Origin of the sequence: Pseudomonas sp. VE 267-6A (assembly GCF_024126555.1) — a bacterium.
Lineage (GTDB): Bacteria > Pseudomonadota > Gammaproteobacteria > Pseudomonadales > Pseudomonadaceae > Aquipseudomonas > Aquipseudomonas palmensis.
Window position 1 is genome coordinate 114997 of the sequence record NZ_JAMYBY010000012.1, and the last position, 56865, is coordinate 171861.

The following is a 56865-nucleotide window of genomic DNA, read 5'->3' on the forward strand; positions in this document are numbered from 1 at the left end:
GCTGCCAGCGGCAGGCCGCGCCGGCCATCACGCCCAGCAGGGTCACCAGGCCGAACAGCCCCGGGTACTCGGCGCGCATCAGGCGCCAGGGCTCGCCAGCGGCATAACCGCTGTGCACCGAAAAACGATAGCGCTGCGAGGCCTGCTGCGTCGGCGCCACGGCAAACACCGGGGGCGGGCCCTGGTGCACCACGCCGTCTTCGCCCATCCAGTTGGGGCCTACCTGCAGCACCAGGGTGGTGCCCTGGTCGAGCAGCTCCAGGGCGCTGCTCAGGTGGTCGCCATCGACGGTGGTGATGGCGCCGTCGTTGCCCTTGCTGAGCCGGTAGGCCAGCAGTGCATGGCCGGGCGTCACCGAGTTGCCGTTCATCAGCCACAGGCTGCCATCGACATAGTCCTTGGCATCCACCGGCTCGCTGAAGTTGCCAAACAGCGAACTGCAGTACAGGTCATTGTCACGAAACAGGTTGCTGGAGCGCACGAACGAGCCGCGTGTCACCTGTTCGCGCAGGGCCAGTGTGGCCTCTGCGCAGGGTTGGCGGGTCAGGGGCAACAGGGCCTGGGCGGCGCCGGCGATGTTGTCGAGGATGCGTTCGAAGTGCCCGGTGACCAGGGCGGCCGTGTTCACGGCCCTGGCCTCGAGCTCGCGCTGTGCCTGCCAGTGCATGATCAGCACGCCGGACACCACCGGTATCGCCCCCACCAGCCATGGCAGCAGGGCTCGCAGGGTCCAGCGACCGGGGCGTTTTTTCGTGAGGGGCATGGTGGCTACCTGTGCGGGATGAGCGCGGATGATTTCAAGGGCAGGGTTTCCCTGGTACCCCTGAGCGCACAGCATAGCCGTTCATCGGCCCGTATACAGCTGAGGCGTCAGCCTGATGTACTGCAGGGGAGGCTGCCGCTGTCGGCAGGCCCGGGCACTAAAGTACTTACAATTTTTCTTACGCCCTGTAGAATCGCGTTACGCATACAATAATAAGGTCCTTCGCCACTGGAGGATCAGACGGCCGAGAATAGGTCCCATATGAAGTGTCATGGGTTCAAACTGATTTATGGTGACTACCTCGCCCGCAGTGTGAGGGGCATCTCCTGCGCGCCGCCACGTTCGCTCCACATCGACAGCAAGCTACCCCTGTGATTTGAACGCTTTGATGATGAGGAAACGAACATGGCAGATATCTTCGAAAACCCGATGGGCCTGATGGGCTTCGAGTTCATTGAACTGGCCGCACCTGTCCCGGGTACCCTGGAGCCGATCTTCCAGATCATGGGCTTCACCAAGGTCGCCAGCCACCGCTCCAAGGACGTGCACCTGTACCGTCAGGGCGGCATCAACCTGATCCTGAACAACGAACCCAAGAGCGTGGCGTCCTACTTTGCCGCCGAGCATGGTCCGTCGGTGTGCGGCATGGCCTTCCGTGTGCGCAATGCCCATGAAGCCTATGCCCGTGCCCTGGAGCTGGGTGCCCAGCCGGTCGAGATCGAGACCGGGCCGATGGAACTGCGCCTGCCGGCGATCAAGGGTATCGGCGGCGCGCCGCTGTACCTGATCGACCGTTTCGAGGAAGGCAGCTCGATCTACGACATCGACTTCAAATGGATCGAAGGCGTGGACCGCAACCCGGTCGGCGCCGGCCTCAAGATCATCGACCACCTGACCCACAACGTGTATCGCGGGCGCATGGCCTACTGGGCCGGCTTCTACGAGAAGCTGTTCAACTTCCGCGAGATCCGCTACTTCGACATCAAGGGTGAGTACACCGGCCTGACCTCCAAGGCCATGACCGCCCCCGACGCGATGATCCGTATCCCGCTGAACGAGGAGTCCTCCAAGGGCGCCGGCCAGATCGAAGAGTTCCTGATGCAGTTCAACGGCGAGGGCATCCAGCACGTCGCCTTCCTCACCGACGACCTGATCAAGAGCTGGGACGCGCTGAAAAAGCTCGGCATGCGTTTCATGACCGCGCCGCCGGATACCTACTACGAAATGCTCGAAGGCCGTCTGCCGAACCACGGCGAGCCGGTGGGCGAGCTGCAGTCGCGGGGCATTCTGCTGGACGGCTCGTCCGAGGCGGGCGACAAGCGCCTGCTGCTGCAGATCTTCTCCGAAACCCTGATGGGCCCGGTGTTCTTCGAGTTCATCCAGCGCAAGGGTGACGACGGCTTCGGCGAGGGTAACTTCAAGGCCCTGTTCGAATCCATCGAGCGCGACCAGGTTCGCCGCGGTGTACTGACCGCCGAGTAAACGCGGCGCGTATGCAAAAAGGCCATCGAGCATGCCTCGATGGCCTTTTTTTGTGCCTGCGCCGGCCTCAACCGTAACGACGCACCGATGGCGCGCGGCGGTTGCGAAACAGCGTCCAGTACACCGCTGCCGAGGTCATGACGCCCACCAGCAGCAACGACGGGATGATGGCCTGGGCGTTGGACAGCATCGCCTGCCAGATATGGCCGTCCGGGTAGCCGCCATGGATGGTGTACCCGTAACTGGCGGACAGCACGCGGACATGCTGTTCGGAGTGATCGGGCAGCACGTCGTCGAAGGTGCTGCCCTCGCTCCACAGGTAATCGTCACCGAACTGCAGCACCAGATTGGCGCTGGCCTTTACCCGCTGCATCGTGGCTTGCAGGGTCTTGGCGTCGACCAGGGCCAGCACGCCGAGCGGGTACTCCTGCAGGCGGTAATACAGGATGGCCGAGTCCGGGGTCACATCGTTGCCCGGCTCCAGGCGCAGGCGCTGGTTGAAGAAGCTGCCCGGGTCGACCAGCAGCTGGTATTCGCCGTGCACCGTGCTGCAGTAGGCCCGGTTCTCGCGCACCAGCACCAGCGAGCGCAGCTCGGGGCGCATCACCACTTCGGTACGCAGGCTGGGCAGGGCCCGCGGGCAGGGGAAGTCCGCCAGGTTGAGCACCTTGTTGCTGGCATTGTGCAGCGAGTCGAGGATGCGATCGATGTCCTGCTGGGTGTGCTGGATCGAGACCAGGGTCGACTCGGCCAGCATCTTTTCCACCTGCCAGCTCATGATCAACAGGCCGCACCCCACAGGGGTCAGGCCGATCAACAGGATGACCAGCAGTTCCAGCAGCACACGGCCAGCGCGAAATTTGTGACGGGGCATGATTCACCTATGTTGACAGAGCGGGCCGCAGGGGCGCGCGGGCATCTTGAGCGGATGCCGTTCAGCATAAGTGAGGGGCGTAGTTTGCCCTTGTAAGACGCGACGACATTGGCCGTGCTATTCGTCGACGCTCCGGGGGGCTAGCCTGCCTTCGATGCGGCCAGTACTGCCAGCACCTGGCGTGCGACAGCGGCCGAGGAGGCGGGGTTCTGCCCGGTGATCAGGCGCCCCTCGCGCTGGTCGCGCACCACGTATTCCTGCCAGGGGTCCTCGGCCTTGCTGTACAGGCCACCGCGCGCGGCCAGTTCGTTCTCGGTCAGAAACGGCACCACCTTGTCCAGTTCGGCCAGTTGTTCCTCGACGTTGGAGAACCCGGTAACCTCGCGGTCCTTGAGCAGCAGGGTGTTGTCACTGAGCTTGATGTTGAGCAGGCCGACCGCGCCATGGCACACCGAGGCCACCACGCCGCCGGCCTCGAAGATCTGGCGCGCCAGGCCCTGCAATGCCGTGTTGTCGGGGAAGTCCCAGATCACCCCGTGGCCGCCGGTGAAATAGATCGCGTGGTAGTCCTGCGCCTTGACCTGGTCAGGGGCCAGGGTGGCGCCCAGGCGGTTCATGAACGCCTTGTCGTCGTACCACTGCCAATCCAGGTCCGGGGCCATGCTCAGGCTGTGCGGGTCGATCGGCACGTAGCCGCCGGCGGGGCTCACATAGTCCACCTTGTAGCCGGCCTTCTCGATCACCGCAACGAAGTGCACGGCTTCGCCCAGCCACAGCCCGGTGGCGCGCTTGAGGCTCGGATACCTGGCGGTATTGGTCAGCACTACCAGTACTTTCTTGCTCATTGCAGCGTTCCTCTGGTGATCGGGCGCGGGGAGGGGTGGGGCGAAGCAAACCTATAGAGCATAGTCGCGGCCGCAAAACCCGCCATCGCCCAGGGCGTTGTGCTAGTTTCCACCCATACAGCCGCTGTCACAGGAGTCACCGTCATCATGTCCACACACACCGATCCGTTCATGCAGGCCGCCATCGACGAAGCGCAGAAGAGCCTGGCAGAAGGTGGCATTCCCATCGGCTCGGTGATCGTGCACCAGGGCAGGATCATCGGACGCGGCCACAACCGCCGGGTGCAACAGGGCAGCGCGATACTGCACGGTGAAATGAGCGCGCTCGAAGATGCCGGGCGCCAGCCGGCCAGCGTGTACGCCGACGCCACCCTCTATACCACCCTGTCACCCTGCGCCATGTGCAGCGGCGCCATCCTGCTGTACGGCATCAAGCAGGTGGTGATCGGCGAGCACCACACCTTCCTGGGCGAGGAGGCCCTGCTGCAGAGCCGTGGCGTGAACCTGCAGGTGCTGCATGACGCCACCTGCACCGGCCTGATGCGAAGATTCATCGAGGACCACCCCCAGCTCTGGAACGAAGATATCGGCGAGCAGTCCGAGCCTTGAGCCCCAAGGAAGCGCACCCGATCATGCACACCCCCCACTCTGAAGCGGCCCCGAACCTGTCGGGCGGCATGAGCGATGCGGTACGCCAGTTCGACTGGAGCCGCACCGCCCTGGGGCCGGCGCCGCAATGGCAGGCTTCGCTGCGCATCGCCGTGGACATGCTGCTGGCTTCCAAGTTTCCGGGTTGCCTGGTGTGGGGCCCCGAGCTGATCAGCATCCACAACGACGCGTTCGTGCCCTTGCTCGGCGCCAAGCCGGCGCCGCTGGGCAAGCCGCTGAGCGTGATCTGGAGCGACGTGTGGGACGATATCAGCGCCCTGGCGCAGCGGGCCTACGCCGGCGAAGCGGTGTTCATGGAAAACTTCGCGCTCGATACCGACCGCAACGGGGACGTGGAGCGGGCGTACTTCACCTTCTGCTACAGCCCGGTGCGCGACGAGTCCGGCCAGGTGGCGGGCTTTCTGAACACCGTGTTCGAAACCACCGAGACGGTCAGAAACGAGCAGGTGTGGCGCGAACGCGCCGATGCCTTCGAACAGAAGATCATGGAGCAGACCGCAGACCACGAGCGCATCTGGGAGCTGTCCAGCGACATCATGATGCTGGTGCGCGAAGACCTGCAGATCTACGCCATCAATGCCTGCGGTCGCGAGCTGCTGGGCTGGGACGATTCGTTCATCGGCAGGCCGGTGCTGGAGCTGTGCCATGTCGACGACCGGCCGGGCATCGAAGCGGTGCACCAGCAACTGCGGGCCGGGCAGACCGTGCAGGGCTTCAAGTGCCGCTACCGTCACCGTGACGGCCATTACCGCTGGTTCAACTGGTCGATCGTGCCCAGCACCGGCATCTATACCGCCATCGGCCACGACATCACCCTGGACCAGGAGCGCGCCGCGGCCCTGGTGCAAGCCGAGGAACTGCTGCGCCAGAGCCAGAAGATGGATGCCGTGGGCCAGTTGACCGCCGGCATGGCACACGACTTCAACAACCTGCTGACCGGCATCAGCGGCAGCCTGGAAATGATCGAGCGGCGTATCGGCAGTGGCCAGCTGGACGGCCTGGATCGCTACATCGCCGCCGCCAAGGAGGCGTCCCAGCGCGCGGCGGTGCTCACCCACCGCCTGCTGGCATTCGCCCGGCGCCAGCCCCTCGACCCTCGCCCGGCAGACCTCAATGCCCTGGTGCACGGCATGGACGCCCTGATCCGCCAGACCCTGGGCCCGGACATCGCCCTGCAGCTGAAGGTCGAGCCGCAGCTGTGGCGCACCCTGGTGGACGCCAACCAGCTGGAAAACGCCTTGCTCAACCTGTGCATCAACGCACGCGATGCGATGCGCGCCGGCGGGCGCCTGACCATCAGTACCGGCAACGAACGCTACGATGCCCGGGTCGCAGGCAGGGACGGCCTGCCCCCTGGCGACTACTGCTCGCTGACGGTAGAGGACGACGGCCAGGGCATGAGCCCCCAGGTGATGGAGCGCGCCTTCGAACCCTTCTTCACCACCAAGCCCGTGGGCCAGGGCACCGGCCTGGGCCTGTCGATGGTGTACGGTTTCGTGCGTCAGTCGGGCGGGCGGGTGTGGATCGAGGCGTCCGATACCGGCGGCACCCGCATCAGGCTGGTGCTGCCACGCTACTGTGGCGCCGACAGCCAGTCTGCGGCCAGCGTACCGGTGCCGGCCAAGGCCAGCGTGCCGGGCAAGGGGCGGATCCTGCTGATCGATGACGAACCGACCCTGCGCATGCTGATCAAGGAGGTGCTGCAACAGGAAGGCTACGACGTGATCGAGGCCGTGGATGGCCGTTCAGGCCTGGCGGCGTGCCTGGCCGGCCCGCCGGTCGACCTGCTGATCACCGACATCGGCCTGCCCGGCGGTTTCAGTGGGCGCCAGGTGGCCAGCGAGGTGCGCCGGCACAACCCGCAGCAGAACATACTGTTCATCACCGGCTACACCGACGAAGCCATCGCCCAGCGCGACACCCTCGAGGCGGGGGTGGAACTGCTGACCAAGCCGTTCCCGCTGGACCGCCTGCAGCGCAAGGTCAAGGCCATGCTTCAGCGCGCCGAGTCGCGCGGGCCGGGGGCCGGCACGCCGGCGCCCTGACTGGCCACGCGCTCCAGCAGCAGGTAGACGACGCAGGCCACCAGCAGCGGCAGCAGAAAGTACAGTACGCGGTAGGCAATCAGCGCCGCCAGCAGGGTGCCCTTGGCGTACTGGCCCTGCAGCAGGGTGATGAACACCGTCTCCAGCACCCCCAGGCCTGCCGGAATATGCGTGATCACCCCGGCAATGCTGCTGATCATCAGCACCCCCACGATGCTCGGGTAGCCCACCTTGTCCGGCAGCAGGGTGTAGATCACCAGCCCCATCAGCAGCCAGTTGCATGCCCCCATGACGGCCTGCAGCAGTGCCAGGCGGATGCTCGGCAACGTGAGCATCTGCCCGCGCACCTGCCAGCTGCGGCGCCTGGCGAACGCGCAGGCGCCCAGGTAGGCCGCAGCGGCCAGCAGCATCAGCACACCGATCACGCGCAGCCCGCCGGTGCCGATCTCCATTCCCGCCGGCAGGCGCGGCAGGCCACAGGCGAACAGGCTGCCGGCCAGCAGCAGGTAGCCCAGCCAGTTGGTCACCAGGCCCAGCCCGAGCAGGCGGCTGATGGTCGGTACATCCAGGCCCAGGCGCGAATACAGGCGATAGCGCAGGGCAACCCCGCCCACCCAGGCACTCAGGTTCAGGTTGAACGCGTAGCACACGAAGGCCAGCGGCACGACCTGGCGCGCCGGCAGCTGGTGGCCGGTGTAGCGCCGCCCCAGCAGGTCATAGCAGCTGAACAGCACGAAGCTGCACGCCGCAATCGCCCCGCCCAGCAGCAACACCCCGGGCGGGTAGGACACCAGGGCGTGACGCACCTCGCCCCAGTCCTGGTTGCGCAGCAACATGAACAGCAATGTCGGTATCAGGATGAAGAACGCCAGGGTCAGGGCCCGGCGCGCCCATTGCCAGTGTGTGCCGGAAAGCTTCATGACAGCGGCTCCTGGAGCGCCGCTGGCGGCTGCAGCGGCTTGAGCCGGGGCTGGTGCGCAGGCAGCCAGCCGACGATGGCCGGGAACAGGCGGGTGAAGTGGAACGCCATGAAGATCAGCGGCGCGCGCCACCAGTAGCCGCGCAGCACCCGTTGCAGGGTCACCGGCTTGCATTGGCTGTGGGCCAGCGCCTGCAGGTGCTCGCCCAGCAGCTGGTTGAAGGCCTGGTCGCGGATCACCAGGTTGGCCTCGAGGTTCAGCGACAGGCTCAGCGGGTCGAGGTTGCTCGACCCAACCGTGGACCACTCGCGGTCCACCACCGCGACCTTGCCGTGCAGCGGGCGCTCGCAGTACTCGTGAATGCGCACGCCGTCGCGCAGCAGGTAGTTGTAGAGCATGCGCGAGCACAGCCGCACCAGCGGCATGTCGGGCATGCCCTGCAGGATCAGGGTGACGTCCACGCCACGCCGGGCCGCATTGCGCAGGGCCCGCAGCATCCGGTAGCCGGGGAAGAAATAGGCGTTGGCGATGATGATCCGTTCGCGCGCGGTGACGATGGCGCGCATGTAGTGCTGCTCGATGTCGGTGGGGTGCTCGGCGTTGTCGCGGATGCACAGGCACATGCGCGCCTGCACGCTGTCGGCACTGATCGGCGGCGCCCGGCGCCACCAGCCCCGGGGCCGCACAGGGCGGGCGCGCTGGGCGTCGAGCAGGGTCAGGGTGGCCTGCTGCAGGTCGGCCACGATCGGCCCCCGTACCCGCACGGCGTAGTCCTGCTTGGCCATCGGCCCGAAGTCGGCCAGGTGGTCGGCGCTGTAGTTGATTCCGCCGACAAAGGCAGTGTGCCCGTCGATCACCAGGATCTTGCGGTGCAGGCGGCGGAACAGGTTGGTGCGCAGCCCCAGCCGCCGCGGGCTCGGGTCGAACGCCTGCAGGTGCACACCGGCCTGGCTCAGCGCCAGCAGAAAGGCGTTGCTCAGGTCGGCGGTGCCATAACCGTCCACCAGCACCTCCACCTGCACGCCGCGTTGCGCTGCCTCGATCAATACCTGTTGCAGCTGCTTGCCGACCTTGTCTTCGAAAATGATGAAGGTCTCCAGCAGCACCTGCTCCCTGGCATTGGCAATCGCCTCGAAGGCGGCCGGGAAGTACGCCTCGCCATTGATCAGCAATTGCACCTCGTTATCCTCGCGCCAGTCGGCCTTCATAGCAGTACCTCCACGAACAGCGGCAAGTGGTCTGACAGGTGCGACCAGGGTTTGCGCCCCATCACCCGGGGTTGCCGGGCCTGGGCGTTGCGCACATAGATACGGTCCAGGCACAGCAGCGGCCAGCGCGCCGGAAAGCTGCGTGCGGGGCGCCCGTGGGCCTGGGTGAACACCTCCACCAGGCCGCAGCCGGCCAGGTGCTGGTCGGCGCGCTGGCGCCAGTCATTGAAGTCGCCCGCCACGATCACCGGCGCCTCGGCGGGCAGGCTGTCCAGCAGCCGGCACAGCAGGCGCAACTGCTTGACGCGCTGGCGCTCATCCAGCCCCAGGTGCGCACACACGGTGTGCAGCGGACGCTGGCCGGGAACATCGAGCACGGCGTGGAGCAGGCCGCGGCGCTCGCTGCCGGTCACGCTCACATCGAGGTTTTCGTAATGCCGGATGGCGAACTTGGACAGCAGCGCATTGCCGTGCTCGCCGTCCGGGTACACCGCATTGCGCCCGTAGGCGTACTGCGGCCACAGGCTGTCGGCCAGGAACTCGTACTGCGGCACGTGGGACCAGTCCGGGTGGCGGCTGGCATGGCCACGGTGGCTGCCCAGCACCTCCTGCAGAAACACCAGGTCGGCGTCCTGGCTGCGCACGGCCTCGCGCAGCTCGGGCAGCACATAACGCCGGTTGAACGCGCTGAAGCCCTTGTGCACATTCACCGTAAGCACCCGCACGGCGTGCTCGGTGACCTGCCGGCCGGCCACCGGCGGGGGCTGGGGCAGGCTCATGGGGCGTTGCCCGGGCCGAGCATCTGCGCCACCTTGCGCGTCAGCTGGGTGAACTTGAATGGCTTGTTGATCATCTGCATGCCCGGGTCGAGAAAGCCCCGGCACGAGGTGGCGTTTTCGGCGTAGCCGGTGATGAACAGCACCTTCAGCCCCGGGCGCAGCTTGCGCGCGATCTCCGCCAGCTGGCGCCCGTTCATCCCCGGCAGCCCCACATCGCTGATCAGCAGGTCGATCGGGCGGTCGGAGCGCAGAACCGACAGTGCCAGGCTGGCGTCGGCCACCTCGCAGCACTGGTAGCCCTGCTCGGCGAGGGTCTCGTGGACCAGCTGGCGCACCGTGTGGTCGTCCTCCACGATCAGCACGCGGTTGCTGCCATTGGCCTCCGGCGGCGGGCCGGGGGCGGGCGCTGGCGCGCCCTGTACATCCCCCACATGACGCGGCAGGTAGAGCTCGACCTGGGTGCCATGGCCGATGCTGCTGTACAGCGCCACGTGCCCCTGTGACTGGCGACTGAAGCCATACACCATCGACAGGCCCAGCCCGGTGCCCTGGCCGATGGGCTTGGTGGTGAAGAAGGGGTCGAAGGCGCGGTCCACGCTGCTTTGCGGCATGCCGCAGCCGTTGTCGTGCACGCTCAGCAGCACATAGTCGCCGCTGGCCAGCGGATGCCCGCCAGGCAACGGCTTGCCCTGGCGGCGGTTGCCGGCGTGGATGCGCAGCTCACCGCCGTTGGGCATGGCATCACGGGCGTTGCTCAGCAGGTTGTCGATGGCTTCGCGCAACTGCTGCGCGTCCACCTCGATGTGCCACAGGTCGGCGTCGAGGCTGACCTGCAGGTCGATCTGCGGGGTCAGCAGGGCGCGCAGCTGGTCGCCGTCCAGCAGGCTGGCCAGGCTGACCGGGCCCGCATCCAGCGGCTGACGGCTGGAGAATGCCAGCAGCCGATGGGTCATGCTGGCGGCGCGCTGCACCGCCCCCAGGCTCATGTCGATAAGCTTGGGCAGGTCTTCCTGGCGGCCCTGGGCAAGGCGCCGGCGGATCAGCTCCACGCTGCCGCCGATGCCGGTAAGCAGGTTGTTGAAGTCGTGGGCCACACCGCCGGCCAACTGGCCGATGGCTTCCATCTTCTGCGTGTGGCGCAGCTGTTGTTCGTCTTCGCGCAGGTGGCGCAGTTGCTCTTCCACCCGTTGCTCCAGGTCCTGCAGGCGGGCCGCGCTGTACTGGGCCTGGTACTGGCGACGGCGGGCGCGCAGCGAAGCGTGGGTCAGGGCCAGCAGGCCGCTGGGCTGGAACGGGCATGCCAGCAGGAACAGGTTGCCCAGCGCCGTGTGCAGGTCGGCGTCCGGCGCCCGGGCCGGGCTGGTCAGCAGCACCACCGGCAGGTCCGACCAGGCGGGCTGGGTACGCAGGTAGTTGTGCACGGGCGACTGCACGAAGCCGCCCAGGGACTCGTCGGCGATGATGGCCAGCCCCGCGCCCTGGCCCAGGGCATCGGCCATCTCGTCCAGGTCGCGGGTGGCCAGCGCGTGTATGCCGGCTTCGTCGAACAGGTTCAGCGCCAGGCGGCTGAGGGTGGGCGGGGCAAGTATCAGTGCGCGTTCGCCGTTTGGCACCGAATTGTTCACGGGCGATCTCCTTTGATAACGCACAGCCAGGCGATTGCCTTTTTATCCATGCACTATCACTGGACACGCCACTTTCGGCGGGGTTCAAAACGCTTGCGGGAGCCCGGACGAGGGGCCTCAGAGGCCTTGCTGCACCAGCGGATCGTCCGGGTTCTGCTGCTCCAGCTGGGCCAGCAGCACCTGCACGTTCTGCAGCTGGCCGGTCTCTTTCCAGTAGCCGATCAGCAGCACCCGCGCCTTGCGGTTGGCCGGCTGGCGGGCGAGCAGGGTTTCGAGCTGCTTCTGCGCCACCTCGACCTGCTCCAGGCTGTGCAGGGTCAACGCCAGGGTAAAGCGATACTCGGCGTTGTCCGGGTCCAGCGCCAGGGCCCGGTCGAACGCCAGCAGCGCGTATTCGTGCTGGTCGTGGCGCATCAGCCACAGGCCCAGCTCGTGTTGCAGAAAGGCCGAGTCGGGGTGGCGCTTGAGCGCCTGGGCCAGCAGCTCGCGGGAGGCATCGGCGTGGCCCTGGCTGTCTAGCAGGCGCACCTTGGCCGCCAGTGCCTCGAGGTCGTCGGGGGCCAGCGCCAGCGCTCGCTCCAGTGCCTGCGCCGCCTCGTCGTCATGGCCCTCGTGCACGTACAGCCGGGCCAGGTGCACCTGGGCGGCGGCATCGTCGAGCTGCTTGAGCAAGGCCTGCTGGTACTGCTCCAGTGCCTGCTGCAGCGGGCCGTAGTACAGGCCGACATCGTCCGGGCCCAGCCCCAGCAGCGCATCGACCGCGGCAAAGCGCACGCTCTGCTCGGGGTCTTCGAGCATCGGCCCCAGCAGCACGCTGCGCTGCGGCGCCGGCACCAGCGCGCTGATGCTGGCGATCGCCGCGCGGCGCACCAGCGGGTCGTCGTGGCTCAGGTCCTGGTCGGCCAGCTTCAGCGCCAGCGGCGAAGGGTAGTTGGGCAGCTCGGCATGCAGGCTGGCGCGGCGAATGCCCGACAGGTCGGCGCGCGCCAGTTGCTGGTACAGCACCCGCGCCGCCCCCGGCTGCCCTTCATGGGCCATGGTCAGCGCCTTGGTGTAGCCATGGCTGGGGGCCGGCGCGGGGGCCGGGGCGTCACCCAGCCAGCCGTAGCCCAGCCCGATGACGAGCAGCACGAGCAGGCTGAGCAGGGTATAGAGGCGCGGTTTTGACATGCGGCATCCGGGCAGGCGGGGTGGGGCAAGCTTGGGTCAGCCAGGAAACGGAGTCAATCCGTTTTCCCCCTTCACCTGCCCGCACCCTGCGCCGCAGCCCGTGCCGCGAGCCGTCAGGTGCGAAAATGCACCACCAGGCTCTGCAGGTCGCTGCCCAGGCGCGCCAGTTCGACGCTGGAGCTGGCGATCTCGCTGCTGGCCAGTGCCGACTGGTCGGCGGTTTCGCGCACATGCAGCACGTTGCGGGTGATTTCCTCGACCACCGTGGTCTGTTCTTCGGCGGCGCTGGCGATGCGCAGGCTCATCTGCTGGATGTCCGAGACCTGCCGGGTGATCGCCGCCAGCGCATCGCCGGTGTTGCGCACCCCGGTCACGGTCGACTGGGTCTGCTCCACGCTGGACTGCATGATCTGCGTACTCTCGTTGGCAATGCGCTGCAACTCGCCGATCAGGTGCTCGATCTCCTCGGAAGACTGCTGGGTACGCTGGGCCAGGCTGCGCACCTCGTCGGCCACCACTGCGAAGCCGCGCCCGGCCTCGCCGGCACGTGCCGCCTCGATGGCGGCATTGAGCGCCAGCAGGTTGGTCTGCCCGGCCACGGCCTTGATCACCCCGAGCACGCTGGCGATACGGTCGATTTCCTGGTGCAGGCGGCTCATCGACTCGGCCGACACCCCGACCTCGCCGGCCAGCGCCTCGATCTGCACGATGGCATTGCGCGAGATGCCCGAGGCGCCGCTGGCTTCCTCGTCGGCCTGGCGGGCCGCCTGGGCCGCGTCTTCGGAGTTGCGCGCCACGGCCTGCACCATCGAGGTCATCTGGTTCATGGCGGTGGCGACCCGGTCGGTGTCGCTGCGCTGGCTGTCGGTGCCGGCCTGGGTCTGGGTGGTGATGGTGGCCAGCTGGCTGGCCGATACCGCCAGTTGCGAGGAGCCGTGACCAATGCGCGTGATCACCTCGCGCAGACGCTGGCTCATGTCGCCGATGGCGCGCAGCAGCTGGCCCAGTTCGTCTCGCCGATGGCTGTCCAGCTGCACGGTGAGGTCGCCGTGGGCGATGCGCTCGGCCGCCTCCAGGCTCTGGCGCAGCGGGCGCACGATCTGCCGGCCGATCAGCCAGGCGATCAGGGTGCCCAGCACCAGGGTCGCGACGGTCACGCCCAGCAGAATCGAGACCACCGTGGCCACGCTGTCGGCAGCGCGCTCCTCTTCCTTCTTGTACAGCACGTTGATGCTGCCCTGCAGGTTGGCCAGCAGGGCGTTGGCCTGCACCACCCGGGCGCTGTCGGGCGGGTCCAGGGCCAGGGCGGCCTGGTGGGTGGTGATGTAGCCCTGCAGGCCGTCGGCCAGTTGCTGCACGGTCTGCAGGTCTTCGGCGGGCCAGGCGCCGCGCTGCACGTCCTCGAGCACCGCGTTCAGTGCGCTGTGCAAGGCCTGCTGGTGGGTCTGGTGGGTGTCCAGGTGGGCGGCCTGGGGCGCCAGCGCGTACTGGTAGTTGGCCTCGCGGGCAAACACCGTTTCGTCGAACAGGGTGCTCAGTCGGTTGATCCGCTCGAACGAAGTCTTGTCGTTGTGCAACCCCTTGAGGCCGGTGGCGGCCAACCACACCGCCAGGGCCAGCATCAGCCCGAAGCCCAGTGCCAGTTTGCGGGTGACGGTGAGGTTTTCCAGTGAAAGTACGCGCAGCATGAACGCTCCTTAGAGTGGGGGGAACGTGGTTCCCGCCACACTATAGAAGCGCTGTCGCAGTGGATGAAGGCTAAGTGCCATACATCACGCCAAACGTTGATCCAGCTCAATTTTATTGTCGGACAAAATTCAGAAGTCGTAACTCAGGCTGGTGTAGTAGAACGCGCCCTGGGCGCCCTCGGGCGAGGTGATCGAGTACTTCTGCACACCGTACAGGGTCTGGCCTTCGAGTTTGTCGGGGTGGCTGTCGAACAGGTTGATCGCACCCACCGAGACCTTCAGCCCCTGGTCGAAGCGGTAGCTCAGGTCCAGGTCGGTGATCCACTGCGCGCTGAAGGTCTGGTCCAGGTCGGGGTTGCTGGCATTGAGGCTCTGCCATTCACCGTAGCGGCGCTGGGTCAGGGTCACGCCCCAGTTCTGGTACAGCCAGTTGGCGCTGAGGGTCAGCTTGGTGTCGGGGGTGCCGTGCTCGATCAGGCCCTGGGTGGCGCGCCCGACGATCTGGTTGCCGGCAATGCCGCCGGCATCGCGCAGTTCGGTGATGCGCGTGCGGGTCTTGGCGAAGCCGGCGTTCAGGTCCAGCCGGCCGTACTGCGCCAGGTCCCACTGGTACTGGCCGGCCAGCTCGATGCCGTCGGTGCGGGTGTCGGCAATGTTGGTATAGAACGCCGCACTCTGGATGTTGGCATACGGCGTACCGGCGAAGATCGGCCCCACCACGCTGGCCGGCAACTGGTCGGACAGGGTGATGCGGTTGTCGATGTCGATGCGGTAGGCGTCCACGGTCACCGAGGCGTTGGCCAGCGGGCGCCACACCAGGCCCAGGGAGTAGTTGGTCGACTCTTCGGGCTTGAGCGCGCGCCCGCCCAGCAGCGCGGCCTCGGGGCTGTCGGCACGCAGGGTGCGCTGCTGCACCTCGACCCAGTTGCCGCTGCCAGGTGGCTGCTCCACCACCTGCACGCTGAACGAGGACAGCCCGCTCTGCACCAGTGAAGGGGCGCGGTAGCCGGTGCTGAGGCTGCCGCGTGCGGCGATCTGCGGGGTGAAGTCGTAGCGCAGCGACAGCTTGCCGTTGGTGGTGTCGCCAAAGTCCGAGTAATGCTCCGAGCGCAGCGCCACGCCGGCCTGGAACTTGTCGGTGAGCTGCCCTTCGAGGTCGACATAGGCGCCGAACACCTTGCGCTCCAGCGACGCGGCATCGACGTTGGTGATGCCCGAGTAGTAACCGGGGATCGGCCGCCCGCTGACCGGGTCCAGGCTGCCGAACAGCGGCCCGTTCTGCCAGCCGGCCGCCTCGCCGGCGCCCAGGTGGTAGTTCTCCTTGCGCCAGGCCAGGCCCGCCGACAGGGTCAGCGGCCTGGCCAGCAGGTCGGTGGGGAAGTCGCGCACCCAGTCCAGGGTCAGGTTGGTCTGTTGGTTCTCGCGCTCGCCGGTGTAGATGCTCGACGGGCTGGCCGTGCCCCAGCTGGGGTTGATGGCGTTGCGGTCGGTGGACTTCAACGTGTCGTTGCCGTAGTTGGCAGCCAGGTCGAACGTGCCCAGGGTTTCGTCCTCCCAGCGCAGGCCGCCGGCCACGGCATAGTCTTGCAGGTTGTAGCGGGTGACCGGCAGGCGCCCGTCCGGGTAGCGGCGCAGCGCATCGCTGCCGTAGTTGCGGGCCAGGGTGGTGGGCGGGTCGAAGAAGCCGTCGGCGTCGGTGTTCTTGTGCGCATAGGTGGCAAAGCCATAGGCGGTCAGCCCTTCACCCAGGCCGATTTCGCTGTTGGCCACCAGGTTGTACTGGTCCGAGACATTGCCCGAGCCCCAGCGCCAGGTGCGGTAGCGGTTGTTCTGCTCGCGCGGGGTATCGGTGCTGGTGCTGCCGGGGTAGAAGATCCGGTTGTCGGGGTTGGTGTCGCTGGCCGGGTCCTGGCTGCCGGCATCGAAGCTCAGGGTCAGGAAGCCATCGTTGGGCAGGGCCAGGCCCTTCCAGCCGCTGAGCTTGCGCTGCAGGCCGTCGCCCTTGTCGTAGCCGCCGAAGCGATAGCCCACGTTGCCGCCGTCGTCGTTCTCCTTGAGCACGATGTTGATCACCCCGGCGATGGCGTCCGAGCCGTACTGGGCGGCGGCGCCGTCGCGCAGGATCTCCACCCGCGACACCGCGCTGAGCGGGATCAGGCTCAGGTCCACGGCCGCTGCGCCACGCCCGTTGGCCAGGCCCTGGCGGGTCACGTTGGCGCTGGTATGGCGGCGCTTGCCGTTGACCAGCACCAGCACCTGGTCCGACGCCAGGCCGCGCAGCGAGGCGCCCTGGGCGATGGAGCCGGCGAACGCGCCCTGGGGCGACTGCGGGAAGCTGAACGAGGGCGACAGGGCGGTCAGCGCACCGGACAGGTCGCTGGCGCCGGTGTCCTGCAGCTTTTCGGCGCTCAGCACATCCACCGGGGCTGCGCTTTGCAGCGCGGTGACGTCGCTGCGGCGGGTGCCGACCACGACCACGGTATCGAGCTTGTCATCCGCGCCGGGTGCGGCCTGGGCAGAGCATTCGGGCACGGCAACGCTGCCGATGACCAGCGCGATGGCGCCGGCCAAGGGGGTGGGACGCAACATGGGGTGTACTCCTTGCAAGGCAGTTGAAGTGCGCCGGCAGCCTGCCGCCGGCGCGGTCGATCAGAATCGGCTGGTGACGCTGACGCCGACCGTGCGCGGGTCGCCGTAGGTCAGCACGTACTGGCCCTGGGGGCCGTTGGGCCGGCCGTGCACCTGGTAGCGGCGGTCGGTGAGGTTGTTGACGAAGCCGGTCACGCTGAGCTTTTCATCCGCGCTGAACCAGGTCAGGCGGCTGTTGGCCAGGGTGTAGTGGGGCTGGCTGAGGGTCGGCTCGGCGCTGCTCTGGCGGTTGGCCAGAAAGTACTCCTTGTCGCGAAAACTCACGTCGGCGCCGGCCACCAGCTTGCCGCCGATCGCCAGCGGGATGGTGTAGTCGGCGCCCAGCGACACCACGTTGCGCGGCGAGCGCACGAAGCTGTTGCCGCTGTAGTCGGCGGTCACCTCGCCGGTGGTGGGGTTGACGTTCTTGAAGTCGGTGTACTCGGTGTCCAGGAACGACACCGCCGCGCGCAGGTGCAGGTAGTCGGTGGGCTGGCCCTCGATCTCCAGCTCCGCGCCCTTGACCTTGCCCTTGGCACCGTTGGTGAGCGCGGTGGTGAGCACGCCGCTGTTGACCGTCAGCAGGTTGACCTGGATGTCCTGGTAGTCGTAGTAGAACAGGTTGGCGTTGACCGTCAGGCGGTGGTCGAACCACTCCGATTTCAGGCCCAGCTCGTAGGCATCGAGCTGTTCCGGGTCGACCGTGGTCAGCTGCGCCAGGTTGCTCGACAGGCCGGTGTTGAAGCCGCCGGAGCGAAAGCCGTGGGCATAGCGAAAGAACACCCGCAGGTTGTCGTTGATGCGGTACTCGGGCGTCACATCGTAGGTCCAGGCGTCCCAGCGCTTGCTCTCGTCGCGGTTGCCGTTGGCGCCCGCAGCGCCCAGCGGCACCAGCGGGCCGTTGGCGCTGGTGCGGGTGAGCTGGGCCAGGTCCAGGTCGATGCTCTTTTTCTCGGTGGTCCAGCGCAGCCCGCCGGTCACGGTGAAGTTGTCGCTCAGGTCATAGGCCAGGTTGCCGAACAGCGCGTAGCTGTCGGTCTTGTGGGTGTAGTCGAGGCTGCTCAGGTCGACCCCGCCGATCTGGTTGGAGCCGCTGCCGTTGGGCGTCGGGCCCGGCGTCACGAAACGCCTGTCGGTGCTGTCGAGGGTTTCGTGAAAGTAATGGGTGCCGAGCATCCAGCGCAGGGTTTCCTGCTGCGGGGAGGCCAGGCGAAATTCCTGCGAGTACTGGTCGTAGCGGTTGTCGGTGTCGCTCGCGCCGTTGACCTCGTAGGGGGTGTAGTCGGCGTCGGTCAGCGACTGCTGGCGGATAGAGTCGTAGGCGGTGATGGAGGTCAGCCGGTAGTCGCCGATGTCCCAGTTCAGGGTCAGCGAGGTGCCGTCGTGGTCGAGTTTGGAGTGCTCGTCCACGTTCAGCTCGATGCGCCGCCCCTGGGGGCGCTGGTAGCCGACGTTGTAATAGGTGCCCAGCGGCAGCGAGCCGCTGCTGCCATCGCCCTTGAACTGGCGCCCGTGGAGCTTCCACAGCGCCTCCATGTCCGGGTTGAGCCTGGCCAGGAACTGCACGCGCACGGCCTTCTTGTTGACGTCGCCATAGGTCTGGTCGTTGGTCAGGTTGTGGGTGAAGCCGTCGCGCTCCTCGGAATACAGCGACACCCGGCCGGCCAGGCGTTCGTCCACCAGGGTGCCGCCCAGGGCGCCGTTGAGGATGCGTTCGTTCTTGCTGCCAAAGCCGATGGTGCCGAAGCCGTCGGTGTCGAAGGTGGGCTTTTTCGAGATCACGTTGACTGCCCCCGCCGTGGTGTTCTTGCCGTACAGGGTGCCTTGCGGGCCGCGCAGCACCTCGATGCGCTCCAGGTCGAACAGCGGGCCGCCGCCGGCGACGGGGGCGTTTAGGTAGACGTCGTCGGCATAGATGCCCACCGGGTAGACCGTGGCGGCGCCGGTGTCGCCGGTGCCCAGACCGCGGATGTACCAGCGCGGGCGGCCATCGCCATCGGGGTTCTTGGCCGAGGCGTTGGGGATGAAGGTGGTGATGTCGCCCATGGCGCGCACGCCGTCGGCGGTGATACTGGTGCCCTGGACCGCGCTGACCGCCACCGGCACTTCCTGCAGGGTTTCTTCGCGGTGTTGTGCGGTGACGGTGACGGTCTTGAGTGCCGGCGTGGTGCTGTCGTCGGCGTGGGCGGTGCTGGTGCCTGCGAGCAGCAGGCCCAGGCCGATGCCCCTGGCCAGTGGATGAAGCTGATGCATGGTGTGGCTCCCCGAGTGTGGCTGATACGGGGCTAGAGCAGGGTTTGTGCCATGTTTGCAAGCTATTGATTTACATGGGTTTAATCGGGTGTTTCGGGGTGGGTTGCTAGTGGTGCAGCAGGGGGCTGTGGAATGCCTGCTGCTGCAGCAGCAACCGGTTTGAAAAGCTTCGCCAGCAAGGCTGGCTCCTACAGGGGGCGAGGCCTGTGTAGGAGCCAGCCTTGCTGGCGAATGGGGCGGCACGATTTTCAGGTGGCCACCCGCGACGTCGACCCGATCACCGCCTCCAGCACACTGAAATCGATCCAGTCGCGCACATCGAAGCGCCGCGCAATGAAATGCCACCGATGCAGAAAATCGGTGAAATCCTGCAGCGCCTCGATCGAGCGACTGTCCAGCGTGGTCCGCAGGCGCCGGTGTGCGTCCTCGCCATACGCCGCCGCCACCCAGTACTCGCTGGTGTTGAGCTCGCGCGCCAGGTAGCGCCGGGTTTCATCGGGGTTGGCCCAGGCCCACTGCTCGGTACGCAGCACCACGTCGACGATGCGCGTGCACGCGCCGAAATGCTGTTGCAGCAGGTTCAGGTCAACAGTCAGGGTGCGCGGCGTGCCGTTGTTGGAACGGATCAGCGGGTCGGGGTGCGAGCCGGTGTCTATCACCACCCGCAGGCCGAACTCGTGGGCCAGTTGCAAGGCCGAGGCCCCCTTGAGGAAGATCGCGTCGATGTCGCCGCGCAGCAGCCCGATCAGTTCGTTGTTGCGCCGGCTCACCCGGTTCATGCCCAGGGTCACCGTGGCGCCATGCACATGGGTGACCTGCTCGTCGCTGTGGGTGCCGCCGTAGGGGTAGTCCACCAGCTCCACATCGGCCACGTCCAGGCCTTCGAGCCTGAGCGCGTTTTCCAGCCCGCGCAGGGCCTGGGCGCGGGTGAAGTCGATCTGCACGTTGGCCCACTTGGGCAGGCCGAAGCGGCGGTTCTTGAGGTCGCGCACGCTTTTCACGCCGCTGTCCTCGGTGGTCAGGATCAACTGCACCTCATCGGCCCAGCTCAGCCCCAGCACGCGGGTCTGCACGCCGCTGGCGTAGGCCCAGATCGCCGGAATGTTGCCGCCGTGGCGCACCGAGTTGGGCAGGTGATGGTCGTAGTGGGCTTCGCGCACTTCGCGCTCGCTGGACTCGCGCAGCGACTGGATCGAGGTGCCCAGCGGCTGGAACGCCTCGGCCAGGCGCCCGGTCTGCACGGCGATGCCAAGGCCGGTCGGCACCGGGCTGTGGGTGTACCAGAGGGTATCGAGAGGGGTGGTCATAGGGGCATCGGGTCCTTGATGGGTTGTTGTTGCACCAGCGGCAGCACTTCCTGGCCGATGCGCAGGGCTTCTTCCAGGTGCGGGTTGCCGGCCAGGATGAAGGTCGAGAAGCCGGCGTCGCGGTACTCGGCCAGGCGTTCGGCGATGTTCTGGTGGCTGCCCACCAGGCCCACGGTGGGGCCGGGCTTGGCCTTGGCGAAACCGGCCCACAGGTTTGGCCCCAGAATCAGGTCGTCGAAGCGCTGGATGTTCTGGTGATAGGCGCTCTGGCGGGCGCCGCCGACCGAGTCGCTGGCAGTGCTGAAGGTGCTGGAGAGGGCGCTGGGCCTGCCGTCGAGCTTGTCGAACTGGCGGCGCAGGTCGCGCCAGGCGGCCTCTTCGGTTTCGCGGGCGAACAGGTCCACACGCAGGCCGAAGCGCACCGTGCGGCCCTGCCTGTCGGCCAGCTCGCGCACGCGCTCGATATGCGGCCTGAGTTGCTCGATCGGCTCGGCCCAGTTCAGGTACACGTCGGCGTGGCGTGCAGCCACGTCCAGGGCCGGGTCGGAGAAACCGGAGAAGTACACCCCCGGCTTGCGCACATGGCCCAGGTGCTCGGGCAGGGCGCCGTTGTCCAGTTGATAGACCTCGCCCTGGTAGTTGAAGTGCTCGTTGCGCCACAGGCCGTCGATGATGTCGAGAAATTCGCCGGTGCGCCGGTAGCGCTGGTCGTGGTCGAGAAAGTCGCCCTGGGCGCGCTGGCTGGCGGGGTTGCCGCCGGTGATGATGTTCCAGTCCAGGCGGTCGTGGCTCAGGTGCTGCAGGATGGCGGCCTGTTGTGCGGCGTAGGCTGGCAGGGTCCAGGCGGCCTGGAAGGCGATCAGAAAGCGCAGGCGGCGGGTTTCGCGGGCCAGTGCGGCGGCCACGATCCAGGGTTCGGGGCCGGTGGGCAGCAGGGCGCCTTCGAAGCCGGCCAGTTCGGCGGCCTTGGCCACCTGGGCGATGTAGTCGATATAGGTGAAGCCGTCGGGGCGGCCGTCTGCCAGCCGGCCGGGTGCGATATGGCCGTGCTGGTGGCTGAAGCTGCCACGGTTGTGCCGGTCGGTGCTCAATTGCGGCCCGTCGGTGCCCAGGGGCAGGCGCCAGAAGAATTCGGTGCTCATGGCTGTTCCTCGGTGAATGTGCCAGAGGTGGTGCAACCGTCATGCCACGCGGTGCGGGCCCGATTTTGCGGGGGGTGGGCGACTGCACTGCTGCCAGGGCAGCAGTGCAGCAGCAGTGGGTGCGGCGGTTGCAGCACCAGAGCAATGCCCCCCTGTGGGAGCGGGCTTGACCCGCGATTGGCCCTAACCGGCCCGCGCATAGCTGCGATGCAGCGCCGCATACGCCCCACCCCTGGCCAGCAACTGCGCATGCGGCCCTTGCTCCACCAGGCGGCCCTGGCCGATCACCACGATGCGGTCCGCCTCGCGAATGGTCGCCAGCCGATGCGCGATGATGATCGCCGTGCGCCCCTCGCACAGCCGACGCAACGCCCGCTGGATGCGCCGCTCGGTATGCACGTCCACCGCCGAGGTGGCTTCGTCCAGCACCAGCACTGCGGGGTCTGCCAGGTACGCCCGCACCAGGCACACCAGCTGGCGCTGCCCATGGCTCAGGTGCGCGCCCAGCGCCCCCACCTGGGTCGCGTACTGGTGCGGCAGGCGCTCCAGCACTTCATCGGCGCCCAGCTCGCGGGCCGCCGCGATCAGCGTCGCATCGTCCGCCCCCGGTGCTGCCAGGCGCAGGTTGTCGAGGATGCTGCCGGCAAACAGCACGTTGTCCTGCAGCACCACACCCACGTGCCGGCGCAACTGCTGCTGGCTCAACTGGCGAACATCGATGCCATCGAGCTTCACCGCGCCGCCGTCCACGTCATAGAAGCGCGTGAGCAACTGCACCAGCGTGCTCTTGCCATGCCCCGACGGCCCGACCAATGCCAGCACCTCGCCCGCCCGTATGTGCAGGTCCAGCCCGTCGATCACCGGCGTTGGCGCCTGACGCTCATAGGCAAAGCGCACCTGCTCGAAGCGCACCTCGCCACGCGCCCTGGGCAACGCCACGGGCACCTGCGGGTCGAGAATCTGCGGCGCGGTGTCCAGCAGCAGAAAGATCCGCTGCGCCGAAGCCGAACCGGTGGCATAGCGCTCGAACAGGTCGGTCAGCTCCTGCAACGGCCCCAGAAACAGCATCACGTAGAACAGGCTTTCACCCACCTGGCCTACCGTCACCGAACCCTCGGCCAGCCCGTAGCCACCCACCAGCACCAGCACCGCCATGCCCATCGCGGCCAGCAGCGCGGTGAACGGCGCGAACCAGCCCGAGCGCAGGCTGCCCAGAATCAGCGCGCGGTTGAAGTCGTCCAGCAGGCCCTGGTAACGCTGCAGGTTGGTCTGCTGCCGGCCGGTCTGCTGCAGCAGGCGAACGCCGCTGACGCTCTCCACCAGGTGGGCGGTGAAGCGGCTGCGGTTTTCCGCGACCTTCGCCCAGTTGCGCTGGGCGATACGCTTGAAGCCCCAGGTGGCGAGCAGCAGCAACGGCACGCTGCCGATCAGGCTGAAGAAGAACAGCGGCTCGATCAGCCACAGCATCACCGCCGCCAGGCTGCAGCGCAGCAGGGCGCCGAGCAGCTCGGGCGGGCCCTGGATCAGCAGCGGCTCAAGCGCGTCCACGTCGCGGTCGGCCCGCGAAATGATGCGCCCGGCGCGGGTGCGGTCGAAGTAGCCCACGCTCAGCGCCTGCACGTGCGCAAACACCCGCACGCGCAGGTCGTTGAGCACGCTGATCGCGGCGCTGCCGGCGATGTACTGCGACAGCCCCGCCAGCACGAAGCGCCCCAGCCAGCTTGCCGCCAGGCCCGCGCCCAGCCACAGCACCAGCGGCGGGTCCAGCAGCCAGGCGTTGCCGTCATGGATCAGCCCGTGATCGAGCAGCTCGCGCACGAACCACGGGCGCAGGAACACGGTGAACACCAGCACCAGCTCCAGGCCGATCACCCAGCCGATCTGCCGGCGCACCGGGCGCAGCAGCGGCAGCAGGCGCCGGAACATGCTGCGGTCCAGGGCCTTTCTTGCCAGCAATTCTTCTATCTCGATATCGCTCAGGGCAGTGCCCGCTTGCGGCTTAGCCATGCTCGATCCCCAGCAGTTCACGGTAGGTCGGGTTGCGGTGCAGCAGCTGCGCATGGCTGCCGCTGTCGGTGATGCCGGTACTGCTCAGCAGCAGCACGCGGTCGGCCAGTTGCACGGTGCTCAGCTTGCTGGCGATCAGCAGCAGGGTCGGCGCATGCCCATCGCTGCGGCGCTGGCGCAGGGTGTCGAGCACACGCTGTTCACTGATCGCGTCCAGCGCGCTGGTGGCGTCGTCCAGGCACAGGATGTCGGGGGCCGCCAGCAGGGCGCGGGCCAGGCACAGGCGCTGGCGCTGGCCGCCCGAGAGGGTCACGCCACGGTCGCCCAGCGGCGTGTCCAGGCCCTGGGGCAGGCGCGCCAGCACGTCCTCGGCGCTGGCCTGGCGCAGTGCATCGAGCAGTTGCGCGTCGCTGGCCGTGGGCGCACCCAGGCGCAGGTTGGCAGCCAGGCTGTCGGCGAACAGAAAGCTCTCCTGGGGCAGCACATGCACGCGCCGGCGCAGTTCATCCAGCGCCAGGGTGCGCACGTCGTGCCAGCCCCGTGCAGCGCTGCCCAGCAGCACGCGGCCCTGGTCGGCCTCGGTCAGGCGCGGCAGCAGGCTGGCCAGCAGGCTCTTGCCGGTGCCCGTGGCGCCCACCAGCGCGACCACCTCGCCGGGTTCTATCTGCAACGAGCACTGGCTGAGCACCGCCTGCCCACCGCCGGGCGCTGCCACACCGACAGCCTCCAGCTTCAGGCCCAGCGGCCCCGGGGGCAGCGACTGCTGACCGCTGACGATGTGTACCGGCGCATCGAGCAACTGCCAGATACGCTCGGCCGAGGCGCGCGCGTCGGCGAAGGTCTGCATCACCCGGCCGATGCCTTCGATGCGAAACACCAGGGTGGTGGCGATCAGCAGCGAGGTCACCAGCTCGCCGATGCCGATACGCCCCTGGGCCACCAACTGCGCACCGACCACCAGGATCCACACATGCCCCAGCGCCACCACCGCCTGCGGCAGCGGTATGCGCGAGCTGGCGTAGGCCAGCGCCTGGCGTGCATGCCCGGCAAACACCTGCACCTGCGCGGCAAAGCCCTGGATGCGCTGGGCCTGCAGGCCGAACGACTTGATCACCCGTACCGCGCCGATGCCTTCGGCCAGGTCCTGGTTGACCCGGTCGTAGGCGGCGCCCACGGCACGGTCCAGTGCCACCAGGCGCTCGGTCTGGTGCACGAAGATGCCCAGCCCGAGCACGGTCAGCAGCAGCGGCCCCAGGGCCAGCCACGGGTCGTACCAGGCCAGCAGGCCGACGGTGGCCAGCACCACCAACGGGGTTTCCACCAGTTGGCGCCAGAAGCTGATCAGGGCATCGCGCACCTTGTCCGCATCGCGGGTGGTGCGGGTGACCATCTCGCCCATGCCGTGCTGCCAGTGGTAGCCCAGGTGCAGGGCCTGCACCTGGGCCAGCAGGCGCTCGCGCAGGCGCGTGAGCAGCGCCTGGCCGAGCACCAGCGAGCCGATGGCCGCGGCGTACTGCAACACCGCGCGGCCCAGCGCCACCGCGGCTATCAGCCAGAACCAGTGCCAGGCCAGGCGTGCATCCAGGCTGCCATCGGCCAGGCGTACCACGGCGGCGCCGGCACTCACGTCGTTCAGCGCATGGCCGATCAGCCATTGCTGCCAGACCAGCCCCAGGTTGATGAAAACGAACAGCCCGGCGACCAGGGCGAAACGCCAGGGCATTTCGCGGTAGATCGCCAGGCTGCGCAGCAGCGGGTGTCGAGGGCTCATGGAAAACTCGAGGCAAAGGGGAAAGCAGGCGCAGGGCAGGCCCCGCGCCCGGTGTTCAGCGGCTGGCGCCCGCGCTCTGCTTGGCGGCGAGAATGGCGGTGTATTCGCCCGGGTCGATGCCGTTGAGGTAGTAGTTGCCCACGTGGTGCAGGCGCCAGCGGATCGGGTCGTGGGTGGTGTGCACCCGCGCATTGCGCCAGAAGCGGTCCAGGTTCCATTTGCTCAGCGAGGCGCTGGCCCCCAGCAGCGAGAAGATGTCGCTGGAGATCTTCAGCGAGGCGGCATCCGAGTGCGCCCGCGCGGTGGCTACCGAGAGAATCAGCTCGTCCTGCAGGGCCTTGTCGTCGGGGGCCAGCTCGTGCGCATCGAAGGTCCGTGCGGCATCGCGCAGCAGCGATTCGGCGGCGCGCAGGGCCACGGCGTATTCACCGATCTGGCGGATGATGTGCGGCTCTTCGCTGGCGCGCTCCACCTCGCTCTCTACCCACGGGCGCGCGTGCTGGTTGAGGTAGTCGATGCCGGCCTGCAGGGCGCCGGCGGCGATGCCGGTGTCGATGGCCGCGTGCAATATCTGCGGGAAGGTCAGCCCGGTGCGCTTCATCGGGCCCTGGCGGCGCAGCACATAGCGCTCGTCCAGCTCGATGTTGTCGAACTGCACCGTGCCGCTCACCGAGTTGTTCTGGCCGAAGGCGTCCCAGTCGTCGAGCAGGGTCAGGCCCGGCGTGTCGCGGTGCAGCAGCACCCCGGCGCCGCCGTCGTCGCTGGCGGCGGTCAGCGAGATCCATTCGGCCAGGTACGAGCCGGTGGAGTAGAACTTGCTGCCGTTGAGCACCAGCTTGCCGTCTTCGCGGCGCTCGATGCGGGTCTTGAGGGCGAACTTGTTCTTGCCGCCGACCTCGGCCAGGGCGTTGCCCAGGCGCTTGCCGGCCAGCAGGTCGGCAATCAGGCGCTCGCGTACTTCATCCGGGTAGCCGCTGAGCACACCGCGCAGCATCACGTTGTGAATCTGCAGCAGTTGCCCGACACCGCCGTCGGCGGCGGACACGATGCGCACGGTCTCGACGATGGTCTGTACCGAAGCGCCCAGCCCGCCGAACTGCGCGGGCACGCCGATGGCGGTCAGGCCGCTGTCGGACAGCAGCTGGGCCTGGCGACGCGGCAACTGGCGGTTGTTGTGCCGGTCGCGGGCCAGCTCGGCGATCTGGCCGGCGATTTCATGGGCGGCGGCGATGGCCTGGGCGGCGCTTTCCAGGCGGCGGGGCGGGGTACTCATGCGGGGGCTTCCTTGAATGAACAGGTTTCAGGCCCTTGAGCAGGTTCTGTGCCACACACCTCAAAGCCTTGTGCCACAAGGACTGCGGCCAGGTGCGGGCGGCGGGGTGCTGCTGGGGCAGCAGCGGGGCGCCGATTGTTGCTCTGGCAGCAGCAGGGCAGCTGCAACACTGCTGCCAGGCCAGCACCCGGTGTTCAGAAGGTCTTTAAAAAACCAACAAAAACAATGAGTTGGTTAGTTGGCACGGGCGCTGCAATGGCATGGCTACCTTCGCTTGATGGAACATGCCCATGTCAATCGCCGCTACCTTGCCGTTGCCTGCCGCACCGGCCCTCGAACAGATCTGGTTCACCCGCTGCCCGGTGCCGACCGCCTCCGGCATCGCCTACACCCTGGGCTGGCTGGGCGAGGAATTCGCCGCCGACGGCCTGCCGGTGGAGACCCTGCAGGAGGCCCGCCAGCTCGGCCATCACCACTACGATCACCAGTTGCCCGGGCTGTTTCGCGAGGGCGGCAACGTGCCGGCCCTGGCCGCCCGCGCCGCCGGTTCGCCCAGCCGCCTGATCGGCCTGACCTGGATCGAGGAATGGCAGACCGTCCTGGTACGCCCCGACTCCGGCATCCGCAGCGCCCGGGACCTCAAGGGCAAGCGCCTGGCGCTGCCGGCCTGGGGCGACAACCGCCCGGGCAGCATCGCCCGTGCCATGAGCCTGCATGGCTACAAGGGCGCGCTGAGCCTGGCCGGCCTGAGCTTCGACGATGTCGAACTGGTGGAAGTGGCGCTGCACAACCAGGACGACGCCCCCACCCCCGAGCAGGGCCTGCAGCGCCTGTGGTCGGGGCTGGACTACCTGGCCCGTGGCGAGGTCGACGCGGTGTACGTCAAGGGCGCCGCCGCTGCCGATGCAGCGCGCCGCCTGGGCCTGGTGGTGGGCATCGACCTGGACCAGATCAGCGACCCGCGTTACCGCATCAACAACGGCACGCCACGGCCGATCACCGTGCACCAGAGCCTGCTGGACAACCACTTCGAGCTGGTGGTGCGCTTCCTCGCGCAGACCCTGCGCGCCGCCGACTGGGCCAGCCACAACCGCGAGGCACTGCTGCGCATCCTGCAGGACGAGACCCGCGCCGGCGCCCAGGGCGTGGACGAAGCCTACCGTGGCGACTTCCACACCACCCTGGCCCCGGACCTCTCGGCCCAGCGCCTGGGCTACCTGGACATCCAGAAGACCTTCCTCAACCTGCATGGCTTTCTCGAAGCCGATTTCAACCTCGCCGACTGGGTCGACCCGCGTCCACTGCAAGCTGCCCATCAACTGCTGGCCCGGCGCGCCCGCGCCTGAACCAAGGAGTCCGCCATGACCGTACTGACCACCGAGCACCTGATCGACGCCGACCTCAAGGCCTTCATCGAGCAGGTGCTGCACGAGGCCGAACAGGCCTTCACCGTGTTCCGCGAAACCAACACCATCACCGCCGCCGGCACCGTGGGCTTCATCGAGCGCGTACCGGGCCGCGAGCTGCTGGTGTCGGTCAACTACCCAGGCCCGTGGGACTACCGCAAGCCGCTGCAGGCCACGGTCAGCGACTTTGCCGGCAACCTGGTGCATGGCCAGGGCAAGGGCGGGCTGGGCCGCTACACCCGGCTGTTTCGCGAAGACGCCGGCATCACCACGGTGTCCCACGTGCACACCCCGTACCTGGGCGCCTGGGCGCAGACCCAGCGCAGCCTGCCGTTCCACTACGTGCCGGTGCAGCGCTACCAGCTGGCCCGCGAGCTGCCGGTGTACATCGACCGGCGCCAGGACGAGGTCGACTTCATTCTCGAGCGCCTGGCCGAGAACCCCTACACCCCGGCGATTCTCGAAGCCAACGGCGGTGCGACCGTGTGGGGGCGCCAGGGCCTGCGCGCCACCGCCGAATTCATCCTGCTGCTGGAGGAGGGCGCGCAACTGCAACTGCTGGCCGAGTCCATCGGCGGCTCGCGCCCCTACGGCCCCGGCGTGCTCACCCAGCAATGGAACATGAGCAAGCTGATCGACCGCGCCCACGCGCTGGGCCTGGTCCCGGCCATCGACCGCCCACGCGCCTGAGGAACCTGCCATGGCCATCAAGATCCTGTGGTACCTCACCAGCCCCGACGGCCCCTACCCGTGGGAGCCCCAGGGGCGCTGGAAAACCGATTTCGCCCACCTCAGGCAACTGGCGGTGGCCAGTGACCGCCTGGGGTTCTACGGCGCCCTGCTGGGTTCAAGCCCCAACGAGAGCCTGGCGGTGTCGGCGGCACTGATCGATGCCACCGAGCGCCTGCGCTTTCTGGTGGCGCAGCACCCGGGCGAGCTGTCGCCGGCGGTGCTGGCCAAGTGGGCGCTAACCTTCGACGAGTTCTCCAACGGCCGCCTGCTGTTCAACGTGGTCAATGGCAGCGACGCGGGCCTGGCCACCCTGGGTGTGCATTACCCGCACGATGAGCGCTACCAGTTCAGCCTGGAATACTGGCGCGCCTTCCAGCGCATCTATGCCGGCGACACCGCCGGTTTCGACGGCCAGTACGTGCAGCTCGCGCCACGCCCGGCTGCGGCGGCGCGCCATCCGCTGGGCGGCTGGCACCCGCCGCAGCGCCTGGCGGTACCCCTGTGGGGCGCCGGCACCTCGGACGTGGGCGTGGCGCATTCGGTGCAACTGCTGGACGTGTACCTGAGCTTTGCCGACACCCCGCCCAGGCTGGGCGACAAGTTCCGCCGCGTGGCCGCCGAAGCGGCGAAGATCGGCCGCGAACTGACCTACGGCACGCGCCTGCAGGTCATCGTGCGCGAGACCGAGGCCCAAGCCTGGGCGCATGCCGAGAAGCTGCTGCAACAGACCTCCCTGGCCACCGCCCGCGCCGCCATCGAGCGCCGCCTGCCGCCGGGCCAGACCCTGGACACCTTCCACAGCGACAACCCGCAGGTGCAGCGCAACGTGCAGAGCATCCGCGACGGGCGCCTGCCCACTGCGCGCGAGCTTGAGATCTACCCCAACGTGTGGACCGGCCCCAGCCTGTTCGGCTTCGACATCCTCGGCCCGTCGTCCGGCACCTACCTGGTGGGCAGTGCCGAGCAGGTGGCCGAGCGCATTCGCGAGTACCAGCAGCAGGGCACCTCGGCGTTCATTCTCTCGGGCTTTCCGCTGATTGATGAAGCGCACCGGGTGGCCGACCTGCTGTTCCCGCTGCTGGAACTGGACCACGGGTTCGAGATCCCGCGCCTGGGTGCGCGCACCGCTGCCGAGCCGGCCTAAGGAGCTGCCCATGCCTCATGAATTCTCGCGCCGGATCTTCCTCGGCAACAGCCTGGCCGTCGGCGGCGGCCTGCTGCTGGGCTCCAGCCTGCTGGGCGGCTGCGATGCCGGCGGGCCTGCCAGCAGCGCGGCGGCCAGCGCACGCCCGGGCACCCCGGTGCACGGCGGGCGCCTGCGCGTCGGCATCATCGACGGCGACCAGGCCGGCAACCTGGATGCACACAAGCCTTCCGGTGGCGGGATCATTCGCGGCTGGGCGCTGTACAGCAAGTTCTGGGAGTGGAACGACGACGTCAGCACGCGCCTGGGCCTGGCCGAATTTGCCGAGCCCAATGCCGATGCCAGCGCCTGGACCATTCGCATCAAGCCGGGGCTGGAGTTCCACCACGGCAAGAGCATCGGCGCCGACGACATGCTGTTCTCGATCCTGCGCCTGACCGACCCCAAACTTGCCTCGCCATTTGCCGGGCTGGTGGGCGCCATCGACCGCCAGGCGCTGCGCAAGCTCGACGAGCGCACCATCGAGATCCGCTTCAAGCAGGGCCGCAGCTTCTTCCCGCTGGACGAGACCCTGATTGCCTTCGGCGGCATCGTGCCTACCGACTACGACCCGGTCAGCAACCCGGTGGGCGCCGGCCCGTACCGGCTCAAACGTTTCGTGCCGGGCCAGCGTGCGCTGTTCAGCCGTTTCGAAAACTACTACAAGCCCAACCAGCCATATGCCGACGAGCTGGAGATCATCGAATTCAAGGACCAGGTATCGCGCGTAGCCGCCCTGCGTGCCGGGCAGATCGACATCGCCAGCGGCGTGCAGGCCGAGCACAGTGCCTTGCTCAAGGCCGACCCGCGCCTGCAACTGGTGGTGTCGCCCACCACCTCGTTCAGTGGCTTCAACCTCAACACCGCCAAGGCGCCGTTCCAGGACGAGCGGGTGCGCCAGGCCTTCCGCCTGCTGGCCGACCGCCAGGAGCTGGTGGGCCGTGGCCTCAACGGTTTCGGGCGCATCGCCAACGACCTGTATTCGCCAACCGACCCCACCTACAACCATGCCATCGCCCAGCGCCCCTTCGATCTGGACCAGGCCCGTTCGCTGCTGCGCCAGGCCGGGCAGACCGACCTGCGCATAGAGCTGACCACCACCGCCAACGAAATAAACGCTGCCCTGGTGTTCGCCCAGCAGGCGAAGAAGGCCGGGGTCCAGGTCAAGGTCACGCCGGTGGACGCCTCGGTATTCAACGGCCCGCAGAAGGAGCAGTGGCTGATGTCGCCCGGCTCGACACCGGCCCGCGGCTTTCTGGCCACCGGCCTGCACAACGATGCACCGCTGGCGATCTACAACCGCAGCAACTTCCGTGACGAGCGCTTCAGTGCGCTGTTCACCCAGGCCCTCGGCCAGCCGGATCTGGCGCAGCGCAAGCAGCTGGTGCACGAGGCGCAGGCCATTCAGCACCAGCGCGGCGGCCTGCTGATCTGGGGCTTCACCGACGTGCTGGACGCCGCCTCGAACAAGGTCGGCGGCCTGCACGGCGAACAGACCACCTTCGCCTCCTGGCGCTTTGACAGCCTGTGGTTGAACCATGCCTGAACCGTGCGCAACCTCTCATCGACTGCCGGCCTGGCTGCCCTGGTTCATCGGGCGCCTGGGCTACGGCCTGCTCACCGCCTGGGTCATCAGCCTGGTGGTGTTCATCGCCACCCAGGCGCTGCCCTCGGACCCGGCGCGGGTGATCCTGGGCCCCGACGCGCCGCTGGAGAGCATCCAGACCCTGCGCGAGCAACTGGGCCTGAACCGGCCGATCCTGCTGCAGTACCTGAGCTGGCTGGGGCAGGTGCTGCACGGCGACCTGGGCATCTCGCTGGATTCGAACCAACCGGTGGCCGGCATCATTCTCGCGCGCTTTGGCAATACCCTGGCGCTGCTGGGCGGCGTGCTGCTGGTGGTGGTGCCGCTGGCGTTGAGCATCGGCGTGAGCCTGGCGCTGCGGCGTGACAGCCGCCTGGACCGCTGGGCGCTGTCGGCGCTGATCTTTCTCAAGGCCACCCCGGGTTTTCTGCTGGCCATCGGGCTGGTGCTGCTGTTTTCCATGCCGCAGTTCAGCCTGCTGCCGGCGGTGTCGATCCTCGACCCGGACAAGCACCTGTGGCAGCAGCTGGAGTTTCTGCTGCTGCCGATCCTGGCCCTGAGCCTGTCGTCGCTGCCGTACCTGGCGCGGCTGGTACGCGCCTCGATGATCGAGGCGCTGGAATCCGACTACGTGAGTGCGGCGCGCCTGCGCGGGGTGCCCGAATGGCGCATCGTGTGGCGCCACACCTTGCCCAACGCGCTGGTGCCGGCAGTGCAGGGCGTGGCCCTGACCTTGCGCACCCTGATCGGCGGCGCGCTGCTGGCCGAGGTGATCTTCAGCTACCCCGGCATCGGCACCCAGCTCAACACCGCGATCCAGATGCGCGACCTGCCGCTGATCCAGGGCGTGGTGCTGGTGATCACCCTGGGCGTGGTGGCGATCAACCTGCTGGCCGATCTGCTCACCGTGCTGCTGACCCCCAGGCTGCGCACCGCGCGGCGGGTCACGCTGATCCAGCGCAACCGTCGCGGCATCCAGAGTTGGTGGCGACGCCCGGCAGCCAAGGCCCCTTGAGAGGAAGAGAGCATGTTCAGTGCAAGTGTCTGGCGTGAGCCGCAAATTCGTCGGGGTGGGCTGGTGACCCTGGCCATCGTGCTGCTGGCGCTGCTGGGCCCGTGGCTGGCGCCGCATGCGCCTACCGACATGGTTGGCGGGGTGTACGGGGCGCCCAGCGGCGAGGCGCCGTTGGGGCATGATTTTCTGGGCCACGACGTGGTGTCGCGGCTGCTCGGTGGCGGTGTGTCGATCCTGTGGATGTCGCTGGCGGCCGCTGCCATTGCGCTGGTGCTGGGCACGGCGCTGGGGCTGCTGGCCGGGCTGTCGCGCCAGCGCCTGGACCAGGCCATCACCTGGCTGGCGGATGTGTGGCTGGCGTTTCCGGACCTGATCCTGGTGCTGCTGATCGTGTCGATGCTGGGGCGCGCGCCGTGGCTGATCGTGATGACCGTGGCAATTGCCTTTACCCCCGGCGTGATCCGCCTGGCGCGCGGCAGTGCGGTGGCGGTGGCCAGCCAGGAGTTCGTGGAGGCGGCGCAGATGATGGGCTTTTCGCGCACGCGGATTCTACTGCGCGAGATCCTACCCAACGTGCTCACGCCGCTGCTGGTGCACTTTGGCAACATGCTGACCTGGGGCGTGGGCATGTTGTCGGGCCTGAGCTTTCTGGGTTACGGCGTGGCGCCGCCGGCGGCGGACTGGGGGCTGATGATCAACGAGAACCAGGCCGGGCTGCTGGTGCAGCCGTGGGCGGTGCTGGCACCGGCGCTGCTGATCGGGGTGTTCGCCTACGGCACCAATATTCTGGCCGAGGGCATTGCCCGGCACAGTGCGGGAGAACGCAAATGAATGCGCATGCCTTGATGGCCTCTTCGCCGGCAACGCCGGCGCCTACAGGTTTTGCACCGTCTGTAGGAGCCGGCGTTGCCGGCGAAGCGTTGCGGGTCGAGAACCTGCGGGTCGAACTCGCCAGCGGCGCCGATATCATCGACCACATCCACTTCAGCCTGGCCCCCGGTGAAATCCTCGGCCTTGTCGGCGAGTCCGGCTCGGGCAAGACCACCCTGGCCACCGCGCTGCTGGCCCATGCCCGGCGCGGTGCGCAGATTGCCGGCGGGCGCATCGACATTGCCGGCGCCTCGCTGCTCGAGTTCAAGGGCGATGCCCTGCGCCGTGCCCGCGGCGGGCTGATCGGCTATGTTGCGCAAGACCCGGCCATGGCCCTCAACCCGGCGCTGCGCATCGGCAACCTGCTGCGCGAAACCCTGCTGGCCCACGAGCCGCAGCTTGCCCGCGCGGCCCAGGCCGACCGGCTGCAGCAGACCCTGGTGGACGTCGGCCTGCCCGGCGATCGCGAGTTTCTCAGGCGCTTCCCCCATCAACTGTCCGGCGGCCAGCAGCAACGGGTGATGCTGGCCCTGGCCTTCGTGCTGCGCCCGCGCCTGATCGTGCTCGACGAACCCACCACCGCCCTCGACGTCGGCACCCAGGCGCACATCCTGCAAACCCTGCGCAGGCTGTGCAAGGAGCAGGGGGTGGCAGCGGTGTACGTGTCCCACGACCTGGCCGTGATCAAGGACCTGGTCGACCGCGTGATGGTGATGTACGCCGGGCGCATCGTCGAGGTGGCGCAGCGCGAACGCCTGTTCGCGCGGCCCGCGCACCCGTACACCCTGGGCCTGCTGGCGGCGATTCCGGACGTGGCCCGCCAGCGCCCGTTGCAGGCGATTGCCGGCCATGCCCCGGCGCCCGGCCAGCGCCCGCAAGGCTGCGCCTTCGCCCCGCGGTGCGCGCGCCGCAGCGCTGCCTGCACCTCGCTGGAGCCGTCGCTGAATGCGCTGGACAGCGCGCAGCAGGTCGCCTGCCTGCACCCGCAACTGACCGCCGTGGCCGCGCCGGCGGTGGTGCCGGCAACGATGCTCAGCTGCGCTGACACGCCGCTGCTGAGCCTGCGCGACCTCAACCTGAGCTACGACCGCCAGGTGCTGTTCGACCTGTCGCTGGACCTGTACAAGGGCGAATGCCTGGCGGTGGTGGGCGAGTCGGGCTCGGGCAAGACCAGCCTGGCGCGCACCCTGGCGGGGCTGGGCGATACCGCCCAGGCCGAGCTGACCTTCGACGGGCAGCCGCTGAGCCTGCTGGCGCGCCAGCGGCCCGCGGCCACGCGCCACCGTATCCAGTACATCTTCCAGAACCCGTACCGCGCCCTGAACCCGCGCCAGACCGTGGCGCAGTGCCTGCAAGCGCCGCTGGAGCACTTCTTCGGCCTCAAGGGCGCGGCCTGCCGGGTGCGTATCGACGCGGCGCTGGCACGGGTCGCGCTGCCCCCGGATGCGGCGCACAAGTACCCGCATCATCTGTCGGGTGGCGAGCGCCAGCGCGTGGCGATTGCCCGCGCGCTGGTGTGCGAGCCTTCGGTGCTGATCTGCGACGAGGTGACCTCGGCCCTGGACGTGTCGGTGCAGGCGGCGATCCTGGCGCTGCTCAAGCAGTTGCAGGGCGAGGGCATGACCCTGCTGTTCGTCACCCACGACCTGGGCGTGGTGCGCGCCATCGCCGACCGCGTGGTGGTGGTCAGGGAAGGGCGGATTGTCGAGCAGGGGCCGGCGCAGGATGTGCTGGACCACCCCCAGGCGGCGTACACCCAGGGGCTGCTGGCGCACTCGCCACGGCTGGGCTGAGCGGGCGGCCGGCGTGCATCAGCGCATGCACCAGCAGGCCGGTCAGCAACCCCCAGAACGCGCCGCCGATACCCAGCAGGGTGACATTGGCGGCGGTGGCCAGAAAGGTGATCAGCGCGGTCTCGCGGGTACGCGCATCGCCCATCGCGCTGGCCAGGCTGCCACCGATGGCGCCCAGCAGGGCCAGCCCGGCGAGGGTGGTGACGAAGGTGCGCGGCAGCACCATGAACAGGCTGGCCAGGGTCACGCCGAAAACCCCCACGGTGACGTAGAACACCCCGCAGGCGATGCCGGCGAGGTAGCGCCTGGCCGGGTCGGGGTGCGCGTCCTTGCCGGTGCAGATGGCCGCAGTGATGGCGGCCACGTTGAACGCATGGGCGCCAAACGGCGCCATCAGCAGCGACCCCAGCCCGGTGACCGTGATGATCGGGTTGGCGCTGGTGGCGTAGCCGTCGTTGCGCAGCACCAGCATGCCGGGCATGTACTGCCCGGTGAGGGTGATGATGAACAGCGGCAGCGCCACGCCGAACAGCGCGCCAAGGCTGAACTGCGGGGTTTCGAACACCGGCAGCGCCATGCTCAGGTGCACGCCGTGCAGGTCCAGGCGCTGCTGGGCCAGCAGCATGGCCAGGCCCGCCACCAGCACCCCGACCACGGCAAAGCGCGAGGTGAAGCGGCGCAGTACGGCGTAGGTGAGCACAAGCACGATCACCAGCAGCGGGTCGGCGCTGGCCCCGCCGAAGGCGTTGACCCCGAACTGCAGCAGGATGCCTGCCAGCAGCCCGGCGGCGATGCCGGCCGGTATCCAGCGCACCAGCCGCTCGAACACCCCCGACAGCCCCAGCAGGATGAAGCCGATGGCGCACAGCACGTAGGCGCCGATCACCTCGCCATAGGGTGTGAACGGCATGACCGTGGCCAGGAACGCCACGCCCGGGGTGGACCAGGCGGTGATGATCGGCGCGCGGTAGCGCCAGCTCAGCCAGGCCCCGGTCAGGCCCACGCCGATGCTCACCGACCACACCCACGAGGCGGTTTGCGCGGCGGTCAGGTTGCCCAGTTGCGCGGCCTGGAACACCAGCACGAAGGTGCCGCCATAGTTGACCATGACGCTGATCAGGGCGGCCAGGGTGGGTGAGACGAGGTCACGCGGGTGCAGGCGCGAAGCGGTTCGGTTCATGGGCAGGTCCTTGCGGGATGGGCTGGGGTGCCGAGCGTATCCGCGCCAGGGGTGGCCCGATCAGTCCACCTCGCTGGCCTGCGCCAGACCGCTGCGCACGCCGGGGCGCAGGGCCTTGGCCAGGCGTGCCACGGCACTGCCGATCTGGTGCGGGGTGAGCGCTGCGAAGCCCAGCAGCCAGCCGCCCTGTGCCGGCGGCGTGGCGTACAGGCGGCTGAGGCCGGGCAGGTGGATGCCCGCCCGCGCGGCCTGGCGGATCGTCTCGGCCTCGCTCCAGCCGTGCTCCAGGCGGCACAGCATCTGCAGGCCGCCCGGTGGCAGCTGCGCGCTGGCGATGCCGCCCAGGTGCTGGTGCAGTGCCTCGGCCATGGCCTCGCGGCGCACGGCATACAGCGTGCGCATGGCGCGAATGTGCGCGGCGAAATGGCCGTCTTCGATAAACCGCGCCAGGGTCAACTGGGCCAGCTGCGGGGTGTGCCCGTCGAGCATGCTGCGCGCGTGGCTCATGGGCGCGACCAGGGCCGGCGGCAGCACCATGAAACCCATGCGCAGGCCGGGGTACAGCGACTTGGCGAAGGTGCCCAGGTAGATCGTGCGCTGCGCGCTGTCCAGGCCCTGCACGCAGGCGGTGGGCAGGCCGTCGTAGTGGAACTGGCTGTCGTAGTCGTCCTCGATGATCCAGCCGTTGCGCTCGCCGGCCCAGGCAATCAGGTCCAGGCGCCGTTCCAGGGCCAGGGTGACGCCGGTGGGGTACTGGTGCGACGGGGTGACGTAGACGGTGTTGGCGCCGCTGCGGTCGGCACGCAGCAGGTCGGTGCGCAGGCCGTGCTCATCCACGGCCACGGGCACCACCTGCAGCTGGGCCATCTCGAAGGCCTTGCGCGCGCCAAAGTAACCCGGGTCTTCGAGCAGGATCGGCCCGCCGGGGTCGGCCAGCACCTGCGCGCACAGGTACAGCGCCTGGCGCGCGCTGCTCAGCACCAGCACCTGGTCGGCGTGCACCCTGGCGCCGCGTTCCAGGTTCAGGTAGCGGGCGATGGCCTGGCGCAGCGGCGCGGCACCCAGCGGGTCGCCATGCAGCAGCACCTGGGCGCGGTAGTCCTTCTGGGCCTGGCGTTGCAGGCGGTCCCAGGTGTCGAGGGGGAAGTTGCGCGTCTCGGGCAGGCCGGTGGCGAAGGCCTTGACCTGCTGCTGGTCGCTGACCCCGCCGCTGGCCAGGATCGCCGCGCCACGGGCGCTGAGGCCGACGGTGGCAGGCGCGTGCTGCGGCGCGCCGGTGCGCGGGGGGCGTGCACCCAGCAGACGCGGCCCCAGGTGCTCGGCCACATAGCTGCCCGAGCCTGGGCGGCGGCAGATGCAGCCCTCCAGCTGCAGTTGCACATAGGCCATCTCCACGGTGTCGCGAGACAGTCCCAGGGAACTGGCCAGGGTGCGGGTGGCGGGCAGGCGGCAACCCGGCGGCAGTTCGCCGGCAAGAATGAGTTCGCGCAGGGCGCGCTGTACCCGCACGCGCAGCTCCAGCGGGGCCAGCTCGGCGGCGGCCAGGCGGATCTTCAGGGTGTCGAGTTGAAAACTGTGGGCCATGACGTCTGTGCAGTGAAGAAGGGCAGGCCGGCATGCTGACCTGCCAGGGCCCGGCTGTCCATGCCTGCCCTTGAACGGGGGAAGGTTACAGCGCGATCTGGTAGAGGATCGTGCCGGGGTTGACGGCCACACGGTTGTACAGCTGCTGGGCGCGATGGTTGGTCTGGTGGGTGTGCCAGTACAGGCGTGTGCACTGCTGCTGGTCGGCGGCGGCCTTGACCCAGGCGATCAGGTGCTCGCCGGTACCCTGGCCGCGCATCTGCGGGGCGACGTAGAGGTCTTCGAGGTAGCAGTAGTGGGTGGTCGACCAGGTAGAGCGGTGGATGACCCAGGTGACCATGCCGACCAGCTCGCCGTCGTACTCGGCCACTGCGGCGAACACGGGCTCGTCGGGGTCCAGAAAGCGCTTGAAGGTGGTGGCGTTGACGGCTTCGCCCAGGTCGACCTGGTAGAAGTCCTGATAGGCCAACCAGAGCGGCAGCCAGGCCTCGAAGTCGGTGGGCTGGATGGGGCGGATGGCGAGTGATGCGGTACTGCTGGTCATCGCTGATGGTCCTCGTTGATGGCAAGGCTGCATGCCTCGCGACCTGCCCAAGCATAGGGGCAGGGCGCGGGCATCAACCGACCACTTGGAGGGCGGCGGGCAGTCCGCGTGCCTCAGGCCGCCAACACGCCGGCCAGCGCGACCAGCCGCTGTTCGACCGTGTCGCGGGGGCAGTGGCTCTGCAGGTAGCCGGCCTCGACGACAAAGTCGAAGTCCTGCTGCAGGGCATGGGCCAGGGCGTCGCGCCCGAGCAGTTCATCGACATCGATCTGCAGCAGGAAGCCATGCGGCGTGGAGGTGACATAGAGATGGGTGTGCACCTGCGGGCTGGGCCTGTGCAGCAGGTAGAAGTAGGGTTCGTCGGCACTGCCGGAAACCGGCACGTAGCCTTCGACCGACAGCGGTGCCAGTTGCGCCAGCCGCTGCGGGGTTTGCAGCCGTTGATGCAGGGCGAAGCTGAACAGCTCGGCATGGCTGCCACTCATGCGTTCCCTGGCCAGCAGGTACACCTGGTCGCGTTCGAAGCGCAGTTGGCGCAACGCGCAGTACCCGAGGGCCGAGGGGGTCTGGATCAGCACCTGGCGCCACGGCTCCCGCACCCGGGCCTGGTCGATGATGCGTTGCAACTGGGCCGGCAGCGGGCGGGTTTCGTCCAGTCGGTTCCAGAGGCAGAACAGCGTCACGCGCATGCCGTCTTCATTGGCCAGCAGGCGTTTCCAGGTGCCAGGGCCCGTGAGACCGTCGCCAAGGAACGAATGGTTGTAGCCGCGTTTGAGCAGGTAATCACCCTCGCTCAACAGCGCGCGCTCCCAGAGGAAGTCATCGATTGCGCGTAGCCCGTGGTCGTCGAACATCTGCTCGGCCAGCGCAAGGCTGCTGGCAAAGTGTTCCTGCCAGGTGGCGTGCGCGTGGCTTTGCAGCGCCCAGGCGGCGCTGCTGTGGTCGAGCAGAAAATCGATCTGGCCCTGGAAGTAGCCGTGCTGCTCGGCGTGTTCGAGCAGCGGCCGCCATTGGCTGTCGGCGACGATCAGTTTCGCCTTGGTGATTTCCTCGCGCACCTGGGTACCGCGAAAGCCGCCGACGGGCCTGTCGACGCTGGCAAAGTGCGCGAGGATGTCCAGCGCCTGCTCCAGCATTTCGCCGAGCCCGCTGACGCTGCGCTTTACATCGTCCGGCCCGTCGTAGCTGGCATTGACCGACAGGTTGACCACCAGTCGCATCCACTCGCCAAATGCCTGCGGTTGGCTGCTGCCATGGCGGCGCAGGAACATCGCATAGCCGCAGAACTGCACCAGGCGGGTGTAGTTCAGTGGCTGGTCGCTGATGGCGTGGTTGAAGAAGGCGACCTCGTCGAAGTAGTGCGCCGTGGGCAACTGGGTGGTGAAACTGTCGGGCCCTTCGCTCCAGGCTTCGAGCAGCAGCATCAGGGTTTCGGAAAACGCATCATCGAGCCAGCCGTTGTCCTCGTACACCTGGTAGCTCAGGCGCTGCTGGCGGTTGCGCAGCTTGAGCAGGTCGGCTTCGTAGCCCGGCGCCTCGGGCGCGCGGGTGGCCGCGGCGACCATCTGCAACAGGTTCATCACCGCCTGGTCGAACAGGCGCATGGTCGCGGGGGCCGTGGCGTCATTGCGGGCGTTGCTGAAGTTCCAGAAAAAATCCGCCCAGCGCGTGTCCATGCGCCAGGCGAAGAAGGTCGCGGTGCTGACCGGCTTGCCGTGCATCTGCCGGGTGTGACCGTCGAACTGGGTGTGCAGGTGCCGTTCATAGCGCGCCTTGAACGTCTCGAAGGCGGTCAGCGGCATGCCGCGGGCGTTCATCTTGATGTACAGGTCGTCGGCCAGGCCGAAGTCGTCCAGGTCGAGGATCTGGAAGCTGATCACCGGCTGCTGCACATCGATCAGGCGGGCAAAACGGGCGGTGGCGGCGTTGTGAAAGCGCTCGTGCATGGCCTGCAGCATGGTCAGGCATGACTGGATGGTGGGGTCCAGGCGCCAGTGGCGAAAGTACCAGGGCTGGTCGGTGAGGTGCTCGATCAGCGAATCGTCGGCACCCAGCGCGGGCGAGGGCGCATGCTGGCTGAGGGCGTCGAAGAACTCGCTGCTGCTGGGCCTGACGCTGTAGGCGAATCGGGCGCTGCCGTTGGCGTTGCAGAACAGCTGGGCGAAGGCTGCCAGCTCACCGTCGCGTTGCGCCAGGTACCAGTGCAGCAGAAACAGCGTGGTCAGGCGCTGCTGGCCGTCGAGCGGGACGAACTGGCGCTGGGGGTTCAGCGTGCCGTAGACGAAGTCCAGGTTCAGCGGCAGGCTCGGGTCGTCGGGCGGCAGTGCCAGGGCGCGGGCCAGGGCACCGAGGAACTCGCTGCGCACCTCTTCGGTATCGGCCCTGCCCTGGGCGTAGTCGCGCTGGATCAGCGGGATGCGGGTGCCGGCGTAGCGCTCGAACAGCTGGCCGAAGATGATCTGGCTGTTGGCGCTCATGCGTGCTGCTCCTGCGGGTCGGCGAAGAAGGCTATCAGGGTGTGCAAGAGCGCAAGCGCGTAGCCCTTGCGGTCCTGTTCGCCCCAGAACAGCAGGTGCTTGACGTCAGGGCTGTAGCATTTGAGGAACAGGTTGCGCGTGCACAGCGGCACGAACACGCCGCCCTGGTCCAGGGCCAGCAGGCGCTCGCGCTTGACCGCGAAGATCGCGTTCTTGTAGCTGCGGTTGGTCTTCTGGTCGAGCAGCGTGAGGTTGCCGATGCTGTCGTCGACCTCCTGGTTTTCGCCGAACGCCTCCAGCACTGCCTGGTGGAGCGCGTTGAAAGCCTCATCGTCTGCACCCTTGGGGTCGCCAATGAATGCCTCCAGGGCCTCGCGCAGAGGTCGGGTTTCGGTCTTGTCCGGCAGGTGCGGCAGGCAGCGCTGCAGCCATTGCTGTTTTTCCTCGGCGCCGTTGAAGCGGTGGGCGGTGACCGAGCGCACATGTTCGATGTCCCAGCGCTCCTTCTTGAAGCTGTCGAACTGGAAGCGCACGTTCGATTGCGGGTTCTGCAGCAGGCTGGCGAGGTTGAACAGCAGCAGGGTCGCGCGAATGGCCGATCTGTCCCGCTGTGAGTAGTCCAGGCCGGCGAGGAATGGCGAGAGCGCATCGGTAATGGCGTCGCGGGTAGCCGGCTGGGGCAGGGGCGAGCCGGTCAGTTGCATGAACACGCGTTGGCGCAGGCGCTGTTCGAACTGGCTCTTGGGCAGGCCTTGCGACAGGGCAAACAGCTCGGCCACGGCGACACCCTGTTGCACCAGAAAACCGATGATGTGGTAGAGCCGGCGGTCCTCGAACCATTCCTCCAGCAGCATGCAGGTGTTCTTGACCTGCTGCCATAGCGGTTGCGCCGAGGCGTCGGGGGCAGCCAGCCGGCGACTGTAGTGATGGAACACGGAGTAGCGCTGTTGGGCTGGCGCGCTTGCGCCTTCCAGCCGGGCTACCAGCTGGAACAGGAAGCCGATGCGGTTCTGCCCGGTGCTTGGCTGCTCGTTCAGGAAGTACCAGAGCGCGTCGTTCTGCAGGGCCTTTTCGAGTTGATCCCATTCGTGGGCGATGCGCAGTTGCTGGGGCGTTTCGCCCGAGGCGTCGTCGGCGTTGCGCTTGAGAAACAGCGCACGGATCAGCTCGTCGTCGGTCAGGGGGATCTTGCCGATGTTCAGGCGCGTGAAGGCGTCCACCGGGTTCTCGCTGGCGGCCAGCTCGTACCAGATGACCTTGGTGCGGTTGAGCAGGGTGGACTTGAAGTCGTCGACTTCGTTGTCGTGCTGATCGAACCAGTGCTCGATGCTGTGCATGGCCTGGTACAGGTGGAAGAAATCGACATTGCCGCGGGCCTGCTCGGCCGAGGGCTCGAGCAGAAAATCCGGCAGGTGCGGGCGGGTTTCGTAGCTGAGTTCGAACACCGGTGCGCGGTGTCTTTCGGTGAGCCGCTGGTTGAAGAAACGCAGAATCAGCAGCAGCGTGGTGAGGCGCTGCTGGCCGTCGACCACTTCATACTGGCCGTTGTCGCGGGCCTTGAGCACCAGCGGCTGCAGGCAGTAGAAGTCGTCGTTCTGCGGGTTCTTGCGGTAGGCGAACTCGAGGATGTCTTCCAGCAGTTGCTGCACCTGCTCGGGTTTCCAGCGGTAGCCGCGCTGGTAGGCGGGGATCCAGAAGCGATTGACCGGGCTTTGCCTGTCCTCCCTGATCAGCTGGTGGACGGGCTTGGGCCGAAAATCGGGTGAGGTCATTGCAATGGTCCTTATTGCCGAGGGTGCGCAACAGCCGAGCGATGGCAGAGTGCCTTGGTGGGGCGAGGTTGGCAACGGAGTGGGCAGAAAAACCGCGTGGGCAGGTTTTGCTGGCGCTGCGCACCAGATCGCGGGGCAAGGCCCGCTCCCACGGCCTGGCGGCCCGAAACAGATCATTGAGCCATGCATAATCCGCTTCTGCCCGCAGGGCGTGGGAGCGGGCTTGACCCGCGAATCGAGCGCGAAGCGGTCGCAGGGCCTACATGCACAATGCAGGCTTTTGCTGCGAGGCCACCGCGCCAATCGCCAGGGAAGTGCCCTTCACTCACCCCCCATCATCAGGTCCAGATTCTGCACCGCCGCCCCCGCCGCGCCCTTGCCCAGGTTGTCGAACACCGCCGCCAACAGCACCTGCTCGCCATTCTCGAACACCATCAGGCGCAGGTCGTCGGTGCCGTTCATCACCTGCGGGTCCAGGTACGTCAGCGCCTTGGCCTGCTGCAACGAAAGCACCTCGACGTGCTGCAATTGCGCATAGTGCTCGGCCAGGCACGCATGCAAGCGCTCCCCGGTAACACCCGGCGCCAACAGCCGCAGTTGCACCGGGATGGTCAGCACGATGCCCTGGCGGAACGCCCCATAGGCCGGCATGAACATCGGCCGCTGGCCCAGCCCGCTGTACTGCTGGATCTCCGGCACGTGCTTGTGCGCAAGCCCCAGCCCATACGCCTGGTATGCCGGCGCCCCGGCCGCATCCGGCCCCTCGTACAGCTCGACACCGGCACGCCCGGTGCCCGAGTAGCCCGACACGGCATGCAGGCTGGCAGGGTAGTCCTGCGGCAACAGGCCGGCATCGATCAACGGCTTGAGCAGGCCGATGGCCCCGGTCGGGTAGCACCCGGGGTTGCTCACCCGCTTGGCTGATGCAATGCGCTCGGCCTGCTGCGGGCTCATCTGGGCGAAACCATAGACCCACTCCGGGTGGGTACGGTGCGCGGAACTGGCGTCGATCACCCGCACCGCCGGGTTGCGGATGCTGGCCACCGCCTCGCGCGCGGCATCGTCGGGCAGGCACAGCATGGCGATGTCGCAGGCGTTGATCGCCTCGGCGCGGTGCTGCGGGCTCTTTCTGTGTTCGGCGGGCAGGGTCAGCAACTGCAGGTCGGTTCGGCCCTGCAGGCGCTGGTGGATCTGCAACCCGGTGGTGCCCTGGTCGCCATCGATGAATACAACGGGTGTGGCCATGAAGTGTGCTCGCACGTGAAAAAGGTCAGGGCTTATCTTCGATGCGCGGTTAAGATAGGAAAAGTTGAATTTGGCAAAGGTCAGGTTCAGTTTTACTGAAGAGGCAACACCCATGCGTGAAATCAGCCTGGACCGTTTGCGTACCCTGGTGGCGATTGCCGACCTGGGGTCGTTCGCCGAAGCCGCGCGGGTGCTCAACCTGGCGCCGCCCACGGTCAGCCTGCATGTCGCCGAGCTTGAAGCACGGGTGGGCGGCACCCTGCTTTCGCGCACCCGTGGCAACGTGCAGCCCACTGCCATCGGCGAAACCCTGGTGGAGCGCGCCCGCCGCCTGCTGGCCGACGCGCAGCAGGCACTGGACGACGTGCAGCGCCAGGTGCTGGGCCTGGCCGGGCGCGTGCGATTGGGGGCGTCCACCGGGGCGATTGCGCAACTGATGCCCCAGGCGCTGGAAACCCTGGGCCATGCACACCCCGGCATCGATGTGCAGGTGGCGGTGCTGACCTCGCGCGAAACGCTCAATAAGCTCGCCGAGGGCTCGCTGGACATCGGCCTGGTGGCCCTGCCGCAAAGCCCGGTGAAGGGGCTGAGCATCGAGCCCTGGCGGCGCGACCCGGTCATGGCGTACCTGCCGGCACGCTGGGACTGCCCGGCGCAGGTCACGCCCGAGTGGCTGGCGACCCAGCCGCTGATTCTCAACGACAGCAGCACCGGGCTGTCACGCCTGACCTCGGAGTGGTTCAACGCGGCCGGCCAGCAGCCGGCGCCGCGCATCCAGCTCAACTACAACGATGCGATCAAGAGCCTGGTGGCTGCCGGCTACGGCGCCACCCTGCTGCCCAACGAGGGCTCCACGCCGCTGGCCGATGCGCGCATCGTGATGCGCCCGTTGCAGCCGCTGCTGTGGCGCCAGCTGGGCATCGCGCACCGCAGCGGCGAGGTGGAGCGTGCCACCGGCCATGTGCTGCAGGTGCTGTGGGGCTTGAGCGCGGGGTAGGGCGGGGCCGCGCAGACCTGTAGAATCCCCGCCAGGACCGCAAGGTCACCCTGTTTCCGGAGCCAGACGCCGCATGCCTGTCATCACCCTGCTGCAAACACCCCCCGACGAACCGATCAAGGGCCAGATCCTGCAGATGGTGGTCGACTACCTGACCGACATCAGCAGTGTGGCCCTGCCGCCGAGCAACCCGCTGTACAGCCTCTACCAGTACGGCATCGGCTATGAGGTGCACCTGTACCTGGAGGCCCTGAGTGGCGCGCGCGGCATCCCGGTGGAGCTGCTGGTGGCCACCGACGAGCAGGACCCCTCGCGGCTGCTGGGGTTCGTGCTGTACCTGCCGGTGCAGGACGACCCCCAGGCCTGTGCGGTGGCGTACATGGCGGTACTGGCCGGGCATCGGCGCCAGGGCATCGCCCGGGCCCTGCTGGGGCAGGTGCGCGAGCGCTACCCGCACGTGGAGCTGGCCTGCGCCGTGGGCAAGGTTGCGTATTTCGAGGCGATGGGCTTTCAGGTGCTGGGGGCACGCGGGCCGCAGGTATTGATGAACACCCGCGATCACGCCACCGAGGGGCTGCTGGCGGTGCTCGACGTGGCGCCGATCTACCGCACCCTTGAGGTCCAGCAGATCCACGCCTACCTGCTCAAGCAGCACGGCAAGCGGGCCATGGTGGACGCCGAAAAGCAGCGCGACCGTCATCTGGATCAACTCACCCGCCAGGCCAGGGCATTCGTGCAGCAGCGCCTTGGCGACACGGGCGCGCAGGCCGCTGCCAGCCTGCGGCTGGTGTGAGGGTAGGGGCGTCAACCGGTGGATTTGTGCGCAGGGCAAGGAACGCCGGCCGGCACTGCGCATCCAAGCTCGATAGCGGCGCATAAGCAGGTATTGATAATGCGTCGCATCCCGTGGTGCTACGAAAGCAACACAAAATCACGCATCATGGGCGCAGTTTGTTCAAGGGAGAGTTACATGCACGACTTATCATCCAGGCTGCGTCTGGGCGCGTTGGCGCTGGGCATGCTTGTCACCACGCTGGCGGTGGCGAGCGACGAGACGCAACTGGTCGAGTCGATCAATGGCTATCGCAGCCAGTCGCAACGTTGTGCCGAGCAGGTGTCGCTGGAGCTGCCGCCGCTGGCCAGCGACCAGCGCCTGGTGCTCCCGGCCAACGGTGTCGGTGACTTGCAGCAGGCGCTGGTGAAGGCCTCGTACCCGATGGTCAGCGTGCAGGCCATCAGCCTGTCGGGGCCACGCGATGCAGCGGCAGCGATGAAGGCGATTCAGGAGAGCTTCTGCAAGGTGGTGCTCGACCCGCAGTTCGTCGATGTGGGCGTGAGCCGCGAAGGGCGTGACTGGCGCATCGTGCTGGCGCGCCCACTGCTCAGTGCCAAGCTGGCGGAGTCGCAGGTGGAGGGGCAGAAGCTGCTCGATGCGATCAACAGTGCGCGGGCCCAGCCGCGCCAGTGCGGCGCCCAGGCCTATGCGGCCAGCGCGCCGCTGGCCTGGAATACCACCCTGGCAGAGGCCTCACAGGGCCATACGCGGGCCATGGCCAACGGCAATTTCTTCGACCACCGCGACCGTGACGGGCGCATGCCGGGCGACCGCGCCGAGTTGCAGGGCTACAGCTATCAGCTGATCGGGGAAAACATTGCCGCCGGGCAGGACAACGTGCGCAAGGTGGTCGATGGCTGGCTGGCCAGTGCCGGGCATTGCGCCAACCTGATGAACCCGCAGTTCAAGGAGCTGGGCGCGGCTTATGCGGTGGACCCCAAGAGCGATGCGGGGATCTACTGGACGGCGATGTTCGGGACGAAGTGACAGCATCGCGGGTCAAGCCCGCTCCCACAAGGCACACCGCCATCCTTGTGGGAGCGGGCTTGACCCGCGAGAGGCCGGCGCCGACCTATACCAGTACCTTGGTCATGGGCACACACGCCAGGTCGATGTCCCGGGGTGAGTGATAGAGCGCTGTCGCTTCGCCCACATAACCACACTGTCGATAGAAGGCTGCTGCGTTCAGCGTGGCGTCCAGGTTCACCTGCGCCAGCCCCAGGTTGCGCGCCAGCGCTTCAAGAAACGCCAGCATCTGTTTGCCCAGGCCTTGCTGCATGTACCCCGGCAACACGAAGATCGCCCCGATTTCACGGGCATTCACATCCAGCATGCCGGTTGCCACCGGCTCACCTTCGATGCACCCCATGTAGAAGTGACTGGCCATGAGGCTGGCGTAGCCATCCTCGGCCGTGCCCGCCGTCCAGGCCAGCATCTGTTCTGCCGGGTAGGCCCCGATGCAGTGATGACGGACTGCCTCCCGACGTATGTCGTAGGCCACTTGGGCATCGGCGCTGGTAGCGGGTCTGATGGTGAGCATTTCACAGTCCATTGGTTCAGGAGGAGGTTGCGGTGGCACTGGCAGTATCGCTGCGGTGGCAGTTCAGGCACCAGACCACGCCACCGACCAGCAGCGCAATAGCAACCAGCTCCAGCGCACCGGGCAGCCGCTGTTCCCACAAAAAGCCGAACAGCAGCGCCGCCAGGGTTTCCACCACCAGCACCTGGCCGCTGAGCGCCAGCGGCAGCAGCCGGCTGGCCTGGTTCCAGAAGGCGCCGCCGACCACCGACGATAGCAGCGCCACGCCCGCGGCCACCAGCACGAAGTGAACCCAGGTTGCCGCGCCATGGGCCGCCACTTCAGGGCCCAGCACCGGAATCGCCAGCACCAGCGCCTGTGCGCCGGTCATCAGGCCCGTGAGCAAGGCCCAGTCGTGGGAGGACACGCCGCCGACCAGGGCCAGCCGACGGGCATTGGCCACCGCGTACCAGCTCCAGCTCACCAGCGCGCCCACGGCGCACAGCAGGCCGGCTATCACCTGGCCGCTGCTGGTGCGGGTGTCGGCGCCGCTGTGCAACGCATCGAGGCTGATCAGGGCCACGCCGGCCATCGCCAGCGTCAGCGAGGGGATCAGCCGCCGCACAGGCACCGCGTTGGCGTCATGGCGCCCCGCCAGGGTCACCAGCACCGGGATCAGACCGACGATCAACGAGGTGGTGGCGATGCCGACCAGTTGCACGCCGCTGCCCACCAGCGAGTAGTACACCAGGTTGCCCACCAGGCTCAGCCAGAACAGCGAGACCCAGTCGGCACGGGTGAGCTGCGCGCATACCCGGTGCAGGCGCGGCATCAGCAGCACCAGCGAAAACAGCCCGTAACACAGGAACCGCAGTACCGCGAACTGCACCCCGCTCAACCCTGGGGTGAGTTCGGGGCCCAGGAAGATCACGCCCCAGCACACCCCGGCCGCCACGCCGTAGCCAAGCCCCTTTACCAACGAACGATCAGCGAACATCGCACCACCCCTGCCGTGAAAGGTGCCCAGCATGCGGGTTTTGCCAGTGGTGGTATTGGCGCCGACTGCGGGGTTTTTTACCCAGGCTGTTGCTGGCGCCTGCGGTAGGCGGCGGGGGTGATGCCGCCCACCCGCTGCATGGCGCGGGTGAGGGCGGCCTGGTCGCTGAAGCCGCTGCGCAGGGCGATCTCGGCAATCGGCAGGTGGCTGTCGCCCAGCCAGCGCTGCGCCTGCTCGATCCTTACGCGGGTCAGCCAGCCCTGCGGGGTGCAGTCATGCAGCTCGCGAAAGCGCTGATGTAGCTGGCTGAGGCTCATGCCCGCGACATGGGCCATGCGCTCGTTGCTCCAGGCGGCGGCTGGTCGGGCGTGTACCTGGGCAATCAGGCGGTTGAGGCCGGGGCTCGGCTGCACCGGCAGGGCGGCCAGCGACGCCAGCAGCAAGGGCGCCAGGTGCGTTGCAGTGGCCGCCAGCTGGTCACGGCAGATGAGCTCGGCATATTCGATCAGGCGCCGGGTAGCGGGCGGGATGGTGACATAGGTGCGTTGGGCCAGCGCCGTGAACGGCTGGCCGTGCAGTGCATCGGGGGCACAGTCGAGCACCAGGAAGCGACTGCCGGGCTGCGCCAGCTGCGCGTGCTGCGAACCGGGTCGCACCAGCGCCGCCAGGGCATTGTCGATGCTGCCGCCACGGCCATCCACGTCGATTTCCATGCGCCCGCAGATGGGCAGCACCAGTTGCGTGAAGTCATGCTGGTGATGAGCGCTTTCAGCCTGATAGCTGCGAATATCGAGGTTCAAGACCAATGGTGCACTCCTGGCGTCAGACGTCGGCATGGCCGCCGTGCGCACAGGCTATCCTCGACCCTCTGAACATTCAATCGCACGTGCGCGCCCCAGCCGACAGCCGGCTGTTCGAGATGATCGCACAGTGCCACAATGCGGCTTACCAGCGCTTCACCATAGCGGGCATAGCCAATGGATCATCCCTTTTCGCACCCTGATGCCACTGTGGCGCAACTGGCCCGTACCGACCGTTTGCAGTTGCTGTTCCGTCAGTCGCTGACCGCGGTATACGGCAGCTTTCTTGGCGCAGTGATGCTGTGCTGGCTGTGCTGGGACTACATCGAGCACAACGTCGCGTTGAGCTGGATCGGCGTGCTGAGCGTGGCGACCCTGTCGCGCATCGTGCTGTTCACCGCTTACTACCGCAGCCCCGAGACCAGCCATACCCCATCGCGCTGGGAACGCAGATACTGGGTCACCCTGGTGTTCAGTGCCGGCGTGTGGGGCCTGGGGGCGCTGGCGGTGATGCCGCACGACAGCCTGCTGGCCCAGGCGATCGTGCTGTTGTTCGCCGTGGGCATGTCGGGCAGTGCGGTATCCTGCTATTACGCCTACCGCTCGATGACCCTGGCCGCCATCGGCCTGGTGCTGCTGCCCTGCACGCTGTGGCTGCTGTTTCAGCCTTCGCAGCTGCAGACCGGCATGGCCCTGGCGGTGCTGGTGTTTTCCTCGTTCATGCTGCGTGCCACCGGCAAGCTCTGCGCGGCGCTGGAGAAGGCGTTATGCCTGACCCACGAGATGGAACGCGCGCACCACATCGCCAGCAGCGCGGCGCAAACCGATGAGCTGACCGGCCTGAAGAACCGCCGGGCGTTCTTCGAACATGCCCAGCAGTTGTACTCCCACAGCCAGCGCGAGCAGCGCCCGCTGTGCGCACTGATGCTGGACATCGACCACTTCAAGCGCATCAACGACACCTACGGTCATCAGGTCGGCGACGAGGTGCTGCGCCAGATCGGCGGGGTGATCAAGGCCTCGTTCCGCGACACCGACGTGTACGGTCGGCTGGGCGGCGAGGAGTTCGCGGTGCTGCTGGCCGACACCCCGATGGACACGGCGCTGGGCATCGCCGAACAGTTGGCGCAAGCCATCGCCCAATTGCAGTTCGTGCACCACAGCGATGGTCGCCAGGGCATGACGGCCAGCTTCGGCGTGGCGGTGGCCAGTGCGGCGCACAGCGACCTGCACACCCTGCTCAACAGCGCCGACCAGGCGATGTACCGTGCCAAGGCCCAGGGGCGCAATCAGGTGGTGGCGGCCGACTGACCGCCTGTGCACTGCAACTGAACGTTCGGCCACGCCCGGCACTCACTAGAGCTGAGTGACCCAGAGGACAATGCCATGTCGGTTGACCGCAATATGCCTGAACTCAAAGCCTGGTATGCCGTGCTGGACGATCAGAGTTACCGGCTGGAATCGCCGGATGCCTACCACCAGGCCCTGGTCAGCCTGGCCCAGGCGCTGCTGGACGACGGTGCCATCGAATGGGACGACTGGCTGGCGCTCAAGGCCATGGCCGATGAGGCGAACACGCACGCCATCGAAGCGGCCGTGGAGGCCAAGGTCGACGACCCGGATACCTGATCGCCAGGGAGGTGCGGATGAAAACGCTGAAGATCGCCACATTCAACATCAACGGCCTGCGGGCGCGGCTGCCCAACCTGCTGGCCTGGCTGGAGCGGGAACAGCCCGACATCGCCTGCCTGCAGGAGCTCAAGGCGGTAGACAGCGCGTTCCCTGTGGCTGACTTCGAAGCCCTCGGCTATGGCTGCCTGCACCATGGCCAGGCGTCGTGGAACGGTGTGGCGATTCTGGCCCGTGACGCGCAACCGCTGGAGGTGCGCCGTGGCTTGCCGGGAAGCGAGGACGATACGCAAAGCCGGTATCTGGAAGCGGCGGTGCTGGGCATTCAGGTCGGCTGCCTGTACCTGCCCAATGGCAACCCGCAACCGGGGCCCAAGTTCGACTACAAGCTGGCCTGGTTCGAACGCCTGATCGCCCACGCCCAGGGCCTGGTGAACAGCGAGCACCCGGTGCTGCTGGCCGGCGACTTCAATGTGGTACCCACCGACCTGGATATCTACAACCCGCGCTCCTGGCTCAAGGACGCGCTGCTGCAGCCCGAAAGCCGCGAATGCTACCAGCGCCTGCTGGCCCAGGGCTGGACGGACGCTATCCGCCACCTGTACCCGGACGAGCGGGTGTACACCTTCTGGGACTATTTTCGCCAGCACTGGCAGAAGAACTCGGGGCTGCGCATCGACCACCTGCTGCTCAACCCGCCGCTGGCCAGGCGCCTGAAAAACGCCGGGGTCGACGCCTGGGTGCGCAACGAAGCGCATGCCAGCGACCATGCACCCACCTGGATCGAACTCAAGGCCGCTCGATGAGCCCCTTGTTACGCATCGGCTGTGCCGGCTGGAGCCTGCCGCGCGCGTACTGGCCGGCGTTCGCCGAGCAGGGCACGCACCTGCAGCGTTATGCGTCGCGCCTGCCGGCCGTGGAAATCAACAGCTCGTTCTACCGCCCGCACCAGCCCGCCACCTATGCGCGCTGGGCTCATGCGGTACCGCCAGGCTTCGCATTCTCGGTCAAGGTGCCCAAGCAGATCACCCATGTGCAACGCCTGCATGACTGCGCCGGGTTGCTGGATGCGTTTGTGCAGCAGTGCACGCAGCTGGGCGAGCGCCTGGGATGCCTTCTGGTGCAGACCCCGCCATCGCTGGCCTGCGAGCCGCAGGTGGCGCAGGCGTTCTTCGGTGCACTGCGTGAGCGCTACGCCGGCGCCGTGGCGTTCGAGCCGCGCCATGCCTCCTGGGCCGACGCCGGGGCGTTGCTCGAACGCTGGCGCATTGCCCAGGTGGGGGCCGACCCCAGCCCCATCGGTGCCGTGCAGCCAGGTGGCTGGGCCGGCTTGCGCTATTGGCGCCTGCACGGCTCGCCACGCCTCTATCACAGCGCCTATGGGCACGAACGCCTGGCACTGCTGGCCCAGGACATACGCCAGACCCTGCAGGCCGGCGTGGAGTGCTGGTGCATCTTCGACAACACCGCCAGCGGCGCTGCGGTAGGCGATGCACTGGGCCTGCTGCAACTGCTGGAGGACACATAAGGCAATTTGCTGGCCCCGGCGCCTTTTCATCCTTGGCAAACTCGCCGCCTTTCAACGGGTTAGGATGACTTCATGCGAGGTTTCGTGATGACCGTGGCCGTGTGCGCACTGGCCACCTTCTCGCTGGCGACGCACGCCAAGGCGCTGAACAAGAATGATCGCTTCGTGTGCAGCTGGGGTTCGGAGATTGCCGCCGGCGCGCAGCAGTCCAAGCTGTCCGGGGTCACGCTGTATGCCGCGCGCAAGCGCCTGCAATCGCGCAAGTTCCCCAAGCCGTGGATGCGCATGACGGCCATGGGCATTACCGAACAGACCTACAACAGCCGCTCGCGGCTCAAGCCGCCAGCCATCAAGCAGACCTACTACGAACAGTGCGCGCGCCATGCCATGGCGCAGCGCTAGGCGCCGAGCAGGCGCTCGATCCGGGCCAGTTCCCAGGTGCTGAGCAGGTAGACCGGGTCGGTGCCGTAGCGCAAGCCAGGCTCGTACACCCGGCCATCCGGGCTCTGGCAACGCTGGCAGTGGTGCAGGTGGCCGTGTTCGACATCCAGGCTCAACTGCCAGCCGTCGATCTGCACCTGCATCACGCCACTGGCCGGTTGCGCCTGCAGGCACTGCAGGCTGGCCAGCCCCAGGGCGGCGTCACGTAGCTGCTGGCACACCTCGCGGGCGGTGAGGGTGTGGTCAGTGGGCGCGTTCATCCATACCTCCCGGAAAAAAGCGTCACTTTATGCGGTGGCGCGGGCGATGTCTTCGCCTGCCTGAGTCGCGCTATAGTCGCCGGCTTGTCGAAGCCCAATGAACGAGGTGTGGTGTGAGAGTGCTGATCGTGCTGTTGCTGGGCCTGATGCCCATCGTTGCCCAGGCGCTTGAGGTGGGCGAGCGCGTGGCCCCGTGGACCCTGCTCGACCAGTTCGAGCAGCCGTATACCCTAAACGACGACACGGCCCTGGTGCTGGTGGCGCGCAGCATGGAGGGTGGCAAGCTGGTCAAGGCGGTGCTGGAGGGGCAGCCCAAGGGCTACCTGGAGGCGCGCAAGGGTGTGTTTGTCGCCGACGTGCAGCGCATGCCGGCGCTGATCGCCAAGCTGTTCGCCATCCCGGCCATGCGCGACTACAGCTACCGCGTGCTGCTGGACCGCGAGGGGCGGGTGGCCTCGCGTTACCCGGGCGCCGAGGACACGGTGCTGTTGCTGCAACTGGAGCACGGGCGCGTGACGGCCAAGCAGGAAGTGGCCGATGCACAGGCACTGCGCGAGGCGCTGGCCGAGGTGAAGGCGCGTTGAAGATCCCCGCTGAGTTCATCGTTCACGAAACCGCGCACTGGGATCGCGGGCCAAGCCCGCTCCCACAGAAGCAGCGCAAACCTGTGGGAGCGGGCTTGACCCGCGATCGGGTGCGCAGCACCAGCAGGCAGGCACCTACGCCCCTCACTTCACCGGATGCGCCGCCACCGCCACCTTCAACGCTTCGGTCACCAGTTCGATCAGCACCGGCCTGGCACTGGCCTGCATGGCCTTGCCGATGTCTGGCTGCTTGGTCATCACCTTGTCGGCATACTTGGATTCGCGACCTTCGCTGGCCAGTGACGCCAGCTCCTTCGCCGAAAACGACTGGCTGTAGGCCTCGACCAGGTGCTGGTCCCACTGCGGCTGGTACTTGGGCAGCAACCCCTTGATGGCCGCCGTCACGCTCTTTTCCGCTTGCTGGCTGCCGACCTGCGCAGTCAGCAGGCCGTAGGTGTTGGTGCGCATGGCCGCCGACAGCGCAATCGGCCCCAGGTTGGCCCCGGCCTGGCTCTTGACCACGAACTCGCGCGCCGCCTCTGCTGCCGGTGCCTTGGCATAGGCAGTGCCACCCAGTCCGCTCAACGCCAGCAGGGCAAGCAGGGTATACAGAACTTTCATGATCACTCCGTTCTCGACAATCCGAATCTACTGCGCCAGATGCTCCAGCGCGATGCCCGGCCGCTCCACATGGCGGTAGCCGGTCTGGCCGGCCACCGGCACGGGCACGCCCGGTTGCGGGGCCCTGGCCTGGGTACGATAACCCAGCGGGCTGGTGCCCAGCTCTTTCTGAAACACCCGGCGCATGCGTTCTTCGCGGCCGAAGCCGACGGTTTCGGCAATGCGCTTGATCGGCTCGCGGGTGGTCTCCAGCAGGCGGCACGCCGCTTCAAGGCGCAATGTTTCCACCGCCTGGGCCGGCGTGTCACCCGTGGCCGCCACATAGGCCCGGGCAAAATGCCGCGGGCTCATGCCGAACTGCTCGGCCAGGCGCTCCACCCGCAGGTCGCCATCCAGATTGGCGGCGATCCAGGCATGCAGCCGGGCCAGGCGCACATCCGGTGCGGTGCGCAGCGCGTTGGACTGTGCCTGCAACGAGGCACTGAGCTGCGGTTGCCCGGCCGAGCGCCACAGAAACACCGTGAAGTAGCGTGCCAGCGCCAGGGCCGCGTGGGGGCCGAGGTCCTGCTCCACCAGTGCCAGCGCCAGGTCGATGCCCGCCGTGGCGCCGCCGCAGGTCCACAGGTTGGCGTCATTCAGGTACAGCGCGTCGGGCTGGCACTGCACGCTGGGGTAGCGCGCCTGCAACTCGTCATTGAACTTCCAGTGGGTCACCACCCGACGGCCATCGAGCAGGCCCGCAGCCGCCAGCGCGAAGGTGCCCGTGCCCACCGAGCACAGCCGGCGAATCTGCCCATGGCGCCGGCGCAGCCAGTCGCACGCGCGCGGGTCTGCTTCCAGTGCGGCCACCCCAGGGCCGCCGGCCACGATCAGGGTGTCGATGTCGCGCAGATCCAGGTCCAGCTGCGCCAGTGAACGGGTCATCACCTCGATGCCCGACACCGTGCTGATCAGGCCGCCCTCGGGCGAGGCCAGTACCAGGCGATAGGGCGGGTGCTGTGCGAACGCGCCGGCCAGCAGGCGCGGCACGGCGCCGAACACCTCCAGCGGGCCGGCCGCATTGAGCAGCAACGCATCGTCGAAACCCAGCACCACCACCGCGCGGGGCGCGGGTGGCGTGGCAGCAAAGGAGGGGTGTTTGGCATGGAGTTGCACGGGGGGCCTCGACATACTGGGTTCAACACGAAACAAGGGGACGACAATGCCGTTATTCGCTGCTGCTGCCAAGCACCTGCACGCCCGCCGCACCACCTTGCGCGCCGTGGCGCTGTGCGCCGGCATGGTGCTGGCCCAGGCCGTCAGCGCCGCACCTGCCGCGCTGCGGGTCGGCGACCAGAGCGGGCTGGTACAAACCCTGCTGCAGGCCGCCGGGGAGGCCCAGACTCCTACCTTGCCCCTGAGCTGGCACCCGTTCCCGGCCGGCCCGGCCTTGCTCGAGGCGCTGAGTGCCGGGGCGGTGGATGTGGGGGTGGTGGGCAATGCGCCGCCGGTGTTTGCCCAGGCCGGTGGTTTCGACATCCGTATCATCGGCGTGGCCGACGGCGCCCAGAACAACAATGCGCTGCTGCTGCCACAAGGCTCGACGGTGCAACAGGTGGCCGACCTCAAGGGCCGGCGCGTGGCGGTGGCCAAGGGCTCCAGCGGCCACTACCTGCTGCTGGCCGCGCTGCGCCAGGCCGGGCTGAGCCCTCGCGAGGTGAAGATCGCCTATGCCAGCCCCATCGATGCGCAAAACGCCTTTGCCAGTGACCATCTGGACGCCTGGGCGGTGTGGTACCCCTTTGTCGGGCAGGCCACCGCCCACGGCGCCCGGGTGCTGGTGGACGGCTCGGCCTGGCCCGAGACCGGCCTTAACTTCACGGTCGCCAGCGGCCAGGCCCTGGCCGACCCGCAGCGTGCTCGACAGCTGGGCGAGCTGATGGTGCGCCTGGCCAGGGCGCAGGCCTGGGCCACCGCCCACCCGGATGCCTGGGCCCAGGCGCTGGCAGGCAGCACGCGCCTGCCCCTTGAGCTGGTGCGCGAGATGCTGGCGCACCAGCACCTGCGCTATGTGCCCATCGACCCTTCGATCATCGCCTTGCAGCAACGCCTGGCCGATGCCTTCGCCGCCGAGCGCCTGATCCCCAAACCGCTGCGGGTTGAACAGGTATTCGATAGCCGTTTCAACAGTTTGCTGCCACAACCTGACTAAACACTTCAACTCGACCTGCCATGCCGACCTGCCGTCGGCAGGGCACCACTCACCCGGAGAAACCTCATGACTGCCCTGCACACCCCGACCCTCAAACGCCACAGGACCGGCCTGGTTGCCGTGGACCACGCCCGCAGCGCCGGGGGTTATACCCTGTTCGCACCGCAGACCGCCGACGGCAACGTGTTCCTGATCGACCTGGACGGCGAAGTGGTACACCGCTGGAAGCTGCCCCAGCGCCCCGGTCGCGACGCGGTGATACTGCCCAACGGCAACCTGGGCTACAACGGCAACCACCCCGACTCCCCCGAGCTGTTCCCCGGCTGGTCGGTGTGGCACGGCGGCGCCTTCAGTGAAGTCACCGCGCAAGGCGAGGTGGTGTGGCAGCACACCGACCTGCTGCACCACCACGATGCCCAGTGGCTGGACAACGGCCACCTGCTGTACACCACGGTCGAGCCCCTGAGCCCCGAGCTGGCCAGCCGCGTGGTGGGCGGTATTCCCGGCAGCGAGGCGGCGGGCGGGGTGATCTATGCCGATGTGGTCAAGGAGGTGGATCGCCAGGGCCAGGTGGTGTGGGAGTGGCGCAGCTGGGAGCACCTGCGCCCCGAGGACTACCCGCTGCACG

The 56865-nt window shown here is 67.6% G+C and carries 48 protein-coding genes and 1 pseudogene (2 of these 49 cut by a window edge); 21 read left to right on the top strand and 28 right to left on the bottom strand.

What is annotated here, in order from left to right; translation table 11 throughout:
* A pseudogene (locus NJH59_RS15790) lies at positions 1-763 on the bottom strand (EAL domain-containing protein) (it extends 786 nt beyond the left edge of the window).
* 405 nt (positions 764-1168) lie between these two features.
* On the opposite strand from NJH59_RS15790, the gene hppD reads away from it, so the two are divergent.
* A complete protein-coding gene (gene hppD / locus NJH59_RS15795; protein ID WP_054915379.1) occupies positions 1169-2245 on the top strand; it encodes a 4-hydroxyphenylpyruvate dioxygenase in 1077 nt (358 codons plus the stop codon).
* A 67-nt stretch (positions 2246-2312) separates the two neighbouring features.
* Here hppD and NJH59_RS15800 read toward each other — a convergent pair whose 3' ends face one another.
* Complete coding sequence (locus tag NJH59_RS15800; protein ID WP_043862927.1) at positions 2313-3119, bottom strand: CSS-motif domain-containing protein; 807 nt, start codon at positions 3117-3119, stop codon at positions 2313-2315.
* Positions 3120-3259: 140 nt separating this feature from the next.
* Positions 3260-3964 (bottom strand): type 1 glutamine amidotransferase domain-containing protein, encoded by a 705-nt coding sequence (locus NJH59_RS15805; RefSeq protein ID WP_078480157.1) that lies wholly within the window; start codon positions 3962-3964, stop codon positions 3260-3262.
* Between the two features lie 147 nt (positions 3965-4111).
* On the opposite strand from NJH59_RS15805, the gene NJH59_RS15810 reads away from it, so the two are divergent.
* Together NJH59_RS15810 and NJH59_RS15815 are read left to right on the top strand one after the other, a co-directional pair.
* Positions 4112-4573 (top strand): nucleoside deaminase, encoded by a 462-nt coding sequence (locus NJH59_RS15810; RefSeq protein WP_253086994.1) that lies wholly within the window; start codon positions 4112-4114, stop codon positions 4571-4573.
* Between the two features lie 23 nt (positions 4574-4596).
* Positions 4597-6678, top strand: coding sequence for an ATP-binding protein (locus NJH59_RS15815; RefSeq protein WP_058540719.1), 2082 nt, complete (start codon positions 4597-4599; stop codon positions 6676-6678).
* Here the strand turns inward: NJH59_RS15815 and NJH59_RS15820 are convergent.
* The 13 genes from NJH59_RS15820 to NJH59_RS15880 form a co-directional block, all read right to left on the bottom strand.
* Positions 6630-7598, bottom strand: coding sequence for a lysylphosphatidylglycerol synthase domain-containing protein (locus NJH59_RS15820; protein ID WP_253086995.1), 969 nt, complete (start codon positions 7596-7598; stop codon positions 6630-6632). The two genes, NJH59_RS15815 and NJH59_RS15820, sit on opposite strands and share 49 nt — an antisense overlap.
* A complete protein-coding gene (clsB, locus tag NJH59_RS15825) occupies positions 7595-8806 on the bottom strand; it encodes a cardiolipin synthase ClsB (protein WP_054915377.1) in 1212 nt (403 codons plus the stop codon). Before clsB ends, NJH59_RS15820 begins: the two co-directional genes overlap by 4 nt.
* Entirely contained in the window at positions 8803-9585 is a 783-nt protein-coding gene (locus NJH59_RS15830) for an endonuclease/exonuclease/phosphatase family protein (protein ID WP_043862922.1), read from the bottom strand. Before NJH59_RS15830 ends, clsB begins: the two co-directional genes overlap by 4 nt.
* Positions 9582-11210 carry a response regulator gene (locus tag NJH59_RS15835; RefSeq protein WP_058540676.1) on the bottom strand — a complete coding sequence of 543 codons (1629 nt, stop codon included), beginning with the start codon at positions 11208-11210 and terminating at the stop codon, positions 9582-9584. Before NJH59_RS15835 ends, NJH59_RS15830 begins: the two co-directional genes overlap by 4 nt.
* Before the next feature lie 117 nt (positions 11211-11327).
* Positions 11328-12380, bottom strand: a complete 1053-nt coding sequence (locus NJH59_RS15840) for a tetratricopeptide repeat protein (protein ID WP_253086996.1) — start codon at positions 12378-12380, stop codon at positions 11328-11330.
* Positions 12381-12493: 113 nt separating this feature from the next.
* Complete coding sequence (locus NJH59_RS15845) at positions 12494-14068, bottom strand: methyl-accepting chemotaxis protein (RefSeq protein WP_253086997.1); 1575 nt, start codon at positions 14066-14068, stop codon at positions 12494-12496.
* 129 nt (positions 14069-14197) lie between these two features.
* Positions 14198-16657, bottom strand: a complete 2460-nt coding sequence (locus NJH59_RS15850; protein ID WP_253086998.1) for a TonB-dependent receptor — start codon at positions 16655-16657, stop codon at positions 14198-14200.
* 60 nt (positions 16658-16717) lie between these two features.
* Positions 16718-18949: a TonB-dependent receptor gene (locus NJH59_RS15855; protein ID WP_253086999.1), complete on the bottom strand. Its 2232-nt coding sequence runs from the start codon at positions 18947-18949 to the stop codon at positions 16718-16720.
* Positions 18950-19197: 248 nt separating this feature from the next.
* Positions 19198-20256 (bottom strand): ABC transporter substrate-binding protein, encoded by a 1059-nt coding sequence (locus NJH59_RS15860; RefSeq protein ID WP_043862916.1) that lies wholly within the window; start codon positions 20254-20256, stop codon positions 19198-19200.
* On the bottom strand, positions 20253-21398 hold the full coding sequence (locus NJH59_RS15865; protein WP_253087000.1) for an LLM class flavin-dependent oxidoreductase: 1146 nt from the start codon (positions 21396-21398) through the stop codon (positions 20253-20255). The genes NJH59_RS15860 and NJH59_RS15865 overlap by 4 nt, the downstream gene beginning before the upstream one ends.
* Positions 21399-21581: 183 nt before the next feature.
* On the bottom strand, positions 21582-23405 hold the full coding sequence (locus NJH59_RS15870; RefSeq protein ID WP_054915370.1) for an ABC transporter ATP-binding protein: 1824 nt from the start codon (positions 23403-23405) through the stop codon (positions 21582-21584).
* Positions 23398-25176, bottom strand: coding sequence for an ABC transporter ATP-binding protein (locus NJH59_RS15875; protein ID WP_116054431.1), 1779 nt, complete (start codon positions 25174-25176; stop codon positions 23398-23400). Before NJH59_RS15875 ends, NJH59_RS15870 begins: the two co-directional genes overlap by 8 nt.
* Before the next feature lie 55 nt (positions 25177-25231).
* Positions 25232-26449: an acyl-CoA dehydrogenase family protein gene (locus NJH59_RS15880; RefSeq protein WP_054915368.1), complete on the bottom strand. Its 1218-nt coding sequence runs from the start codon at positions 26447-26449 to the stop codon at positions 25232-25234.
* A gap of 290 nt (positions 26450-26739) precedes the next feature.
* On the opposite strand from NJH59_RS15880, the gene NJH59_RS15885 reads away from it, so the two are divergent.
* Genes NJH59_RS15885 through NJH59_RS15915 form a run of 7 tightly spaced genes read left to right on the top strand, consistent with a single transcriptional unit; the run spans position 26740 to position 35033 of the window.
* The gene (locus tag NJH59_RS15885; protein ID WP_054915367.1) at positions 26740-27795 is read left to right on the top strand and encodes an ABC transporter substrate-binding protein; all 1056 of its coding nucleotides are present in this window, start codon (positions 26740-26742) and stop codon (positions 27793-27795) included.
* A 15-nt stretch (positions 27796-27810) separates the two neighbouring features.
* Entirely contained in the window at positions 27811-28545 is a 735-nt protein-coding gene (locus NJH59_RS15890; RefSeq protein WP_043860481.1) for a class II aldolase/adducin family protein, read from the top strand.
* A gap of 10 nt (positions 28546-28555) precedes the next feature.
* Complete coding sequence (locus NJH59_RS15895) at positions 28556-29731, top strand: LLM class flavin-dependent oxidoreductase (RefSeq protein ID WP_253087001.1); 1176 nt, start codon at positions 28556-28558, stop codon at positions 29729-29731.
* 10 nt (positions 29732-29741) lie between these two features.
* Positions 29742-31316 carry an ABC transporter substrate-binding protein gene (locus tag NJH59_RS15900; RefSeq protein WP_078480145.1) on the top strand — a complete coding sequence of 525 codons (1575 nt, stop codon included), beginning with the start codon at positions 29742-29744 and terminating at the stop codon, positions 31314-31316.
* On the top strand, positions 31309-32370 hold the full coding sequence (locus tag NJH59_RS15905) for an ABC transporter permease (RefSeq protein ID WP_054915363.1): 1062 nt from the start codon (positions 31309-31311) through the stop codon (positions 32368-32370). Before NJH59_RS15900 ends, NJH59_RS15905 begins: the two co-directional genes overlap by 8 nt.
* Before the next feature lie 12 nt (positions 32371-32382).
* Positions 32383-33201, top strand: a complete 819-nt coding sequence (locus tag NJH59_RS15910; RefSeq protein WP_116054429.1) for an ABC transporter permease — start codon at positions 32383-32385, stop codon at positions 33199-33201.
* On the top strand, positions 33198-35033 hold the full coding sequence (locus tag NJH59_RS15915; RefSeq protein WP_116054426.1) for an ABC transporter ATP-binding protein: 1836 nt from the start codon (positions 33198-33200) through the stop codon (positions 35031-35033). The genes NJH59_RS15910 and NJH59_RS15915 overlap by 4 nt, the downstream gene beginning before the upstream one ends.
* Here NJH59_RS15915 and NJH59_RS15920 read toward each other — a convergent pair.
* The 6 genes from NJH59_RS15920 to argC form a co-directional block, all read right to left on the bottom strand.
* Positions 34927-36213 carry a benzoate/H(+) symporter BenE family transporter gene (locus NJH59_RS15920; RefSeq protein WP_116054423.1) on the bottom strand — a complete coding sequence of 429 codons (1287 nt, stop codon included), beginning with the start codon at positions 36211-36213 and terminating at the stop codon, positions 34927-34929. The two genes, NJH59_RS15915 and NJH59_RS15920, sit on opposite strands and share 107 nt — an antisense overlap.
* A 60-nt stretch (positions 36214-36273) precedes the next feature.
* Positions 36274-37797, bottom strand: coding sequence for a PLP-dependent aminotransferase family protein (locus NJH59_RS15925; RefSeq protein WP_116054420.1), 1524 nt, complete (start codon positions 37795-37797; stop codon positions 36274-36276).
* An 85-nt stretch (positions 37798-37882) separates the two neighbouring features.
* Positions 37883-38341, bottom strand: coding sequence for a GNAT family N-acetyltransferase (locus NJH59_RS15930; protein ID WP_054915360.1), 459 nt, complete (start codon positions 38339-38341; stop codon positions 37883-37885).
* A 113-nt stretch (positions 38342-38454) separates the two neighbouring features.
* Complete coding sequence (locus tag NJH59_RS15935; RefSeq protein ID WP_116054418.1) at positions 38455-40818, bottom strand: DUF262 domain-containing protein; 2364 nt, start codon at positions 40816-40818, stop codon at positions 38455-38457.
* The gene (locus NJH59_RS15940; protein ID WP_158554936.1) at positions 40815-42590 is read right to left on the bottom strand and encodes a DUF262 domain-containing protein; all 1776 of its coding nucleotides are present in this window, start codon (positions 42588-42590) and stop codon (positions 40815-40817) included. Before NJH59_RS15940 ends, NJH59_RS15935 begins: the two co-directional genes overlap by 4 nt.
* Positions 42591-42911: 321 nt before the next feature.
* Positions 42912-43835: an N-acetyl-gamma-glutamyl-phosphate reductase gene (argC, locus tag NJH59_RS15945; protein WP_100633949.1), complete on the bottom strand. Its 924-nt coding sequence runs from the start codon at positions 43833-43835 to the stop codon at positions 42912-42914.
* A 112-nt stretch (positions 43836-43947) separates the two neighbouring features.
* Between argC and NJH59_RS15950 the strand changes: the two genes are divergently transcribed.
* From NJH59_RS15950 to NJH59_RS15960, 3 genes are all read left to right on the top strand, one after another.
* Positions 43948-44832, top strand: coding sequence for a LysR family transcriptional regulator (locus NJH59_RS15950; protein WP_043860492.1), 885 nt, complete (start codon positions 43948-43950; stop codon positions 44830-44832).
* A 73-nt stretch (positions 44833-44905) separates the two neighbouring features.
* On the top strand, positions 44906-45625 hold the full coding sequence (locus NJH59_RS15955; RefSeq protein ID WP_043860493.1) for a GNAT family N-acetyltransferase: 720 nt from the start codon (positions 44906-44908) through the stop codon (positions 45623-45625).
* A 177-nt stretch (positions 45626-45802) separates the two neighbouring features.
* Complete coding sequence (locus tag NJH59_RS15960) at positions 45803-46654, top strand: CAP domain-containing protein (protein ID WP_116054412.1); 852 nt, start codon at positions 45803-45805, stop codon at positions 46652-46654.
* 85 nt (positions 46655-46739) lie between these two features.
* Here the strand turns inward: NJH59_RS15960 and NJH59_RS15965 are convergent, their stop codons facing one another.
* The 3 genes from NJH59_RS15965 to NJH59_RS15975 form a co-directional block, all read right to left on the bottom strand.
* The gene (locus tag NJH59_RS15965; RefSeq protein WP_116054409.1) at positions 46740-47207 is read right to left on the bottom strand and encodes a GNAT family N-acetyltransferase; all 468 of its coding nucleotides are present in this window, start codon (positions 47205-47207) and stop codon (positions 46740-46742) included.
* Between the two features lie 16 nt (positions 47208-47223).
* On the bottom strand, positions 47224-48183 hold the full coding sequence (locus NJH59_RS15970; RefSeq protein WP_078480222.1) for a DMT family transporter: 960 nt from the start codon (positions 48181-48183) through the stop codon (positions 47224-47226).
* A gap of 77 nt (positions 48184-48260) precedes the next feature.
* Complete coding sequence (locus NJH59_RS15975; RefSeq protein ID WP_116054406.1) at positions 48261-48989, bottom strand: helix-turn-helix domain-containing protein; 729 nt, start codon at positions 48987-48989, stop codon at positions 48261-48263.
* Positions 48990-49160: 171 nt separating this feature from the next.
* Here NJH59_RS15975 and NJH59_RS15980 point away from each other — a divergent pair, with 171 nt between their 5' ends.
* From NJH59_RS15980 to NJH59_RS16000, 5 genes are all read left to right on the top strand, one after another.
* Positions 49161-50294 (top strand): GGDEF domain-containing protein, encoded by a 1134-nt coding sequence (locus NJH59_RS15980; protein WP_043860497.1) that lies wholly within the window; start codon positions 49161-49163, stop codon positions 50292-50294.
* A gap of 75 nt (positions 50295-50369) precedes the next feature.
* Positions 50370-50612, top strand: a complete 243-nt coding sequence (locus NJH59_RS15985; protein WP_078480135.1) for a hypothetical protein — start codon at positions 50370-50372, stop codon at positions 50610-50612.
* Between the two features lie 17 nt (positions 50613-50629).
* Positions 50630-51418: an exodeoxyribonuclease III gene (xth, locus tag NJH59_RS15990; protein ID WP_043860499.1), complete on the top strand. Its 789-nt coding sequence runs from the start codon at positions 50630-50632 to the stop codon at positions 51416-51418.
* Positions 51415-52140, top strand: a complete 726-nt coding sequence (locus tag NJH59_RS15995; protein ID WP_116054404.1) for a DUF72 domain-containing protein — start codon at positions 51415-51417, stop codon at positions 52138-52140. Before xth ends, NJH59_RS15995 begins: the two co-directional genes overlap by 4 nt.
* Before the next feature lie 72 nt (positions 52141-52212).
* Positions 52213-52542 carry a hypothetical protein gene (locus NJH59_RS16000; protein WP_043860501.1) on the top strand — a complete coding sequence of 110 codons (330 nt, stop codon included), beginning with the start codon at positions 52213-52215 and terminating at the stop codon, positions 52540-52542.
* On the opposite strand, the gene NJH59_RS16005 is transcribed toward NJH59_RS16000, so the two are convergent.
* Positions 52539-52841 carry a hypothetical protein gene (locus NJH59_RS16005; RefSeq protein WP_043860502.1) on the bottom strand — a complete coding sequence of 101 codons (303 nt, stop codon included), beginning with the start codon at positions 52839-52841 and terminating at the stop codon, positions 52539-52541. The genes NJH59_RS16000 and NJH59_RS16005 overlap by 4 nt on opposite strands.
* A gap of 113 nt (positions 52842-52954) precedes the next feature.
* On the opposite strand from NJH59_RS16005, the gene NJH59_RS16010 reads away from it, so the two are divergent.
* Complete coding sequence (locus tag NJH59_RS16010) at positions 52955-53425, top strand: FAD/FMN-containing dehydrogenase (RefSeq protein WP_210015218.1); 471 nt, start codon at positions 52955-52957, stop codon at positions 53423-53425.
* Between the two features lie 144 nt (positions 53426-53569).
* On the opposite strand, the gene NJH59_RS16015 is transcribed toward NJH59_RS16010, so the two are convergent.
* Together NJH59_RS16015 and NJH59_RS16020 are read right to left on the bottom strand one after the other, a co-directional pair.
* Positions 53570-54046, bottom strand: a complete 477-nt coding sequence (locus NJH59_RS16015) for a hypothetical protein (protein WP_253087003.1) — start codon at positions 54044-54046, stop codon at positions 53570-53572.
* Between the two features lie 27 nt (positions 54047-54073).
* The gene (locus NJH59_RS16020) at positions 54074-55201 is read right to left on the bottom strand and encodes a GlxA family transcriptional regulator (protein ID WP_253087004.1); all 1128 of its coding nucleotides are present in this window, start codon (positions 55199-55201) and stop codon (positions 54074-54076) included.
* A 46-nt stretch (positions 55202-55247) separates the two neighbouring features.
* Here NJH59_RS16020 and NJH59_RS16025 point away from each other — a divergent pair, with 46 nt between their 5' ends.
* Positions 55248-56237, top strand: coding sequence for an ABC transporter substrate-binding protein (locus NJH59_RS16025; protein ID WP_058540693.1), 990 nt, complete (start codon positions 55248-55250; stop codon positions 56235-56237).
* Positions 56238-56303: 66 nt separating this feature from the next.
* On the top strand, positions 56304-56865 hold the 5' portion of the coding sequence (locus NJH59_RS16030; RefSeq protein ID WP_043860506.1) for an aryl-sulfate sulfotransferase. 557 nt of this gene lie beyond the right edge of the window; only the first 562 of its 1119 coding nucleotides appear in the window; it begins with the start codon at positions 56304-56306; its stop codon lies beyond the right edge, outside the window.

Coding starts and splice junctions, on each gene's coding strand:
- hppD (WP_054915379.1), top strand. CDS start 1,169: ATGGCAGATATCTTCGAAAACCCGATGGGCCTGATGGGCTTCGAGTTC.
- NJH59_RS15800 (WP_043862927.1), bottom strand. CDS start 3,119: ATGCCCCGTCACAAATTTCGCGCTGGCCGTGTGCTGCTGGAACTGCTG.
- NJH59_RS15805 (WP_078480157.1), bottom strand. CDS start 3,964: ATGAGCAAGAAAGTACTGGTAGTGCTGACCAATACCGCCAGGTATCCG.
- NJH59_RS15810 (WP_253086994.1), top strand. CDS start 4,112: ATGTCCACACACACCGATCCGTTCATGCAGGCCGCCATCGACGAAGCG.
- NJH59_RS15815 (WP_058540719.1), top strand. CDS start 4,597: ATGCACACCCCCCACTCTGAAGCGGCCCCGAACCTGTCGGGCGGCATG.
- NJH59_RS15820 (WP_253086995.1), bottom strand. CDS start 7,598: ATGAAGCTTTCCGGCACACACTGGCAATGGGCGCGCCGGGCCCTGACC.
- clsB (WP_054915377.1), bottom strand. CDS start 8,806: ATGAAGGCCGACTGGCGCGAGGATAACGAGGTGCAATTGCTGATCAAT.
- NJH59_RS15830 (WP_043862922.1), bottom strand. CDS start 9,585: ATGAGCCTGCCCCAGCCCCCGCCGGTGGCCGGCCGGCAGGTCACCGAG.
- NJH59_RS15840 (WP_253086996.1), bottom strand. CDS start 12,380: ATGTCAAAACCGCGCCTCTATACCCTGCTCAGCCTGCTCGTGCTGCTC.
- NJH59_RS15845 (WP_253086997.1), bottom strand. CDS start 14,068: ATGCTGCGCGTACTTTCACTGGAAAACCTCACCGTCACCCGCAAACTG.
- NJH59_RS15850 (WP_253086998.1), bottom strand. CDS start 16,657: ATGTTGCGTCCCACCCCCTTGGCCGGCGCCATCGCGCTGGTCATCGGC.
- NJH59_RS15855 (WP_253086999.1), bottom strand. CDS start 18,949: ATGCATCAGCTTCATCCACTGGCCAGGGGCATCGGCCTGGGCCTGCTG.
- NJH59_RS15860 (WP_043862916.1), bottom strand. CDS start 20,256: ATGACCACCCCTCTCGATACCCTCTGGTACACCCACAGCCCGGTGCCG.
- NJH59_RS15865 (WP_253087000.1), bottom strand. CDS start 21,398: ATGAGCACCGAATTCTTCTGGCGCCTGCCCCTGGGCACCGACGGGCCG.
- NJH59_RS15870 (WP_054915370.1), bottom strand. CDS start 23,405: ATGGCTAAGCCGCAAGCGGGCACTGCCCTGAGCGATATCGAGATAGAA.
- NJH59_RS15875 (WP_116054431.1), bottom strand. CDS start 25,176: ATGAGCCCTCGACACCCGCTGCTGCGCAGCCTGGCGATCTACCGCGAA.
- NJH59_RS15880 (WP_054915368.1), bottom strand. CDS start 26,449: ATGAGTACCCCGCCCCGCCGCCTGGAAAGCGCCGCCCAGGCCATCGCC.
- NJH59_RS15885 (WP_054915367.1), top strand. CDS start 26,740: ATGTCAATCGCCGCTACCTTGCCGTTGCCTGCCGCACCGGCCCTCGAA.
- NJH59_RS15890 (WP_043860481.1), top strand. CDS start 27,811: ATGACCGTACTGACCACCGAGCACCTGATCGACGCCGACCTCAAGGCC.
- NJH59_RS15895 (WP_253087001.1), top strand. CDS start 28,556: ATGGCCATCAAGATCCTGTGGTACCTCACCAGCCCCGACGGCCCCTAC.
- NJH59_RS15900 (WP_078480145.1), top strand. CDS start 29,742: ATGCCTCATGAATTCTCGCGCCGGATCTTCCTCGGCAACAGCCTGGCC.
- NJH59_RS15905 (WP_054915363.1), top strand. CDS start 31,309: ATGCCTGAACCGTGCGCAACCTCTCATCGACTGCCGGCCTGGCTGCCC.
- NJH59_RS15910 (WP_116054429.1), top strand. CDS start 32,383: ATGTTCAGTGCAAGTGTCTGGCGTGAGCCGCAAATTCGTCGGGGTGGG.
- NJH59_RS15915 (WP_116054426.1), top strand. CDS start 33,198: ATGAATGCGCATGCCTTGATGGCCTCTTCGCCGGCAACGCCGGCGCCT.
- NJH59_RS15920 (WP_116054423.1), bottom strand. CDS start 36,213: ATGAACCGAACCGCTTCGCGCCTGCACCCGCGTGACCTCGTCTCACCC.
- NJH59_RS15925 (WP_116054420.1), bottom strand. CDS start 37,797: ATGGCCCACAGTTTTCAACTCGACACCCTGAAGATCCGCCTGGCCGCC.
- NJH59_RS15930 (WP_054915360.1), bottom strand. CDS start 38,341: ATGACCAGCAGTACCGCATCACTCGCCATCCGCCCCATCCAGCCCACC.
- NJH59_RS15935 (WP_116054418.1), bottom strand. CDS start 40,818: ATGAGCGCCAACAGCCAGATCATCTTCGGCCAGCTGTTCGAGCGCTAC.
- NJH59_RS15940 (WP_158554936.1), bottom strand. CDS start 42,590: ATGACCTCACCCGATTTTCGGCCCAAGCCCGTCCACCAGCTGATCAGG.
- argC (WP_100633949.1), bottom strand. CDS start 43,835: ATGGCCACACCCGTTGTATTCATCGATGGCGACCAGGGCACCACCGGG.
- NJH59_RS15950 (WP_043860492.1), top strand. CDS start 43,948: ATGCGTGAAATCAGCCTGGACCGTTTGCGTACCCTGGTGGCGATTGCC.
- NJH59_RS15955 (WP_043860493.1), top strand. CDS start 44,906: ATGCCTGTCATCACCCTGCTGCAAACACCCCCCGACGAACCGATCAAG.
- NJH59_RS15960 (WP_116054412.1), top strand. CDS start 45,803: ATGCACGACTTATCATCCAGGCTGCGTCTGGGCGCGTTGGCGCTGGGC.
- NJH59_RS15965 (WP_116054409.1), bottom strand. CDS start 47,207: ATGCTCACCATCAGACCCGCTACCAGCGCCGATGCCCAAGTGGCCTAC.
- NJH59_RS15970 (WP_078480222.1), bottom strand. CDS start 48,183: ATGTTCGCTGATCGTTCGTTGGTAAAGGGGCTTGGCTACGGCGTGGCG.
- NJH59_RS15980 (WP_043860497.1), top strand. CDS start 49,161: ATGGATCATCCCTTTTCGCACCCTGATGCCACTGTGGCGCAACTGGCC.
- NJH59_RS15985 (WP_078480135.1), top strand. CDS start 50,370: ATGTCGGTTGACCGCAATATGCCTGAACTCAAAGCCTGGTATGCCGTG.
- xth (WP_043860499.1), top strand. CDS start 50,630: ATGAAAACGCTGAAGATCGCCACATTCAACATCAACGGCCTGCGGGCG.
- NJH59_RS15995 (WP_116054404.1), top strand. CDS start 51,415: ATGAGCCCCTTGTTACGCATCGGCTGTGCCGGCTGGAGCCTGCCGCGC.
- NJH59_RS16000 (WP_043860501.1), top strand. CDS start 52,213: ATGCGAGGTTTCGTGATGACCGTGGCCGTGTGCGCACTGGCCACCTTC.
- NJH59_RS16005 (WP_043860502.1), bottom strand. CDS start 52,841: ATGAACGCGCCCACTGACCACACCCTCACCGCCCGCGAGGTGTGCCAG.
- NJH59_RS16015 (WP_253087003.1), bottom strand. CDS start 54,046: ATGAAAGTTCTGTATACCCTGCTTGCCCTGCTGGCGTTGAGCGGACTG.
- NJH59_RS16025 (WP_058540693.1), top strand. CDS start 55,248: ATGCCGTTATTCGCTGCTGCTGCCAAGCACCTGCACGCCCGCCGCACC.